This window comes from Trinickia sp., from assembly GCF_051953955.1.
In the GTDB taxonomy this organism is placed as follows: Bacteria; Pseudomonadota; Gammaproteobacteria; order Burkholderiales; family Burkholderiaceae; genus Trinickia.
The window spans coordinates 114,611-155,441 of sequence record NZ_JBQCIF010000030.1 but is presented as its reverse complement, the minus strand read 5'-3'; the positions used below and the strand labels follow the sequence as shown (position 1 = coordinate 155,441).

Below are 40,831 nucleotides of genomic sequence, written 5' to 3'. Positions count from 1 at the left end.
CCAACAGCGGATAGGCAACAGCGGATAGGCAACAGCGGATAGGCAACAGCGGATAGGCAACAGCGGATAGGCAACAGCGGATAGGCAACAGCGGATAGGCAACAGCGGATAGGCAACAGCGGATAGGCAACAGCGGGCGCGCGACGTCTCGCCCAAGGCCATTCACTCTCCCACGAGCGTCCAGCCACGATCCGGTCTCGATGCTGTACACATGACTTGAGCGCTCATGCGACAGGCGCTGCGCCAAGCTCTGGAGAAATACGGGGCGACCGGACTCAGACGTCGTGCCTCCGCTGGCGAAGCGCAGGAGAACGTCCCTCGGGGGGGGCGAGAGCGGAGTTGCGGAACCAGCAATGACCTGAGCCCTCACGATACCGCCCGCCGATCAAGCGCGACTCGAAAGTGCTGTACCAATCGAGGCTGACGGTGCGATCAGACCAGCCGTTTGCGGATGCCTCAGCGCTGCTTCCGGAAGCAGCAAGGCAGTTTATGCGCATAAACCGCTCAGGGCGGCTTGCGCCGTCCGTCCGAGCATAGCGTTCGTCTCATCGGAGCATCACTCGAGCGGATTCAGATCGGATCGTTGGGTGTCGTCAAACAACGACCCGTTTCCTATCCGACGCAAGCCAAACTGCTCAGAGCCGATACCGCGCGCGCGGAGTCAGTAAAATAGCGGCCTCCCCGTAACAGGCGTCGACCATGATCACCATCTATCACAATCCGCGTTGCTCGAAGTCGCGCGGCGCATGCGAACTCGTCAACGAACGTATCACGCGCTCCGGTGAGCCCGTGAAGATCGTCGAATATCTCAAGGACTCGCCGTCCGTGGATGATCTCAAGGCACTCCATAAGATGTTGGGTGGCTCAGTCAGAGATATGATTCGCGACAATGAAGCACCCTATAGCGACTTAGGGCTCGCCGATCCGGCGTTGAGCGACGAGCGGCTTTTCGAAGCGGTCGCCGCGCATCCGGTCTTACTCCAGCGTCCGATCGTAGTTCGCGACGGCCGTGCAGTTATCGGTCGACCGCCGGAGAACGTCGAAGCGCTGTTCGCGTGATCCGCGTGCCTCTCGTCTCGGCCCACAATCCGCTTGTTTCCTGGGCTCTAGCCGCGGCAACGTCCCGCCGCTGGCCCGCATGGCGCCTACGGCGCCGGCGCTCGTCGTGACGGATAGCCGGAACCTGACTCCGGTTTGACACACCGCCCTTCAGGGCGGTGTGCCGGGACCCCGGCCTGAATGCCGGTTGTGGACAGTTGCTCATTGAAGACAAAGAAGCTGGCCGCACGGGATGCCTGGGTGCCTCCGTCAGGCATGGCCTCGCTGGACGCCGGCCACCTTTGTCCGCCGAAGTACTGTTTGCAGCGACCAACGCCCTGTCCCGTGGAAGAACAAAAAAGCGATCAGGGTGGCCCACAGAACGTGGTCTTTGATCATCACGGGTTCCAGGCCCGGATAGGACAAGACGGCAATGAGATTGACGACGAACAATCCCGCCGCGGCGAATCGGCTTTGCCAGCCGAGCAGCAACATGATGGGAAAGATCAATTCGCCGCCGGCACCCATTACCGCTGCCACGGCCGGTGGCAAAACCGGCACATGATATTCGTTGGAAAACAAATAGAGCGTACTGTCCCAACTGCGTAATTTCGTCAGTCCGGAAAGAAAGAAAACGCGGAATAGATAAAGCCTGATCGCGAGCGCGAACAACGGTTGGAGCGCGACGGCAACTTCGTCGAGACGACGCAACAGACTAGAGACGATCTTCATGATGTTCCTCGATGGCGAGAACGAGCCCATGCCCGAATAGTTGTGTAAGCAACGAATTTGCATCGGCTCCCGTTTGTGCAAATACCGCTTGAATGACCGTCCCTGTCATCAGCGCCGCCATGGCGTCGGCTTCTGCCGGGCCGAGCGCTTGCCAGCGCACGGTGAAGCCTTCGCGCCAAATCAGCACCGATTGACCGCCGGCATCTAGCTGGGCCGGGGCGCCGTCGTCGTGCATGCGCAAAATGTCGGCGATTGGCCACGAAGCCGACCGCGCGACCCCGACCGACGGCCCGAACCGAAGTGAAGCCGCGGCAAAGCGCTCAGGGCCAAGCTCGGCAAGCGCCGAGCTACCGACTGCTTTCGCGTCGGGCGCGAAGTACGCCCGATGCAGCAACCAATCCACGCCGGCGACATCGCCCAAATACGGCAAATCGGCTGCCGGGGCGAAGCCGCGAATGAAGTCCGGCAATGCCATGCCGTCTTCATGAAGATTCGCCGACCGCGCCGGTGTGCCATCCACGTAGGCACGAGCCAGCGCGCAAAAGTAATCGGCTCCGACCAGTTGCACGACGTTCGCAAACGCGTCCGTCAACGCCGCAACGCGATTGAGCCGTGCGTTGTTCCGGTAAACGTCGATTCGCTCGCGAGTCTCGGACGTGACACCGCGCGGGGGGAGCGTCTCGTCGACGAGCGCCGCCGCGAAATGGCCGAGCAGCATTTCGTAGGGGGCAGTAGCGCTCAACATGTCGCCGCCTCCGGCTCTGCCGACGTTGCCGTTTGCGCGCGAGCCGCTGCGCCGAGCACGCGTTGTTCGAGTACGGCATACTCCCGCAGCAGCGTATCGAGCGGCGGCAGATTCGTGTCGCGCTCGAGCAGCACCGCCGTAGGCCCGAACCGTTCGATGGCGGCGTCGAGCAGCGTCCAGACGGCTTCGCACACGGCCGCGCCGTGCGTATCGATCGCGACATCGTCCAGCCACTCGTACCCGGCCACGTGCATTTCGCCGACGCAATGGCGAGGCAGCCGCGCGAGTTCGGCGAACGGGTCGAGCCCGAGGTTCAGCGCATTGACATGCAGATTGTTCAAGTCGAGCAGGACGCCACAACCGGTTCGCGCAACGAGCTCGGCCAGCATTTCTGCCTCGGTACAGGTCTCGCCGTCGAAGGCGACGTAGGCTGAGACGTTCTCGATCAAGATAGGCCGTCCGAGCGCGTTCTGAACCGCGTCGATGTGGTGAGCGAGGACCTCGAGCGCGCCTTCGACGCGGGGCACCGGCAACAAGTCGTTGAAGTAGCGCTCGCCTGTGCGATTCCAGCAAAGATGCTCGGAGACGAGCACCGGCTCGATGCGCTCGACGAGCGTTTTCAATTGCCTCATGTGCGTCGCGTTCGGCGCATCGAGGCTTCCGAGCCCTAGGCCCACGCCGTGCAGGCTCACGGGATAGCGATCTCGCACTTGCTCGAGCGCCGCGACCGGCTCGCCGCCGCCGAAATAATTTTCGCTGTGGGCTTCCCACCACCCGACCGCGGGCGTGTTGGCGAGCACCGCCGCGACATGAGGCCCGCGCAGGCCAAGTCCAGCTCCCCTCAATGCCTTGTCGTTCATTCTGTGTATCTCCTCGTGCCGGCCGATCGCGCTCGACTAGCCGCGGAAGGGGATCGAGCGGCCCGTGGGGCCGCCCGGTCAAGGTGCGATGCGCTTACATGCCCGGCTTCAACGAGCCGCCGAGTTGCATGCACGTTCCCTTCGCGACTGCCTTGAACTCGCCCCTGTCCATGTCTTTCGTCGATTGCCCCGCACACGAGTGGTTATTGCCTTTGCAATCGTTCTGACCGGCTTTTGCGATGCCGTAGCACTTGTCCATGTCGGCGGCGAAAACCGGCGTGGCGAGCGTTGCACCCAGTGCGGCGGTGAAGGCGGCGGCAATCCATTGCTTGTTCATTTCGATTCTCCTGAGGCGGATGTGAAAAAGCCCTGTTCTAGGCTTGGAATGCTCGATTCGGCTTCCGCTCGCCGGGGCGGCGCCGCGGCCGACTTCGGTGGCCGCGGTGCCGACCGGTCCCGGGTTGGGGTCGCTCGACTCGTGCTGCCTTCAATACGCGGTGACGGCGCGAACGGATGCGGCGCGATCGAAAAGCCGGCGATTGCCGTCATCGAACGGACACAGATGTGTCGATTCGTAATGGGCGAGGAATATTGACGACTTATCCACAGTTTCTGTGGAAAAGTTTGTGGAAAGGGTGGTGCGAACCCACGGCCCGCCGGGCGTTTAGTGGGATGCCGGAAAAACGAGCCGGCGCGGTCGGGCACCGGCCGCTATTATGGAAGGCCGGGCCGAGGCATGCGCTTCGGCGGTGTGTCGTTCTCACTCTATGGAGCAAGAACCATGACCTACAAGATCGAAGTCGTCGTCGGCAGCCTGCGGCGCGAGTCATTCAACAAGCAGCTCGCGCATGCCTTGACCAAGTTGGCGAGCAGCGAGTTCGAATTCGCCTTTCTCGATATCGGCGCGCTGCCGCTCTACAGCCAAGACTACGACGCGAACTTCCCGGACGTCGCCAAGCAATTGAAGGCGAGGGTGGAGGCCGCGAGCGGTTTGCTGTTCGTCACGCCCGAATACAATCGTTCGATCCCGGGCGTGCTGAAGAACGCGCTGGATTGGGGCTCGCGGCCCTGGGGGACCAACTCCTGGAAGGACAAGCCGGCGGCCGTTTGCGGGATCTCGCTCGGCGCCACGGGCACGGCGCTCTCCCAGCAGCATCTGCGCAATGTCCTTGCCTATCTCGACGTGCCGACGCTCGGTCAGCCCGAGATTTTCCTCAAGCACACCGATTCGTTTTTCGATGCGTCGGGCGGCATCGCCAACGAGGACACGCGCAAATTCCTCTCGACGTTCATGCAGCGCTTCGAGGCGTGGGTGAAACGCCACCCTCCCGCGAAGTAACTGCTCACCGCTGGTTCGCGGGGGGGCGCGGCTCGTCGCCGTGATAGGTCTCTTCGTCCTGCAGATACTCGTCGGGCACGGTGGCCGGGCGTGGGGCCGTACTTTCTGGCACCGTTGGAGGGGCAGCTGGGTCCGCGGCCACCGTGGTTCGGCCCGCCGTGAAAACGGCGCCCATTCCCGGTGCCGACCCCGCGGCAACCGCGGTGGCCGCCGCTTCGCCGGCTACGCGTTCGTCCGCAGCAGCATCGGAGGCGGAGGGAGCCGGCTCGGCGGCACGATCGCGCACGTAGCTGTATACCGAGCTGTGTGGCTTGGTCGTCGCAGGCACGCTCGGTCTAAGGCCGAGCTCTTCCAACGGCGAGTGAGAGCGCGTCGCTTCGTCGATAGGCGGGCTCCACGTCGAGGCCCGCTCTTCGATGTCGAGCGGCGCCATGGCCTCCAGCGTCACGCGTGCGCGCTCGGCAAGCGCTTCGGTCGCGGCATCCACGCAGACCATGACGGCTCCGCGCCGCACGGCCTCCGCATAGTGGACTCTCTCGCGTTCGGGCGGGGCGCTCTCGAATAGCGACTCGAAAAAGCGCTCGATACTGGCGAGCAAGCCTTCATTTGCGGAAGGGGCGGCTTCGTATGTCGACGTCGCATCGCTCGCGTACGTCGGCTCGCATTTGGCCCTCAGCGCCACGTCCTCGCGGACGATGCCGGCAGCGACGAGCGCTTCTCGCGCGGCTTCCGCCTGGGGATAAGTATCGAAAAATGCGATAACGGTGTGTTGCATGGTGACCTCCACGAGGCTTGTCGCGATAGGAGCACGCAAGAATCGCGCCGTCGCGCCGATCGCCTACGTCGCCTTGCCGTGCGCCTGCACGCGCGGTTCCCGCTCGCCGGCAATCGCCTGAAGCATCGTTTCCAGCAAGGCGATGTCGAAAGGTTTGGACAGCACGCGCACGTTGACATTCCGCGCCCGTTCGAGCTCCTGCGCATAGCCCGTGATGAGGATCACGGGAAGCGGTGCATCCAGTGCTTGCGCTGCTTCCGCCAAGTCGATGCCGTTGGCGGTGCCCGGCATGTGGATGTCCGAAATCAGGACGTCGAACGGATCGGTGCGCCGCGCCAGTGTGTCGGCGATGAGATGCAGCGCGGCGTCGGCGTTGAACGCGCACGTGACGTGATGGCCCATCATGTGAAGCAGCGCCTCCGTCCCTGCCGCGACCTCGTCGTTGTCTTCGACGAGCAGCACGTGAAGGCCGCGCGTCGGCACGCAATCGACCGCGTGCTGCGGGTCGGGTGCAAGCGCCGCGCGTGCGCCTTGCGCGCGCGGCAAGTAAAGGCGCACCGCCGTGCCCGCCCCCGAGCTACTGTCGATCGTCGCGAGCCCGCCCGAACGGTCGCAAAATGCGAACACCTGCGGCAGGCCGAGGCCCGTGCCCATCCCTTTGGGCTTCGTCGTGAAAAGCGGCTCGAATGCATGCGCGAGAACGTCGGGCGGCATGCCGGCCCCGGTGTCCTCGAGCGAGATCTGCACGAATTCGCCTGTCAGCGCAAAACCGCCCTCCGGCTCGAGCCGTACGTTCGCCGCGCGCACGGTGAAGCGGCCGCCGTTCGGCATCGCGTCGCGTGCGTTCACCGCCACGTTGATGAGCGCGAGTTCGAGCTCGGCATTGTCGACCTCGATCAGCCATATGTCAGGGGCGATGTCGATGGAGAGCGTCGCTTTCGCGCCGAGCGACGCGCGTAAGAGCTCTTGGCTCGCCGCCAGCCAGCGCGACAGGTCGATCGTTTCACTGCGCAGCGGCTGCTTGCGCGCTACGCCGAGCAATTGGCGCGTGAGCGACTGGCCGTTTTTCAAGGCGCGCTCGATCGCGCCGAGCTCGCGATCGATATTTTCAGCGCCGCGACGACGTGCGATTTGGACGTTCGTCGCGATGATCGTCAGTAGATTATTGAAGTCGTGCGCAACGGTGCCGACGAGATTGCCGAGCGCTTCCATCTTGCGCGATTGCCGATAGGCGGTCTCGATCGAGCGCCGCATCGACGCTTCGGCTTGCCATCGCATCCATGCTTGCTTCTCCGCTGCGAGGCGCTTGAACGAGAACGCGAGCACGAACCACAGCACGATCGACGGCGTGAAGATCGAAGCGGCGGAGACGAGCGCGCGGCGATACCAGGCCGTCCAAATCGCCTGCTCGCTATAGGCGCACGCCACGTACACCGGATAGCTGCCGACTTGACGGTAGGCGAGGATACGCCGATCGAGCCGATCCGCACTGGCGTTCTCGGCAGGAAGCCGCAAGACACCCGCGCGGCTGCCGGCGGCAAGCGCTGCGGCGAAGGAGGGCGCCACCACGGCCGACTCGGGACGCGGCGGATACGATGCGAGCACGGCGCCGTCCGTGCGCGCGAGCGTGATCGTCATCGCGCCGCGCTCGGGGCCCAGCAGATCCCGGTAGAACGACTCGAAATACGAACGCCGCAGCGCGACCGAAACGATCCCTGCGAATCCGCCGTCGGGCCCGCGTCGCGCCATGCCCATGTTGAAGACGGCTTCACCGCTGCCGGCGTGCCAGACCATGACCTTCGACACGTGTTCCAGCATGTGTCCGCCGCGGATGCCGACGAAGTCGTCGCGTGTGGCGATCGACGCGTGCGGGGCGGGATAATATCGGCTGTTCGCGAGCAGCACGCCGTCAGGGCCGAAAATCGACACCGACGCGACTTGCGGGTAGCCGCCCCCGATGCTCTGCAGCTTGTTGTGAATCTCGGCTTCGCGCGCTCGGATCGCATCGTTGCCGAGCCCTCGCACGAGATCGTCGACGCGCGCATCGAGCGTCTCGTTCAGATCGAACACCTTCAGCGCGTGCTCTTCGGCGATGCGCACGGTTCTGACCGCCGCGTCGGTGGCGGACGCCATGCCTGACCGGAAGCTGGAATACGCGACGGCGGCCGCATAGACGGCCGGTAGAATGATCGCGGCGGCAAGCAGCGCGATCAACGTCACGCGCCGGACGGCGAAGTCGGGCTCGGGCATCCCCAGTGCTGCCGAATCGTCCCGCCGATCATCGGGCAGGGCGTTCGTCATGGGGTCATCGAGCCGTCGCTTCATTTTCGTGGTGGGGTCCAATTGGCTTGCGCCTAGGCAATCATCATAAGCGAGTTGGCTCGCACCGGCCTTTTTGTGACCCATTGCGCCGCGCGGGCCGTCTGAACGTTCGGTCTAAAACAGCGACGAAATCGGTAGCGCAAACGTACACAAAAGAAAAATCTGCGCGCTATCCCCCATGTTTGTTGTGTTTCTTTCTTCATATCGATGAAACAATCGGGCTTGTTCGAGTGTTTCGGAAATTGAAGAGTTGATTTTCCGCAGGTTTGCTCCGAGAATTTCGCTTCATTTTTATAAACATGATGCGCTCGCTCGCCGCGGGCGCCGAGTAACGCGCGAATCCCTCGCGCTCGCCACCGCCCGTCGACACGCTCCGCTCTCGTTAAAGAAAACGTTCAGAGCCGCCGTTAACGCGATATAGACCGCTTTCGTTTTTTCGTCACGCTTGCCATGCCCTTGCCGATTGTGATCGCCGATGATTCGCTGCTTGCCCGTAAGGTTCTGACGAAAGCCTTGCCGGACGACTGGGACGTCGACATCGCATATGCATCGAACGGCCGCGAGGCTCTCGCACTTTACCGCGCGGGAAAGGCCTCGGTGATGTTTCTCGACCTCACGATGCCGGACATGAACGGTTATCAGGTGCTCGAGGCGCTTCAGCACGAGGACTTGAATACGTTCGTGATCGTCGTGTCCGCCGACGTGCAGCCGCTGGCTCAAGAGCGCGTGCGCGCACTCGGCGCCGCCGCTTTCGTCGCCAAGCCCGTGACCCCAGAGGCGATAGTGCCCATCCTCAAGGAGTACGGGTTGTATGCGTGAGAACGTGTTCACCGAAGAGCAGCGCGACGCCTTACAGGAAATCGCCAATTTGGCGATGGGGCAGGCGGCGACGCGCTTGGCTCGCCTGCTGGATACCTTCATCGAGCTTTCGGTGCCGCGTGTGCGCGTCGTGAGCGCCCAGGACGCGGCGCAGACGCTGCGCGAGATGACCGGGATCGACGAAAGCGTGACGGCCGTGCGGCAGGGCTTTCGCTCCGACATCAAGGGCGAGGCGCTCGTCATTTGCCGCAGCAGCGGCGTCGGTCATCTGTGCGCGCTCGTGAACGATCCGTACGTTCATTCCTCATACGAAGCCGTGAGCCAGACGGAGCTGATGTTCGACGTCGCAAACGTTCTGACGGGCGCGTGCGTGTCGTGCATTCTCGATCAGCTCGATCGCACGCCGATTTTCTCGCCGCCGGGCATGCTCGGCGAGCAGATCTCGCTGGACGACGTCTTTCAGGCGGATGTCCTCGCCTGGAAAGTCGCTTTGCTGCTCGAGGTCAACTTCGCGCTGGAAGATCAGATGTTTCGTGCGCACCTTGTCATGCTGATGGCCGAAGATTCGATTCGTCGGATGAACGATGCGCTCAACGCGCTATTGTCGAGCCTATGATCGATGCGACGATGGAGCAATCGCTGAGCGACCTCGTGATCGAACGCGTCGGGTTCGGCATCTTCGTGCTCGATCGCGATTTGAAAGTCCTCATGTGGAATCGATTCATGCAGGACAACAGCGGCCAGCCGGCCGAAACGGTCGTCGGCAAATCGATTTTCGACAGCTTTCCCGAACTGCCGCGCGTATGGTTGTCGCGCAAGGTAGAAAGCGTCTTTCAGCTCGGCAGCTTCGCGTTCAGCTCCTGGGAGCAGCGCCCCTATCTGTTCAAGTTCGACCATGACCGGCCGATCACGGGCGGCGTCGACTATATGCAGCAAGACTGCACTTTCATGCCGCTGATGCGCGGGCGCGAAGTCATTGCCGTGTGCGTGACGATCTCCGACGTGACGCACGTGAGCGTCATGCAGCGCGAGCGCGAGGAGGCCGTCGAGAAGCTGCAGGAATACGCCAATCGCGACGGTTTGACCGGCATCGCGAATCGCCGCTTTTTCGAAGACCGCCTGCGCGACGAATTTCTGCGCTGGCAGCGCTACGGCGGCGAAATGTCGGTGCTGCTGTTCGATCTCGATCACTTCAAGGACATCAACGATCGCTTCGGCCATGCGGTCGGCGATACGGTGCTGCGCGTGATGGCGCAGCGCGTGGCCGACGCCGTGCGCGTCCAGGACACGTTCGGGCGGTTCGGCGGCGAGGAGTTTGCGTTGCTGCTGCCGTGCACGACGCTCGCCGACGCAATGATCGTCGCCGAAAAGATCCGGATGACGATCGGCGACACGCCCGTCGAGGCCGAGGGCGTGCGCGTGCCCGTCACGGCCAGCGTGGGCGGTGCGGCGGCGCGCCCCGGGCTGCGCACCTACGAGGCGCTCATCAACGAAGCGGACGCCGCCCTTTATAGCGCCAAACGCCAAGGGCGCAACCGCTCCGTCGCGCTCGCCTGAGCGCGTGTCCGCCTGCTCGTCCGCCTTTATCCGGCGAGGCTGCATCCGCTTCGGCCGGCGTGGCTGTGGCACCGAATGAAACGTTGGTATACTTTTGCCCGTTTCCGGCTCCCTTGCCGGTGCGGCGCGCGGCTTACGGAGCCGATCGCGCTGCGTCAATGCAGTGCCCAATAAAATTGGCACGCCGCAAATAGCATCGATTCTCATTCGCCCTGCGAGGGCGTCATAGCGGAGTTCGCCTTGGCCGTTTCCAATCTCGTCGCGGACGAAGCAGCACCCGACGCCGCAGCCGCGTCGTCGAGCAGCTCGTTCTATCTCGCGATGCGCATCTTGCCCGCTGCGCAGCGTGACGCGATGTTCCAGATCTACGCGTTCTGCCGTGCCGTCGACGACATCGCCGACAGCGATGCGCCGCGCGCCGAGCGCAGTGCCGGACTCGAGCGGTGGCGCGCCGATATCGACGCGTGCTACGACGGCGAGCCGCCCGCCGCGCTCGCGCCGCTCGCGCGCCAGATTCGCGCATTCGGCCTGCGCCGGGAAGATTTCCACGCGATGATCGACGGCATGGCAATGGACGCCGCAGCCGACATCTGCGCCCCCGACGAAGCGACGCTCGACCTCTATTGCGACCGCGTGGCGAGCGCCGCCGGCCGGTTGTCGGTGAGAGTGTTCGGGATGAGTGAGGAGGCGGGGCATAGCCTGTCTCACCATCTCGGCCGCGCGTTGCAACTGACGAACATTTTGCGCGATATCGACGAAGACGCTGCGATCAACCGTTGCTATTTGCCCTACCAGTTGCTGGCGCGCGAAGGCATCGCCGCGACGAATCCGGCCGAGATCGCCGACGATCCCTCTTTGCCGCGCGTGTGCGCGACGCTGGCGCAGCGCGCGCTGGAGCATTTCGCGCAGGCCGATGCGATCATGGATCGCGCGCCGCGCAAAACCGTCCGCGCGCCGCGCATCATGTCGGGCGTCTACCGGTGCTTGCTCGAGCGTACGCTCGATCGCGGCTTCGATCAGCCGCGCACGCCCGTGGCGAAACCGCGTTTGCGGCTACTCGGGATCGTTGCACGCTACGCCTTCTTTTGATCGGCGCGCCACGGCCTCGCCGATCCCCGATAGAACATGAAAAGCTTGCCGACGAAGCCGCGCGCTTCGTCTTTCAACTCCCTTGAGATGCCGATGAACGACATGTCCGCTCCTGCCGCCGTCATGGCGGCCTCGAGCCCCGCCGATGCCGCGCAAACGCGCGTTGCGCTCGACGCCGCAATCGCGCGTGCGACGGATGCCATCCTCGCCGATCAGCGTCCCGATGGCCATTGGGTGTATGAGCTCGAAGCCGACGCGACGATTCCGGCCGAGTACATCCTGCTCGTCCATTACCTCGGCGAGGCGCCCAACGTGACGCTCGAACGGAAGATCGTGCGCTACCTGCGCCGGATTCAACTGGCCGACGGCGGCTGGCCGCTCTTCACCGACGGCGCGATGGATGTCAGCGCGAGCGTGAAGGCGTATTTCGCGCTGAAGATGGCAGGCGAGCCCGAAGACGCCGAGCATATGCAGCGTGCTCGCGCGGCCATTCTCGGCGTGGGCGGCGCCGAGGCCGTCAACGTCTTCACGCGCATCCTGCTCGCCTTGTTCGGCATTGTGCCGTGGCGTGCGGTGCCGATGATGCCGGTCGAGATCACGCTGCTGCCGCAATGGTTTCCGTTCCATCTTTCGAAGGTGTCCTATTGGGCGCGCACGGTCATCGTGCCGCTGCTCGTGCTCAATGCCCGGCGGCCCGTTGCGCGGAATCCGCGCGGCGTGCGCATCGACGAATTGTTTCTCGGTGCGCCGTCGCAAACGGGATTGCTGCCGCGCGCCGGGCATCAGAGCCGCGGCTGGTTCGCGTTCTTCCGCGTCGTCGATACGGTGCTGCGCGGTATCGACGGCTGGTTTCCGAAGAAGACGCGCGAGCGCGCGATCCGCGCCGCGGTGGCGTTCGTCGATGAGCGGTTGAACGGCGAAGATGGCCTAGGGGCGATTTTCCCCGCGATGGCGAACGCCGTGATGATGTACGACGCGCTCGGCCATGGGCCCGACTATCCGAATCGCGCGATCGCCCGCGCTTCGGTGGAAAAGCTGCTTGCCGTGGCAGAGGACGAAGCCTATTGCCAGCCGTGCTTGTCGCCCGTCTGGGATACGTCGCTCGTCGCGCACGCGCTGCTCGAAACGGAACAGCCGAAGGCGCAGGAAGCCGCGCTGCGCGGTTTGCAATGGCTGCGCCCGCTGCAAGTGCTCGACCTGCGCGGCGATTGGATCTCGCGCCGCCCCAACGTGCGCCCCGGCGGCTGGGCATTCCAATACGCGAACCCGCACTATCCCGACGTCGACGATACGGCCGTCGTAGCGATGGCAATGGATCGTGCGGCGGCGCTGACCCGCTCGAACGTGGACCGCGAAGCGATTGCCCGCGCGCGCGAATGGATCGTCGGCATGCAGAGTAGCGACGGCGGATGGGGCGCGTTCGAACCCGAGAATACGCAGTACTACCTGAACAACATTCCGTTCTCGGACCACGGCGCGCTGCTCGATCCGCCGACGGCCGACGTTTCGGGCCGATGCCTGTCGATGCTCGCGCAGCTCGGCGAACTGCCGGGCAACAGCGAGCCCGCGCGTCGCGCCTACGATTACCTGCTCGCGGAGCAGGAAGACGACGGCAGCTGGTACGGCCGTTGGGGCATGAACTACGTCTACGGAACGTGGACGGCTTTGTGCGCGTTGAACGCGGCCGGCATCGCGCATGACGACGCACGGATCAAGCGTGCGGCGCAGTGGTTGATTTCGATTCAGAACGAAGACGGCGGGTGGGGCGAGGACGGCGCGAGCTACAAACTCGACTATCGCGGCTATGAGCCGGCCCCGAGCACGGCGTCGCAAACGGCCTGGGGGGTGCTCGGGCTGATGGCGGCCGGCGTCGTCGATCATCCTGCCGTCGCGCGCGGCGTGGCTTACCTCGTGAACGCGCAGCGCGAGCATGGTTTGTGGGACGAGACGCGGTTCACGGCCACGGGCTTTCCGCGCGTGTTCTACCTGCGCTATCACGGGTATCGCAAGTTCTTTCCGCTTTGGGCGCTCGCGCGCTACCGCAACCTTACGCGCGACAATCGTGTTCGCGTCTCGGTCGGGATGTGATGGCGGCCGGCGCCGGCGCGGCATTGCCGCTCGTCATCGTGACGGGAATGGCGTTCGAGGCTCGCATCGCACGGGCACCCGGCGTCGAGGTCGTCCATGCCGCGCGCGCCGAGCCGCTCGAGCGCATGCTGGAAGAGGTCTTGTCCCGGGGCGCGGCGGGCGTGATGAGCTTCGGCACCGCGGGCGGGCTTTCGCCCGATTTGCGGCCCGGTGCGATCGTCGTTGCGGAGGCGGTCGATGGACCGGCAGGACGCCGATCGACCGACATCGATTGGAGTGCACGCATCGCTTCGGCGCTGCGCGCGTCGCTGCCCGCGGTGCGCATCGAATTCGGTCCGATGGCTGCGGTGACGGCCCCCGTCGTGACGCAAGCGCAAAAGCAAGCGCTGCATCGGACGACGGGTGCGTTGGCCGTCGATATGGAATCGCACGTTGCCGCCGAGCAGGCTCGCCTGCGGGGCTTGCCGTTCGCCGTCTGCCGCGCGATCGTCGATCCCGCGTGGCGCACGTTGCCGCCGGCGGCAACGGCGGGCTTGCGCGAAGACGGCACCACGGCGCTCGGGCCGATCTTGCGCGAGCTTGCGCGCGGCCCGGGGCAACTGCCGGCTATGATTCGCCTGGCGTTCGATGCGCGCGCCGCGCGGTCATCGCTCGTGGCTGCCAAGGCAGCATTGCTCGATGCCGGCGCGTTGCGCGTTGCTCGAGCGACGTTCGACGCGGCTCAATAGCGTAGAGGCGGCTCAGAACGATAGCGCTAGCGATAGCTATCGTTCTCGCGCCCGCGCCCGCGCCTAACGTTACGACGTTCCTAGCGCGTTGTCTCTTGCCGAGCCTGCAAAAGCTGGCGAATCGCATCCACATCGGCGCGCGTGGCGGGCTGATAGACGACCATACTCAGTTCGGGGCGCCCATCGACGGCAAACGACGAATATTCCATCGAGATGAGCCCTACGGTGGGATGCCGCAATTGTTTCGTGCCTTCGCCGTGCGCGCGCACGTCTTGCTCACGCCAAAGGGCCGCGAATTCCGGGCTGCGGGAACGGAGTTCTTCGACGAGCGCTTCCACCGCATGCGATGCACCCGCCCGCGCGGCCTCGAGGCGAAACGTCGCTACGACGAAGCGCGCGACGCTCTCCCAATCGGGCTGCCGCGCTCGCACATTGGGGTCGCAGAAGATGAGGCGCAGGATATTGCGTTGCTGCGTCGCGAGCGCGTCGTAGTTGGTCAATACGGCGGACGCCGCGCGATTCCAGGCGACGATGTCCCAGGTTGCCGTTTTGATGTAGGCGGGACTGAATTCGAGCGCGTCCAGTACACGCTGCAATCGCGGCGTGACGCCCTCGACGGCTTGATAGCGGGCTTTTGGCGGCCGGCCGAGCCCGAGCAAGAACAGGTGCTCCCGCTCGATTTCCGTCAACATCAGTGCGCGCGCAATGCGCTCGAGCACTTCTGCGGACGGCGCGCCACCACGCCCTTGCTCGAGCCAGGTGTACCAAGTCGCGCTGACGTTCGCGCGCTGCGCGACTTCCTCGCGCCGCAAGCCGGGCGTACGGCGGCGCGTAAGCGGAAAGCCGAGCGCCGCCGGATCGAGCCGCGTGCGCCGATCTTTCAGGAAGTTGCCGAGCGGATTGTCGTTCATATCCGGCATGGCCGATTCCGATTGTCGATCCTGTTAGTCCGTTTACCCGTATAACGTCACTACTTCACCGTAATAAGCGGCTCGAACATAGTACCTCCACATTGACTTGTGGAGGATTCACGATGCGCGTTTTTGTGACGGGTGCAAGTGGTTTCGTCGGTTCGGCCGTCGTGGCCGAGTTGATTTCGGCTGGGCACGAGGTGCTCGGTCTCGTGCGTTCGGACGCGGGAGCCGCGAAGGCCGAAGCGGCCGGGGCGAAGGTTTTGCACGGTTCGTTGGAGGACCTCGACGTCCTGCGTCAGGGAGCGGCGAGTGCGGATGGCGTCGTGCACACGGCCTTCAATCACGACTTTTCGAAATTTGCGCAGAATTGCGAGCTCGATCGGCGCGCGATCGAGGCGATCGGCGAGGCGCTCGCGGGTTCCGGCCGGCCGTTGCTGGTGACGTCGGGCATGGCGTTGCTGGCAAAAGGGCGCCCGGCAACCGAAGAGGATTCGGCCGTGCCTCCTTCCGCCTCCTACCCGCGCGCGTCGGAGAAGACGGCCCTCGCATTGAACGAACGCGGGGTGCATGCGTCCATCGTGCGGCTTCCGCCTTCCGTGCATGGCGATGGAGATCATGCTTTCGTGCCGCGGCTCATCGCAATTGCGCGCGAGAAACGCGTATCGGCGTATGTCGGCGACGGCAGCAACCGCTGGGCAGCGGTTCATCGCTTGGATGCGGCCAGACTGTATCGATTGGCGCTCGAGCGTAGCGCGGGAGGCGAGCGCTATCACACCCTGGGGGACGAAGGCGTTCCGTTCAAGGAGATTGCCGACGTGATCGGACGTCGCTTGGAGGTGTCCGTCGAGTCGAGATCGACGGACGAGGCCATCGAACACTTCGGATGGTTGGGGCCGTTCGCGGCGATCGATGTCGCCGCGACGGGCGAGTGGACGCGGAAAGTGCTGGGGTGGCGCCCCGAGCGCGCCGGGCTGATCGAGGACCTCGAGACGGGGACGTATTTCCGGACTTAGTCGTCGGTGTATTCGTCGGCTATTCGGGCGCCCGACGCGCGGCGCCCAGACCCCCAGGGGCGAACGGCTCGATGTCGGTGCGGTGCGCGCTATGCGAGCGCCGTTACGGCGATTTCCACGAGCAGATGCGCCGACGCGAGCTTTGCCTCGACGGTGGCCCGCGTTGGGGCGCATCCTTGCGGCACCCAGGCGTCCCACACTTCGTTCATGCCCGCGAAATCACGCTCGATGTTCGCGAGCCACACTTGTGCGGAAACCAGCCGCGTCTTGTCGATGCCGGCCTTTTCCAAGAAACCGTCGATCTTCTCGAGCACCTTCGCGGTTTGAATTTTCACATCGGGTGCCGGGTCGGCGGAAGTCTGGCCGCCGATGAAGACCAGGCCTGCGGCTTTGACGACGCGGCTCATACGTTGATTCGTGTCGATTCGAACGATGTCGGACATACGGTGCATTCCCTTCGGTGAATGGTAGTGAGCGGAGTAAGAGCGAAAAGGACGAATAAGGGCGAATAACGGCGCGTAGGGGCGCGTAGGGGCGGGCGGCGGTTCGCGGTCAGTGCTGAATGGCAACGCCCGCCGTTGGCCCTTCGGTAGACGCGTTCGACCTCGAAAACCGATCGATGGCGAATGCGCCGAGCGGTAGCGCGGTGATCCCGTCGAGCATCATTTGGGCGACGAGCCAGCCGCAGCCTGGCCCCAACTGAAAGCCGCTGCCGCAATAGCCGAACGAGTAGTAGAGGTTCGAGGCGCTGCGGCTCGGCGAAATGACGGGCAGCGAATCGTCGGTGAATGCTTCGACGCCGGCCCACGCGCGATTGATGCCAAGATGCCGCAAATGCGGGAACAGATCGACGACGGTGCGTGCGCTGCGTGCGAGCCGCATGAAATCGACTTCGCCGTGACGTCCTTGCAGGTCGGCGATCCCGATCAACTTACCGCCGATGACGACCGTACCGTTATCGAACTGCTTGAACGACAGCGGCCGTCCCGTCGCGCCGAGCGTCGCTTTGCAGAACGGTGCAACGCGATGCGTGACCATCAGCATCAAGCCTTCCGGATGGACGGGAACAGGCTCGCCCACCTGACTCGCTAGCTCGCCCGACCATGCGCCCGCCGCGACGAGCAGCTTTTCCGCGGCGAACGACCCGCGAGGCGTATCGACGCACCAACGGGCGCCGCGCTGCTCGATGCGAACGGCCTTCGTGCCTTCGTAAAAGCGCACGCCCTGCCGTTGCGCGGCGAGCCGAAATGCGGTGGTCGTGCGAAACGGCAACGCGTAACCGTCGCGTTCGACCCAAATGCCACCTGTCACATGCTTGGCGAGTGCCGGCTCGAGCGCGAGCACCGTTTCGCGATCGACGACCTTCTCATGCGTGAATCCCTGTGCCTCGAGCAATGCCACGCGCTCGCGGCATTCGTCGAGCTCCGATTCGGTTTCGGCGATCTTCAACTGGCCCGACGGCACGAAGCCGCCATCGTCGCCCACGATGTCCGGCAGCGTGTGCCAGATCTCGCGCGACATCAACGCGAGCGGAATTTCGGGAAGCGGTCTCCCGAGCGTGCGCACACCGCCGGCATTCACGCCCGACGAGTGGCGCGCCACATAATCGGCCTCCAGCACGATGACGCTCACGCCGCGCCGCGCCAGGTTCAAGGCGCTGCTCGTGCCGTGCAGCCCCCCGCCGACGACGAGCACGTCGGCCTTGGCGAGCAAGCCTGCGCTCGAACGCGATCGATCATTCACCGGCGAGTTCTCCGAGCGTGAGCGGCTTGATCGGCGGACGAATGCGGTAGTAACCCACCTCGGCCGGCGGAACCTTGCGCGCATCGGCGATCACTTCGGTAACGGTCAAGCCGCACATGCGTCCTTGACACGGACCCATGCCGCAGCGGCCGAACGATTTCGCCTGATTGGGTCCTACGCACCCGAGTGCAACGAACCCGCGCAGTTCGCCGGCCGTCACTTCTTCGCAGCGGCACACGATCGTTTCGTCGGTAGGGATGCGGTTGGCATCGCGAGGACGGTACAAGCTGTCGAGGAAAGGGCGGATGCGCATCACACGCGCGAGCGCCGCGCGATGCAGTGCCGCTTCTCGATCACGCGTGGCCATATCGATTGCGCCGAGCTGCGATGCGACGGCGAGTGCGGCAAGCGCGCCTTGCTCCGCTGCCGCTTGCGCGCCGCCGATGCCGGCCCCGTCGCCGGCCACGAAGATGCCCGGCACATCGAGTTCGCCCGATGCATCGATCTGCGGCGTGAAGCAAAGCTGCGCGTCGTCCCAGCGATGCGTCGCACGCAGCGCATGCGTGAACTGCGTGTTCGGCACGACGCCCTGATGCAGCAAGATCACGTCGGCTTCGATACGTTGGGGGCCAGCTTGCGTCGCGAAGACGAGGGCCGCGGCACGCTCCGTCCCGCCGGAAGCCGTCGCTGCTTCGACGCGCAGATCGTCCGCGCCTTCGTAGATCGGCACGCCGGCTCGCCGCAACGTCCGGATCAATTGCAGCCCCTTGCTCAGGAACGGCCACGCGCGCAGCGCGGAGAGGAGGTGACGCTTCGCGCGCCAACGGTCCTCATGCCGAGTCGTATCGACGAGCGCGCGAATCGGCACGCCGGCACGGACATACTGCCAGCCGAGCAGATAGAGAAGCGGCCCGCAGCCCGCGAGGATCGGAGCGGAAGACGGCACTTCGCCCGCGCTCTTCAGCAAGATCTGCGCTGCGCCGGCGGTCATCACGCCGGGCAGTGTCCACCCCGGAATCGGAAACGGACGCTCGAGCGCACCGCTCGCGAGGATCACACGCTTGGCTTCGAAGCTGCCGACGCGGCCGTCCTTCAGATAGTGCACCGTGCGCTCACGCGTCACCTGCCATACGGATGCGTTGGCCACATGCCGGGCACCCGAGCGCGTGAAGGCTTCCGCGATGGCGGAACCCGCTGCGTAGTCGGGGCCGAGAATCTCTCGGCGTTGCGCGTCGGCGCGCTCGATGGCGCGATAGATTTGTCCGCCGACGGCATCTTGCTCGTCGAGCAGCACCACCGACAATCCCGCGCGGGCGGCCCGCGTTGCCGCGCTCATGCCGGCGGGGCCGGCGCCCACGACGACGACGTCGATTCGTTCCGACGCGAAATCAGCGGCCATGAACGTTCTCCGGCTCGTTGGCGGCGACCGGCGGCAAATCGCGCGCGCCTTCTTGCGAACGAATGCGCATGCCTGAGCGTACCTGCACCATGCAGCTTTGCCTGCTCGGCACGCCGTCGATCTCGACGAGGCACTCGAAGCAGGCGCCCATCATGCAATAGGGTGCGCGCGGCGAGCCGGACACCGGCGTTGCCCGAAAGCGGGAAACACCGGCGGCCAGCAGTGCGGCGGCGACGGAGCGGCCGCCCGGCACCGACAGCGGCTGATCGTCGAACCAGATATCGACGGGCGCATCGGCGCCGGGCAGCGGTTTGAACAGCGATTGAGCAGAGTGGGAAGTCATGACGGTTTCAATGGGCGGGAATCGGATCGGCGCAGGCGGCGAAGCGGCGTGCGGAGAAAGCCGGCAATTCAGTGGGCATCGGCGCGCCCGCAATCCATGGGGCGAGGCGCTGCGCATGCGCGGCGGCCAGCGTCACGCCGCTGTGGCAGGTCACGACGAAAGCGCCCGGGTGCATTTCGGATTGCTCGTAGATCGGAAAGCCGTCGGGGCTATAGACGCGCAGTGCGGCCCAAGCCCGCACGAGGCGAACGTTGCGCAGTGCCGGAAACGTGCGGACGCCGCGGCGCGCGATCTCGCTCAAGATGGGAGTCGAGGTGAAGTCGTCGAAGCCGGCCTGCTCCATCGAATCGCCGAACTGAACCGTGCCCTCATCGGTTTGACGCACGTTGAGCGTCGGATAGTGGAGGAACGGCGCGACGCGCTCGCTGATCAAAATCATGCCGCGGTTGGGGGCGACGGGGGCATCCAAGCCGACCAGCGGCGCGAGCGCCCGGTTGCCGAGCCCGGCGGCGAGCACCAGGCGCGCGGCGCGGTAAGTGCCGCGATGGCTATGCACGGTGTAGCCGCCTTTATTCGGCTCGATCCGTTCCACGCATTCGCCGGAATGCAGTTGCACGCCGCGCTTTTGCATGCCGGCGTGCAGCGCGCGCAGCAGCTTGAGCGGGTTGACGTGCCCGTCCATCGGCGTATAGCTCGCGCCGACGACCTTCGGGCCCAGCCCCGGCACGCGCTCGCGTGCCTCGCGGTGATCGAGCAATTCGAACGGATAGTCGCCGATCTCTTCCCGCAGTGCCGACAGACGCTTGTGGCGTTCCGCCATCTCGTCATCGGAGAACAAGAACTGGAAGCCGCCGGGCTGACGCAGCGCGACGTCGATGCCGCAGTCCTCACGCAAGTGTTGAGCAAGGCTCGGCCAGCGTGCGGCCGAGTCGCGCGACCAGCCGGCATAGGGTGTGAGACCGTAGCCTTTGCCCTGAATCCAAACGAGGCCAAAATTGCCGCGCGACGCGCGAAAGCCGCCGTCTCCCTCGTCGAGGACGGTGACGCGCGCGCCAATGCGTGCGAGGCCGTAAGCGAGCGCGGAGCCGACGAGGCCACCGCCGATGACAAGCACGTCGGCGCTAGGGGACGTGTTCGAAGTCAATGCGCTTCTCCGATCAAGATGCGATCCAACCCGACCAGGCGGTCGAGCACCACCATCAAAAGGATCGTGCCGACGATCAGCACGGCCGACACCGATGTGACGAGCGGATCGATGGTTTGCTGGATCTCGTTGTACATAGCGACGGGCAAGGTCGTGGTTCCCGGCGTCGCCACGAAAATGGTCATGGTCAACTCGTCGAAGCTCTGAATGAACGACAGCAGCCAGCCGCCGGCCACGCCGGTGCGGATCATCGGCAGCACGACGCGCCGAAATGCGGTGAATCGGCTCGCGCCGCATGAAAGGGCGGCGCGCTCGGCGTCGCGGTCGAGGCCGACGGCCGACGACAGCGCAAGCCGCAGCGCATAGGGCACGACGATCACGACGTGCGTGGCGACGAGCGCCGCGAACGATCCGTTCAAGTTCAGCAGCGAGAGAAAGCGCAGGAACGCGATGCCGAGCACGACGGCCGGGATCATCATCGGCGACAGAAAGAAAGCCATCAACGCGCCGCGGCCGGGGAAGCGATAGCGTGCGATGGCGAGCGCAGCCGGCACGGCCAGCACGACGCCGATCGTGGCTGCCGTGAAGGCGAGCCGCACCGATAGCCAGAACGCCGAGACGATGTCGTCGTTGTCCCAGATCGCACGAAACCAGCGCAACGATGCGCCGCGGAACGGCGTCGAAATGTAGCCTTTGTCGGTGAACGCGACGAGCAGCACGACGACGAGCGGTGCCAGGATGAACGTGAGAAACAGCGCATTGAATGCGAGCGCGAGAAAGCCGTTTTTCTTCATGACGGAGCCTGCTCAGTCGAAGATGTGCTTGAAGCGGCGTTCGGCGAGCCGGCTGCAGCCCATCACGATCGCGACGTTGGCGATGAGCAACAGCACGACGATGCTCGCGCCGAGCGGCCAGTTCAGCGTGCCGAGGAATTCGTCGTAAGCGGCGGTGGCCACGACTTTCAGGCGCCTGCCGCCGATCAGCGCGGGCGTGGCGAATGCCGATGCCGACAGCGCAAAAACGATGATCGAGCCCGACAGCACGCCAGGCAGGATCTGCGGCAGCACCACGCGCCGGAATACGCGCATCGGCGAGCTGCCGAGCGAACGTCCGGCCCATTCCACCTGAGGATCGAGCTTTTGCAGCGTGGCCCAGACCGACATCACCATGAACGGCACGAGGACGTGCGTGAGTGCGACGATCACGCCCGTCATCGTGAACACGAAGCGAATCGGCTCGTCAGTGATATCGAGCGCGCGCAGGACGTCGTTGATCACGCCGTTGTTGCCGAGCAGGATCTCCCAGCCGAGCGTGCGCACGACCACCGAAATCAAGAGCGGCCCAATCACGATCAGCAGGCAGATCGATTGCCACGGCTTGCGCATGCGCGCGAGCACGATGGTTTCCGGCACGCCGAGCACGATGGACAGCACGGTCACGGCAAAGGCGAGCCCCGCCGTGCGCAGAAAGATCGTGCCGTAGTACGGATCGGTGACGACTTCGAAATAATTGTGCAGCGTATAGCCCGGCTGCACGCCGGCCATATCGCGAAAGACGTGGAACGACAGCAGCACCGTCAATACGAGCGGCACGAGCAGCATCGCAATGAAGAGCAGCAGCGCAGGGGCCGAAAGCAGCCACGGTGCGGCGCCTCCGCGTGCGTCGTCAAGGGTGGCCATGGCGACCCTCCTGATTCAGCACGCGCAGATCGTCGTCGGTCCAAGCAAGCCCGACTTCGCAGCCTTCCTCGGGCGGCGGCGCACCGTAGTTCGGCTGCGCGACGTGCATTCTGCCGAGCGCCGTATCGACGACGAGCAGCCATTGATTGCCGACGAACACGCGCGTGGCCACGCGTCCGTGCAAACGCGCGTCGCCGTTCGCCAGACGCACTTTCTCAGGGCGAATGTAGACGTTGACCGCGCCGGCCACGTCGCGCCCTTCGTGCGGCACCTGCAGCATCGTGCCCGCCACGGTGACTTCCGCGCAGCGCGGATTGAGGCGCAGCACTTCGCCTTCGAGCGTGTTGGTTCGGCCAAGGAACGTCGACGTGAACGGCGTGGCGGGACGCTCGTAGGCGTCGAAGGGCGTGCTCAACTGAGCGACTTTGCCGCGATGCATGACGGCGATGCGGTCGCTCATCGTCATGGCCTCGACTTGATCGTGCGTGACGAGAATCGTCGTGATGCCGAGCCGCTTTTGAATGGCGCGCAGCTCGATGTGCATCTCCTCCCGCAGCTTGGCGTCGAGGTTCGACATCGGCTCGTCGAGCAGCAAGAGCTCGGGCTGCATCGCGATCGCGCGAGCGATCGCCACGCGCTGCCGCTGGCCGCCCGAGAGCTCCTTCGGATAGCGTTCGTCGAGGCCGCGCAGATGCACGAGTTCGAGCGCTTCGGCAATGCGGCGCCGACGCTCGTCGCGTTTCATCTTGCGCATCTCGAGGCCGAAGCCGACATTGCCGGCGACCGTCATGTGCGGGAACAGCGCGTAGCTCTGAAACACCACACCGATGCCGCGCTTTTCGGGGCGCTCGTCCGTGATGTCGCGACCGTCGAGCGTGATGCGGCCCGTCGTCGGAGAGATGAAGCCGGCGATCATTTGCAGCGTCGTCGTCTTGCCGCAACCCGACGGACCGAGCAGCGACATGAATTCGCCGCGCTCGACGGACAGATCGATGTGTTCGATCGCCGTGAAATCGCCGTATCGCTTGGAAATGCCTTGCAGGGTGAGGAAACTCATTCTCGCGTCCATCCTTCATCGAGGGCACGTGGCGGGCGCGGCGCACGGCGCGCTTGCCCGCTGATCGAAGCCGAAGCGCCGAAGCGCCGCTCAACGCTCGACGGATCGATTCCAGCGCTCGGTCCATGCGGCGCGGTGCTGATTGATGGTCGTCCAGTCGACCGAGGTGAGCTTCGCGATCTGAGCGGGACCGTAGGGCACGCGCGCGGCGATGTCGGGCGACAGCTTGACGGTCTTGTTGACGGGCCCGAGGCCAATGTCCTGCGCCTGCATGGCCTGCACCTCGGGGCTCAGCAAGTACTGAATGAACTGCTGCGAAAGCTCGGGTTGAGCGTTTTGCGCGACGACGCACGCACCGACCTGCAGCGCCACGCCGCCTTCCTTCGGATAGACGAACTTGAGCGGGAAGCCGGTGTTTTGCAGCGCGACGGCGCGCCCGCTGCCGTAAGGCGCGATGATGACGTCGCCCGATTGCATGAGGCCGTCCATTTCGCCCGGCGTCGGCGCCCACGATAGGACGTTGGGTGCGACGCGCGTTTTGATCGCGGCGAAGCCCGGATCGATGTCTTTCTCGCCGCCACCGTTCATGCGAGCGAACATGACGAGCGTATGCAGACCGTAGGTGTTGGTGATCGGCGGCACGCCGATTTTGCCCTTCAGGCGCGGGTCGGTCAGCGCCTTCCACGAATCGGGGGCCGGTAGGCCGAGCTTCTCGAACGCCTTCTCGTTGTACCCGATACCCGTTGCGACCATGCCGATGCCGACGGCCGTGGGCCCGAGATGCGCGAGCGGATAGAGGTCTTTCATGACGGGTGCTTCGTCGAGCTTTCCGCACAGGCCGAGCTGCATTGCTTGATACATCGGGCCGTCGTCCATCACCGCTACGTTGATTTGCTCGTGGCCCTTCTGTGCTTCGAGCTTCGCGAGCGTATCGCTCGAATTGCCCGCGACGTAGACGATCTTGACGTGATGGGCTTTCTCGAACGGCGGATCGATCTTCTGCCGATACATCTGCTCGTTCGAACCGCCGACGTTCGCCACGTACAGCGTCGTTTCGGCGTGGGCGGGCGCGCTGGCGGCGCAGGCGCCGGCGAGCATCAGGGCCGCAACGAGCGCTGGCGAAAGCATGGAAAGGTCACGGCGAGGCAGCACCTTCTTCATGACGGAGTCTCCTTGATTATGTGTAGCGATGGTTCGACGTTCGCGCCGATGCAGACTAGTTTCGCGCTGGGCGAGCTATATCGTCCAATACGAATAAAATACGGACCTATACACCGGTGATATGACCTAGGGCGGACCCCTAAAGCCGAATCGGGGCCAATTGGAGAGGCGACGAAGATGAATCTGAAGCACGTCGAAGCGTTTCGGGCCGTGATGACGGCCGGCTCGATGACGGCTGCGGCCAAGGAGCTTTTCACGTCCCAGCCGAACGTGAGCCGGCTGATCTCGCAGCTCGAGCGCGAAACGGGTCTCGTGTTGTTTCAGCGCACGGGCGCGCGGCTGATCCCGACGAGCGAGGGGACGGCATTCTTTCGCGAGGTCGAGCGCGCCTATGTCGGCTTGCAAGGGCTGGCGAACGCCGCCGCGCAAATCCGCAATCTCGGCACAGGACGCTTGCGCATTGCGGCGATGCCGTCCGCGGGCCTCACGCTCGTGCCGCGCGCGATCGATCGCTTCCAGCGGCTACACCCCGGCGTGACCGTGACGTTGCACATGAATACGTCCGGCACGATCAATCACTGGACGGCCTCGCAGTTTTGCGACCTTGGGGTGGCCGTGTATGTCAGTGAAGCGTCGAACTGCGACGTCGAATTGCTTTCCCGGGTACCGGCGATGTGCGTACTGCCGGCGGAACATCGGCTTGCGAAGAAGGCGATCGTCAAGCCGTCCGATTTGCAAGGCGAGTCGTTCATTTCGCTGTGTCACGGCGACGGCACGCGAGCGCAGATGGATGAGGTATTTGCACGCGCGGGCGTCGAACGCGTGATGGCGATCGAGGCGCAGTACTCGGCGATCTGCTGTGAAATGGTCCGCCTCGGCATGGGGGTGACGCTTTCGCATCCGATCGTGGCGCGCGACTTTGCCGGGCCCGACGTCGCAATTCGCCGGTTTTCGCCCGACGTCCTATTTCCTATCTATTTGCTCTATCCGCCGCATCGGCCAAGGGAGCGGCTTGCATCGGCATTCGTCGAGGTACTGCGGGAAATGCACGACGAATTCATCGCCGAGATGAAGATCCCGCAGCGGGCGGGTGTGAAACGGCGCGCGGGCTAGACGACCAACGGCTCGCTAATGGCGCCTTGATCGCTACGTAATTCTACGTAGCACCCCTAAGTAGTTATGCGCTTGCGGCCAATATACCGCGCGCAAATACTACGGCCGTCGAGCGCAATTCGATTCGCGGGAGGCCGCCCCATGCTTCCTAAGCAAACACCGCGTTCGGCGCGATTCATCCCACGAAAGTTCAATAAGACAGAGTGCGAGCGGTTGCCCTGCTAGATGCCGGTCGCCTCATCGTCAGCCCTAAGGAGCATCATGGAGACCTCCAATCCGCCACGCCGTTCGTGGCTTCCGCTGATTTTGCTTTTGCCGTATCTAGCCCTGCTATGGCTGCCGTTCTACAGCGGCGGCCACCCATCGCTGCTCGGCTTCCCGTTCTTCTACTGGTACCAGTTTCTCTGGGTGCCGATTACCTCGCTGCTGATGTATGCCGTCTACCGGAGCGCCAAATGACCGAGTCCACTTCGATCAATACGACTGCTCTGGCGATCTTCATCGTCTTCTTTGCACTCATTACGGTGCTGGGTTTCGTTGCGGCACGCTGGAAGCGCGGCGATCTCTCGCAATTGCATGAATGGGGACTCGGCGGACGCCAGTTCGGCACCGTCATCTCGTGGTTCCTCGTGGGCGGCGATTTCTATACGGCTTACACCGTCATTGCAGTGCCGGCTTTGGTTTATTCCGTGGGCGCATACGGCTTTTTCGCCCTGCCATACACGATCATCGTCTATCCGTTCGTCTTCGCCGTGATGCCCAAGCTTTGGCAAGCCTGCCAGCGGCACAATCACATCACGGCGGCGGACTACGTGCAAGGCGTGTTCGGCGGCAAGTGGCTGCCGGCGGCCGTTGCGCTGACGGGCATCGTCGCCACGATGCCTTACATCGCGTTGCAGCTCGTCGGCATGCAGGTGGTGATCAAGAGCCTTGGCGTCACGGGCGAGCTGCCGCTCATCATCGCCTTCGTGATTCTGGCGCTCTACACCTACGCAAGCGGCTTGCGCGCGCCGGCCATGATCGCGTTCGTCAAGGACATCATGATCTACATCGTGGTGATCGTCGCCGTGTGCTGGATTCCCACGAAGCTCGGCGGCTACGGCGCGCTGTTCGATATGGCGGACAAGCACTTCGCGGCGAAGGGCGGTGCCACCGGCATCCTGCTGAAGCCGTCGCAGTTCACGGCCTACGCGACGCTTGCCTTGGGCTCCGCGCTCGCTGCATTCATGTATCCGCATACGATGACGGGCGTGCTCTCGTCGCGTTCGGCCGCGACCGTCCGGAAGAACGCGATCTTCTTGCCGGCTTATACCGTGCTGCTCGGGCTGATCGCACTGCTCGGCTACATGGCGATTGCCGCCGGCGTTCACGTCAAGTCGCCGTCGGATGTCGTGCCGGCGTTGTTTCTGACGCTGTTCCCGTCCTGGTTCGTCGGCTTCGCGGCCGCGGCGATCGCGATCAGCGCATTGGTGCCGGCGGCGATCATGTCGATCGGCGCGGCGAACCTGTTCACGCGCAACCTCTATAAGCCGCTGATCGCGCCGAACGCCACGCCGGAAAAAGAAGCGGCGAATGCCAAGCTCGTGTCGCTGGTCGTGAAGTTCGGTGCGCTGCTGTTCATCATCGCGCTGCCCACGCAGTACGCGATCGATATGCAGTTGCTCGGTGGCGTGTGGATCCTGCAGATCTTCCCGGCAGTGGTGTTCTCGCTGTATACGCGACGCTTGACATCGTCCGGGCTGTTCCTCGGCTGGCTGGCGGGGATCTCCCTGGGCACGCTGCTGGCCGCCGAGCAGGGGCTGAAGCCGGTCTATGCGCTGCATTTCGCGGGAGCGACGTATCCGACGTATATCGGCTTGATCGCACTGGTGCTCAATGTCGTCGTCACGGTGGTCGTCTCGGCCGTGACGGCGAGCAATCGCGTTGAGCGGGCGGACGTGGCCGTTTAGGTAAATCTATCTGGTGCGAAGGCAAAGTAGGACCCGCGGGCCGGTGCTTCGAGAAAGCACGGGCCCGCTTGCTTGTAACGAAATATTTCATCCATAAGGGGCGGCGGGCGGCTTATCGAAACGCGATGAAGCCTTCCTCCGGCTCGGTCGCACGGCCTCTTGAAATTTTGGCTCGCCGCACTATCTTAGGTTTCGCTCAGGCAGTCGCGCGATTCATCCCATCGCGCGCTGCGTGTTTCGATTTGTTTGTCAGTGGGTCATCCACGGACGGACGAACTGGATCGCGTAGCCTGTTCGACGTTCGTGGCGGCCTCGTCAAGGAGCCTGTCATGAGTGATCTCTTTTTCACGACCGATCTGCTCGGCGAATTCGATCGCCTTCAACGGCAGATGGCGAGTCTCTTCACGGATTTTCCGGCCAGCTTGCGCGCGACGCGTACGGGCGCCTTTCCGCCCGTCAACATCGGCAGTACCGACGACAGCGTCGAGATCGTCGCCTTCGTGCCGGGGCTCGACCCCGCGAAGATCGAGATATCGATCGACAAGGGGTTGCTGACGATCAGCGGCGAGCGCAGGCGCACGGAGGCGGAGTTGCCGCCCGATGCACGCGTGTATGCCGAAGAACGTTTCATGGGCACGTTCCGCCGTGTCGTCGAACTGCCGCAGCACGCCGATCCGGATAAAGCAAAGGCGCGTTATGTGGACGGCTGCCTGACGATCAGCGTCGGCCGCTCCGAAGCGTCGAAACCGCGCTCGATTGCGGTGCAGTGAAGGCGGCGCGAGCCTTTACCTCTATTGAAACGACGGGGCGCAATGCCCACCGAATGAATCATGGAGAGAATCATGAGCGACAGTACTGAACTGGCCACTCGGTCCGATGACGCCGGCGCGACCGTGACGAACCAGGACAAGGCGAGGGCCTCGGCCCGGCCGACGCGCATCGTACCGGCTGTCGACGTTTTCGAAGATAGCCACGGCATCACGCTGTATGCGGATTTGCCGGGGGTGCCGCGCGAGAAGCTGGACGTGCGCGTGCACGACAGTAGCTTGAGCATCGAGGCGGAAGCGGTCGTCCCTATGCCCTCGGGCTTGCGGCTTCAGTATGGCGAGATTCGCCATCCGCACTTTGCGCGTGCGTTCACGGTGAGTCCTGATTTCGACGTGTCGCGGATCGATGCGCAACTGCGCGATGGCGTGCTGAAGCTGACGATTCCGCGTCGCGACGAAGCGAAGCCGCGGCGGATCGAGGTCGCGCTCGGCTAGTGGGGGCTAGCATGCTCAGTCCGCACGAATTCGCGACGCTGATGCTGGTCCGGCATGCGCCGGATCAGCTCGACATGAACCGCGCGGAACTCGACGCGCTGCTCGAGCAGCAGCTCGTGATGCTCGAGCAATCTGCCGAGGGGGATCGGCGTGCTCAGCTTACCGATCGGGGGGAGTTGGTTTTGAATGCGCTGGGCGCGGGACGGGTGTCGCGGCAGGTATTCGCTTCTAACTCGTAGGGGCGCTGCCGGGTTGAACGAGGCCGCGTGGGTGGTCTCGTTCATTCATTCACAAGCTGCGGGGGATGGGCGTCGCGATGAGCGTCGTGCGCTCGGTTCACGCTCGGTGTCGCACGAGAAACGAACATGGGCCGCATCGACAACCTTTGGGTATCGAGGCAATTGTTGGCGGCACTCAGGAATGCCTACGCTGATGCGCCAGCATGTACGCTCGCAGCAGTTTGTTGATGCGTGTCTGATAGCCTTGGCCTTGCTCTTTGAACCAGTTCAAGACATCGACATCCAGCCGCATCGTCACCGCTTGCTTCGGTGGAACGTGCAGCTCGGCGCGCGCAAAGAACTCGTCGTCCAGTTCAGGTACGTCGCGTGTGTCGATCTGCTCGTCCTTAAGCTTTTCCAGCCGCTTCCAGTCAGTTTTTGATGCTTTGTTCATATCGTTTAGCCTCATGCTTCGTCGCTTTGCGCGCCGAGATGATACGAATCACCGGCCCGTTGCGCTCCACATACACCACCACCGCCATCATCGCCTTCATCAAGCCGAGGGCTACCCAGCGCTCCTCCCCGTAGTCTTCTCTCTAGAGTCCAGTGCCGTCAGCACCGGATGATTGAACACGTCGATCGCATCGCTGAAGTCGATCCCATGCTTGCGAATATTGATCCGGTTCTTACCTTCATCCCATTCAAACTGCACAACTCGCCCGTCCGTTTAGTGTATTGACGTTTGTACTGACATTATATACCTGACGCCGCGAGATCTAGCCGGCCTAAGCTGCGCGCGGGACGTCGAAAACAACGCGGTCATGCTGCGCCGCCCCCGGCACAAGGCCCGCGAAGGATGGGCGGAAGCGAGCAAGGCGCTTGCGGAGAGCGGCGATGAACTCGTGATGCTTGCGTGACCGCCCCCGGCGGCTAGCGAGTTGTAGATACCAACAAGAGACGAGAAATACGTGAGCTGGCCATCGCGGTGGACTTCCTATTCCGCGGCGTCGATCGGGAGAGGCCCGACGCGGGCATCGGGCTTCAGCCGTGTAACGGTGAACGCCCGTTTCGCCGCGAGGTTCGATGGCACGTGGAAATACGATGGTTCTGTGATAGGCGGTAAAGGCGACCAACTTGACGAAGAACAGGCGATCGTTCATTGTTCGGACAAATTGGCGGACGCGCAATTTCTTTGTAGTTTGGATCGTTGCGATGTCGGCCACTTCATAAAGCGCCATTACGGCGAAAGACTTCGCGCTAAGTCGGCTGCCCGATCATTGGCGCATCACGCGGGGGACGGTTATGCCGGGGTATGTCATTCAGGGGTTTTTTCCTACTGGACAGATGGCGCGTGGAGCCCCTGTGCGCAATGGCACGCTGCAGATGAGGCCGAGCGCCGCGGGGGCGCACGCGGGGAGTCGATCACCGAGCGCGAACGTCGAGATAGACCCGGCACGGCTTGGTTTGGTGCGGGGGGGCGGGAAGAGTCTGCCGCCGACACTGCTCCAAAAGATGGAGGCCGCATTTGTGGCGGACTTCTCCGCGGTGCGCGTCCATATCGGACCGCAAGCCGCTCGCTTAGGTGCCGTAGCATTCACGATGGGCAACGATATCTATTTCGAGCCGGGCCGATATCAACCTGATTCTATGCATGGGCAGGAGTTGATCGGACACGAACTCGCCCATGTTATTCAACAACGGCAGGGCCGCGTTCGCATACCGGCGTCCGGTGTTGCGGTGCTGCAGGATGCTGCGTTGGAGGCCGAGGCTGACCGGCTGGGCATGCAAGCCGCTCGGCATGCACATGCCATTTCGGCGAACGCCGCCCCCGCATCGGCGGGCGGGCCGGACGCAGGGGCAAGAGGCCTGTTCAGTGGCGCTAACGGCGTTCCGTTGAGTCCCGGCGCTTCAGTCCAGCTTCGAGGCGGCAGTGGTGCATTTGTCATCCAGCGTAAAACCGCGATTAGCTTCAATCCCGCGAATGACAAGGCGGGAAGCGTCAAGATCGCGGGCATCGAGCATCAACGAGAGGTCCACAACGACACTCAGCGAACGCTCGCGGCGTATCTGAGCGGTTATCGGCAACCTCCCAGCGGTACTTGCAATCATCATGTCCCCTACAGTCATATTCGAAACGAGATCGAGCGCTTGCTCACCAGCCACACGAATCTCGAGTCTGCCGTTAAATGGATGAACGGGTTGACCCTTGCCCCTGCAAAAACCTACGATTGGAAAGACTGGGATCTTACACAAACGAGTGACCGGTTCTCAGTGGGGGCGATGCCGAAGCCGAATATCCGGCCGACTAGAACGGATGGAATGACGAACACGAAGTACTATGCCGAGGTCGACCTGAACCGCGAGGTGAACGATCTGATATGGAATCTGGCCAATGATCCTCGCAACCTGTTTTACTGGCCAAACTCGACGGGCGATGCCAATGGTACGCAGGTAGACGAGCCGGCAGGCAAGGGGCCGATGAAAATCGAATACATCAAGGCGCGCTTGAATGAGTATGTCACCGGGCTGCGAACGATCGGCCTCGTCATTTAGCAGCCCATTGAAATACTCCCGCAGATGTCATCCGAGCGGGAGGGGTAAGCAAGGCGCATATGAGTAACATCAAAAACACATGCCTTTTCATAGGCGGCTTCCTGCTAGGAATGTTTGCGACGGCATTCGTCAAGTGGCCGCCCAAGGACAGCTCGTCGTGGGCTTCGTGGGTACAAGCAGTCGGAGCGATGATCGCAATCGCGATCGCGATTTATGTGCCTTATCGACAGAGGATGGACGGCGACAAACGTGATCGAAAGAGAGACAACCTGCGCCGACAGGAATCACTTATGACCCTTCGTCCAATTATGGAGCGGGCCCTTAATTTGATTGAAAATATTCCACGCAACGAGGCAGCGGACATCTACGTCGAACATTTCTTCAAGCATATAAGCGATACGGACGCGCTGGCGACAATACACCGGAGCCTCGGTGCCTTCCCTGTTGAAAGGCTCATCGACTATCAGGCGATACAAAGCGTGTTCGAAATGCAAGATGCTCTCAAGATTGCCCATGATACCGTGAGTGATATCAATGCCGAGGGACTTCGGGCTGCCGCCTGGGATATATCACGACGACAGGTTGAAGAGGCTGTGGCGCGGGCTCACGTTGCGAAGTCGCAGTTCAAGGCTGCATTGGACAGCGCTGGTGTCACAAACTACGTCTCTGCATCTGGTACTGCGACGATGGAGCTAAACATTCGTCAAAACGACGTCTGACATCGTGGCATAGAAAAAGGCGTACTGATGAATACTTACGAGGTCGACGTGATCCGGCCGGGGATGGAACGGGAGTACTTCGCGTATCGGAATCACAATCGGCTTGCAGCGAATGGCAATATGGTCGTAGATCCGGCAACGCTGTGGAATACCGAGGCCGTGCAAGCCAGAACAGTGGAAGAAGCTAAGCTTCTGGCGACGCAGAAATTTCCCGGCCGCAAGTTTGAAATTAGACGGGTGCGTTAGGCGGACGGGAGTGCCACGGAAAACGCCATGTCGAAGCGACAGAAAGAAGTTGAGCGGGCAAAAAAGGACGTGCGCGCTGGGACGCGGACGTTCAGCAAGACATAGAGCGCCGATCTCAAACGCATCGCAACTCGTCAGCGAGGGCGACGGCGGTTGCTAACCCAAGCGACGGCAGGTGTACCGGCGATCACTGACTATGGGCAGGCGCGACGCGGGACCGTCTCGCTCGGGCGCAGAATTCCAGGAAGTTTGAATCGAAGAAGTAGCGGTATGGAAACAGGGATTTCATAAACAAGGAAGCTAAATGCCAATACCAGCAAAACCGGTTGCGAGTGGCGCGCCGTCCTTAGCGCCCGCTCAAGGGGATCACGTTTTCGGCGACGCTATTGGAATGGTTAACGGTGCTCTAGGGGAACTGTTCGGCGGGCTCCAAGGCTGGGAAGCCCATATGCAAAACTACAACCCGCTATTGCGGGCGAGCTGGACAACGATGTCAAATATGGATCTCGGGCACATCCTTGGGCCAAATCAGCCGCTAGTTCGAAGAGGGGGGGCCGCCGAGCCTGACGAACATGCGCATATGTTTGGAGGATATGCAGACAGATTCCGTTGGCAGCTTACTCAACTGCCGCACAACGGATTCGTTGGAAAGTACTTCCTGGGCCAATGGGGGAGCTATGCTGCCTGGAGGCGAAAGGTTCTTTCGGCGTTCGACGATGTAATGACACATGCCGTTGACTCGACCGCTCTCAATGCCTACCTGGCTGATCCTCAAGCAACCCGCGCAGCAGCGCCTTTGCTTGTCCGGCACCCTGTTATTTCGATTCTTACCGCACGCACCCAAGCTGCTGGCCACGGCGTGAACCATCTGCGCATTCGGACAATTTGCAATAACTTCATAGCATTCCGATCCCAGCTGGAGGGTTTGCTACTACGATTCGATCATCCAGTCCCGTGACGGATTTGATCCCGGAGAAGCGGTCGAATGGCCGCCTCATAGATCGGTTACTGATGCACGGCACCCCGTAGCTCAATCAAATCCAGCGCAACGCCTCGGCAATGACATGCGTTGCTTCACGGTCTGCGCATTGGCCATGAGCGATCAGAAGCCGCTCGGGCTTCCAATCGAGCACTCTTTGGCGAGCGGCGCGCGCGGCATTACGCGAGAGAAAACTCCATCGCCATTCGCGCGGCGTACTGCCGTGCGGTCCGACGAGGTCGTCAAGCCGCAGAAGAGTGCCTTTCCATCCCGTAGCTAGCTCATCGGGAAAGCGTTGGATCAGGTCACCGAAGATGGCGGTGCGTGAGACGCGATGGAAGAACACCACTTCTTCCATGGCAAACGATCCGCGAAACACGACTTGATCGATGTCGACGATCCATTGTCGGTCCGGCTCGTCGCCAAGTTCGGCATCGAAGCGAAACCCTTTCATTTTTCGAACGAGCCCCGGAGGGGCATGGATGGCCGCTTCAGGCCAGCGCATTTTCCACGCCGAGAGCGCGAGATGGTGCAGTTTATTCGGTGAGACGATATGCGCGACCGGTCCGAGTGCCTCAACGGCAACGGCTAAATCTTCCGTCAGCGCGATTGGCGACCATACCCATGTCTTCCCCGACGAGAGCCGCACGATCGCCATGCGGGTCGGGTATGGAAAGCCATGGAACGATACCGCTGGCCCATCGGCAAAATACAGATCCTGTCCAAAGGTCGTCAGCATTGGTCGAGATGTGTCGCTTTTAGGGCATCGTCCGAAGCCGGAACATCACGGGGCGGCTCCGCAGCGTATCGAGCCGCAGCACTGCGAGCGCATCAAAACCCCAACGCCTTCCGAATCATCTGCAGGGCAGCGCCGAGCACGAACAGCAAAACGATAATACGAAACGCATGCGGCGGCAGCTTATCGCGCAACGGCTTGGCGAGTTGAATACCGGCGATCACGGGAACGCTGGCCGCAGCCGAAATGAGCAAGTCGGTGCCCGACGCATGCGCCCCGCTCTTGAAAGCGAGCAGCAGCGTGACGATCGAGACGACGAGGATGATCGCCATCTGCTTCGTGAACACCTTGCCGCGTGCCCCCGTGGCAATCAGATAGATCGCAAGCAGCGGCCCCGGTATCGACGCAATGCTTTCCATCAAGGCAGCGCCGAACCCCAGCACGAACCCAACGGGCTTGACCCACTTCGGCGCCAGCGTGAACCTCGGCGAGGCAAGCAAAAGCAGCGCGGCAAATACGAGCAATCCACCGGCGGCGACTTGTGCATGGTGCGGTTCGAGCGAAACCAGGATCGACACACCCGCGATGTTGCCGAGCACGGTCCCAATCAACGGTGCCGCAATACGCTTCGCCGTGGCCAATGTTTCGCCGCCTTCCAACGCTTGCGGAATGTTGCCGAGGATCACGGGCATCGACAGCAATAGCACCGCCTGCTTCACTGGCATCATCTGAATCAGGATCGGCATGGCAACGAGCGGCACGCCGATGCTGACGATACCCTTGACGATGCCGCCGATGACGAGCGCCGCGATGATGCCGGCGAGCGCATAAGGGTGAAGCGCATGCAGCGTCGGCGCGAGCATGCCCTGGGATGCAACGTGAAGCATTGAGGTGGTCTACCTTGTTTTATTCGCCGCTGGTGCCTTTGGGAACGGGCGTGGCGGTCGTGGGTGTCGATGCGGCCGCAGGAACGGCCGGCGCGGAAGCCGGTTGCGTCGCAGCGGGCGCCGATGCAGCGGATGCGGCGGATGCAGTAGACGCAGCAGGCGCAGCAGGCGCAGCAGGCGCGGACGCCGCCGATGGCGCAGCCACGGCCGATGCACCCGATGCCGCCGCTGGAACCGCCGCCCCCGCTTCGCTCGCGCCCCCCGGTGCGGCCGGCGCCGCGCTTTCGTCCTCGTCGCCGTAATTGGGCAGCACGGGCGGCTTCGACGTATCGGCGCCGAGCGCCGAGCGCCGCTGCTGCGTATAGGCGTCGCGCACGAACGAATATTTGTCGAGCGCGGCCTGCTCGAGAATGTTCGTCGCACCGAGCATGTCGGAGCGCGCGCTGACGAACTGCAAGCCGTAGAGCGGCTTCTGCGCATCGACAGGCGCATAGATGAGCGGGCTGAAGCGCGTATCGACGGCAAACCCCACGCCGTCGCGGAACGAGCTCGGCCCGAAGATCGGCAGCACGAGGTATGGGCCGGACGGGACGCCCCAGCGTCCCAGCGTGAGGCCGAAGTCTTGATGATGCTTGGGCAATCGCGCCGGGGTGGCGATATCGATGAGCCCGCCGAGGCCGAACGTCGTGTTCATCGCGAAGCGAATCAGGTCTTCGGTGGCATCGGTGATCCTCAACTGCAGCAACTCGTTGGCGATATTGTTCAGGTCGCCCAAGTTCGAGAAGAAATTGCTGATCGCCGTGCGCAGCGGGTGCGGCGTAATCTTCTGGTAAGTTTTCGCGATCGGCACGGCGACGTGCTCGTCGATCGTGTCGTTCACCTTGAAGACGACACGGTTCATCGGCTCGAACGGATCGCCAGGCGTGCGTGTGCTCGGGCTCGCGCAACCTGCCAAAAGCGCCGCCGCTGGAACCAGCGCGGTCAAGATTCGTAGCTTATCCATCGATTCCTTTTATTTCTTTCTTTTGGGCGCGCGCCGCGCGCGGCTTTCCCATCAAGACGGGCTGAAACACGACCGCGCCGACCAATGTGCAAGACAGCGCAAGGGCGAGCAGGCGCCCCATGCTCGCGGTACCCGGATGGTGCGACAGCCAGAGGCTGCCGAATGCGGTGGCCGTCGTCGCCGCACTGAACAATACCGCATGTGTGAGGCTCGATGAGAGCAAGCTCGTCTGGCCCGCCCGCCACGCCATCACGAAATAGACCTTGAACGCCACGCCGACCCCGAGCATCAGCGGCAACGCGATGATATTGGCAAAGTTCAGCGGCATGTCGAAGACGACGCAAAGCTCGAGCGTCACCAGCGCGGAAACGAGCAGCGGGATCATCGTGCGCAGGACGTCGCCGAAGCGCCCCAGCGTGACCCACAGCAGCAGCGTGATCGAGAGCACGGCCCAAGCGGCGGCCTGCAAGAACGCTTCGATGATCGTGTCGGCCGAATGCAGGATCGAAATCGGGCCGCCGATCGCGTTGGGCTCGGCCTGCTTCACCGCATGCGCGAAGCGGCGCAGCATTGCATCGTCGTTCGGATCGACGCCGGGCGGTACGCGCGGCGAAATCTGGACGAGGGCGCGGCCGTCGGGCGCGACCCAGTCGCGCACGAGCTCGGGCGGCAGCGTCGCCTGCGAAAGGGCAAACGGCTGCAGCAGCGTCGACAGTTGATGCAGGGACAGCCGCAGCGGCGTGGCGAAGGCGGTTTCGGCTCGATCGCGCGTTGCGCCATCCGCGGCCGCGAGCTTGGCCAGCGAGGCCGATAGCCGCTGCGCCTCCTTCGCCCCCGCCCCGGGGTAGTCTTGGGCGGCATAAGTGAGCTGGTTCGATGCACGCTTCAACGCGGCCACCCGTTGCGCGTCCGTTGCCGGCGGCGCGGGCGGTTGCGTCAGGGCGGGCAGCAGCGTTTGCGCCGCCGGCGCAATCAGCGCGAGCTTTTCCGGCTGTTCGGGCGGGATGAACGTGGTCAGCGTCGTGACGCGTCCGACTTCGGGCAGCGCGCTCAGGTGGCGCGCCGTCAGATCGGCCGCCGCGAGCGATGGCGCCAGCACGGCGACGTCGTTGACCGAAGCCTCGGGGGAGTTCTTCAGCGACAACAGCGTCGCCATCGATTCGGTCGTCGGGTCCTTCAGATGCAGCGGGTTGAAGTCGAATCGTAGATGCAACAGCAGCGGGGTCGCGCCGAGCACGACGATCAGCGCCCCGATGAGGATGGGCTTGCGGTGGTCCTGCAGAAAATCGTCGATCGGCGCGAGGCGCGCAAAGCCGGGCCGCGACGGCTCGCCCGGCGGCGCCATCAGCTTGAGCAAGGCGGGCAGTAGCGTCATCGTGCTGAAGTACGCGACGATCATGCCGACGCCGGCGATGAGGCCGAGCTCCGAAACGCCGCGATAGGCGGTCGGCAGGAATGAAAAGAAGCTCGTGGCGACGGCTGCCGCGGCGAGCGTGAGCGGCAGGCCCATGGAGTGCGCCGCGCCGACGAGCGCATGATCGAGCCGCTCGTCGCGATGGCGCTCTTCCCGGTATTTCACGCCGTATTGGATCGCGAAATCGGCACCGAGCCCGACGAACAGCACCATGAACGCCACCGAAATCATGTTCAGCGAGCCGACCATCAGCAACCCCAGCGCGGCCGTGATCGGCAAGCCGACGGCCAGCGTGACGAGCACGGCGAGAATCATGCGCTTCGAGCGCAGGGCCAGCCAAAGGATCGCCAGGACCACGAGGAGCGTGCCGATGCCGTTGACGACGGCGCCGTCTTCGACGGAAGCGAACTCTTCGTCGGACAGGGGCTGGGCGCCCGTCAAGCGCACGACGGCGCCATAGCGCTTTTGCAGGTCGAGCTCGCGGGCAACCGCGCGAATCGTGTCCGACGCCTGGGCGCCGGCTTGCAACGCGCCGTAGTTGACCACGGGCGACACCGTGACGAACGCGCGTGCCGGCTGATGCGCCGTGTCCGGATCGACGAGCGCACGCCACGAGAATGCCGCGGGCTTGCCGGCCAACACGGCGTCCACCGTATCGGCCGCGCGCGTGAGCAGGTTCGCCATGGCCGGCAGCTTCACTTGGCCGGACTGTAGCGGGAGGCCGAGCATCGTCGAGAGGGTTGTCGACAGGCCCGTGACGCTCGGGTCGTGCGCGAGCGTGTTGATGAGCGGACGGGCTTGCGCGAGCTGCGCGGTCGTGCCACGGACGTTGTCGACCGACAAGAACAGCATGCCGTCGTGCTCGAACAGCGGCCCGCCGCCGGGCTCCGAGACCGCGCCGATCCGATCGCGATGCGCGGGGCTCGACAAGCCGGCGGCGAGGGCATCGGCCGCCGCATCGGCCATCTCGGGCGCGCCCGCCTCGACGACGGCGAGGATCGTTTGATCGCGCTGCGGGAACGCGCGGTCCATCGCGTCGCTGAGGGCCGACCACTGCGCGTCGGTCTCGATGAGCTTGCTGACGTCGGTATTGATCTTGAAGTGCCGCACCGTATAGACACTGCTCGCCGCGGCGAGCACGAATGCGAGTGCGACGACCAGGATCGGTCGTCGCACGGACCAGTCGACGAGTCGGACGATGAAGGACGTCAGCATGGATGGGGCGGCAGGGCAGCCAAGGCGGCAAAGCGCCTAAGTATACCGGGGGACGGGGCCGCATCGCCGCCCGCGAGCGCAAGCTGTCGCGGAACCGCCCACCCTCGGCCCGCGTCGAAACCAGATTCGGACGGGATGGGTATACTGCCCGCACCGCCTTGCGGCCCATCGCCTGCCCGCGAGTGGCGCTGCCGGCACTCCTTCAATCGAGCTCGATATTCCATGAAACGTCATTTGTTCGCATTTTTTACCGCTGCGTTCGTGAGCGCCGCCGCTGCAGCGCAAACGGCACCCGTCGACGTCGTGAAGCAAGCCGTCACCGGCACCATCGATGCGATGAAGCAAGATCCTGCCGCGCGCAGCGGCGACATGGCGAAGATTGCGCAGGTCGTGCAAACGCACTTTTTGCCGGCCACGAACTTCGAACGGACCGCCCGGATCGCCGTCGGCGACGCGTGGAAGCAAGCCACCCCCGCGCAGCAGCAAGAGCTGACGAAGCAATTTAAAGTCCTGATGACGCGCACCTACGCTGCCTCGCTGGCGCAGCTCGGCACCCAAGATGCGCGTTTCTCGTTCAAGCCCGAGGAAGCGACGGCCAACGACGCGCTCGTCATGTCGACGGTCACCACACCGGGCGACAGCCAGCAAGTAGGCTACCGTCTCGGCAAGACGGGCAATGAATGGAAGATTTACGACATTGATATGTCCGGCGCTTGGCTGATCCAGGTCTATCAGAACCAGTTCAAGGCGCAGTTGAGCCAAGGCGGCATCGACGGGCTCATCAAGTTCCTCACCGCGCACAACGCGCGCGCGGAGTAACGGAAGTCGCTGAAGTCACGGCCGGGAAGCGCGCCGGAATTCGAAATTCGGTGACGTCCGGCGCGGGCGCCGCTCAGCGCCGGCGCCGCTCCACCGCGAACTTGATCAGTTCGGCCTGTCCTTCGATTTCGAGCTTGCGTTTGACGTTGAGCCGGTGCGTTTCCACGGTGCGCACCGAAAGTCCGTAGCGCTCGGCGATCTGTTTGCTCGAGAGGCCTTCGGCCAGCGCGTCGAGGATCTCGCTCTCGCGCGGCGTCAGCCGTTCCACCGGCGTTTGCAGCGCGCTCGCCTGGATCATGCGTGCGGCGATACCGGCACTGAAGAACGTGCGATTCGCGAGCACCGCCGAAATGGCATGGACGATTTCGGTGGCAGGCGAATCCTTCAGCACGTACCCGCTCGCGCCGGCCTGCACGGCCTGTGTGACGTATTCGATGTTGTCGTACATCGATAGCATCAGGACGCGCACGGCCGGGAAGCGTTCATGGAATACGCCGGCCAGCGCGATTCCGTTCATGCCGTTCATCCCGACGTCCATCAAGACGAGGTCGGGGGATAGCCGTTCGGCCAGCGCCAGCGCTTCCTCGGCATTGCCGGCTTCTCCCGCCACCACGAAGCCGGACACGCCTTCGAGGCGCAGGCGCAACCCGTCTCGCACGAGCGGATGATCGTCGACGAGGATGATATGGGCGGAGCGCGGTTCGATTGCGTTCATGCGGGATGATCAGTGTGGGCGGGCTGGGCGGCGCGCGGTGCGAGGCGATGCGGCAAAGGAACCGTGGCCGTCACGACGGTCTGCCCGGGTGTCGATGTGATTGTCAGCATACCGGCGAGCGGATCGAGCCGCTCGCGCATGTTACGCAAACCAATGCCGCGGCGCGAATCGGCTTGCATGCGTTCGACGTCGAAGCCCTGCCCGTCGTCAGTGATCGTAAGCGTCGCCGCTTTGTCGCGCACGGCGAATGCGAGCGTTGCATGTGCGGCCTGCGCGTGGCGCACGATGTTCGTCAGCGCTTCCTGGGCGATCCTGAACAATGCCGTGTTGACCGTCGCCGGCAGTGCGGCGGCGCGCGATTCGCCGTCCGTGTCCACGCGCATCTCGATGCCCGTTTCCTCGCCGAGCTCTCGCGTCAATTGCTCGAGCGCCGCGGCCAAGCCGAGGTCGTCGAGCAT

Annotated in this window: 44 protein-coding genes and 1 pseudogene (1 of these 45 only partly in view); 20 read left to right on the top strand and 25 right to left on the bottom strand. The window is 63.6% G+C overall.

Annotated elements, in window-relative coordinates:
* Positions 1-699 precede the first annotated feature (699 nt).
* Positions 700-1,059: an arsenate reductase (glutaredoxin) gene (gene arsC, locus ACTHNZ_RS06695; RefSeq protein ID WP_440541710.1), complete on the top strand. Its 360-nt coding sequence runs from the start codon at positions 700-702 to the stop codon at positions 1,057-1,059.
* A gap of 249 nt (positions 1,060-1,308) precedes the next feature.
* Here arsC and ACTHNZ_RS06690 read toward each other — a convergent pair whose 3' ends face one another.
* The 4 genes from ACTHNZ_RS06690 to ACTHNZ_RS06675 form a co-directional block, all read right to left on the bottom strand.
* Positions 1,309-1,770, bottom strand: coding sequence for a DoxX family protein (locus ACTHNZ_RS06690; protein WP_440541709.1), 462 nt, complete (start codon positions 1,768-1,770; stop codon positions 1,309-1,311).
* Positions 1,754-2,515 carry an HvfC/BufC family peptide modification chaperone gene (locus ACTHNZ_RS06685; protein ID WP_440541708.1) on the bottom strand — a complete coding sequence of 254 codons (762 nt, stop codon included), beginning with the start codon at positions 2,513-2,515 and terminating at the stop codon, positions 1,754-1,756. The genes ACTHNZ_RS06690 and ACTHNZ_RS06685 overlap by 17 nt, the downstream gene beginning before the upstream one ends.
* Positions 2,509-3,375 carry an MNIO family bufferin maturase gene (gene bufB, locus ACTHNZ_RS06680; protein WP_440541707.1) on the bottom strand — a complete coding sequence of 289 codons (867 nt, stop codon included), beginning with the start codon at positions 3,373-3,375 and terminating at the stop codon, positions 2,509-2,511. The genes ACTHNZ_RS06685 and bufB overlap by 7 nt, the downstream gene beginning before the upstream one ends.
* A gap of 94 nt (positions 3,376-3,469) precedes the next feature.
* The gene (locus ACTHNZ_RS06675) at positions 3,470-3,712 is read right to left on the bottom strand and encodes a BufA1 family periplasmic bufferin-type metallophore (RefSeq protein WP_440541706.1); all 243 of its coding nucleotides are present in this window, start codon (positions 3,710-3,712) and stop codon (positions 3,470-3,472) included.
* Between the two features lie 444 nt (positions 3,713-4,156).
* On the opposite strand from ACTHNZ_RS06675, the gene ACTHNZ_RS06670 reads away from it, so the two are divergent.
* Positions 4,157-4,714, top strand: a complete 558-nt coding sequence (locus ACTHNZ_RS06670) for an NADPH-dependent FMN reductase (RefSeq protein WP_440541705.1) — start codon at positions 4,157-4,159, stop codon at positions 4,712-4,714.
* A gap of 4 nt (positions 4,715-4,718) precedes the next feature.
* On the opposite strand, the gene ACTHNZ_RS06665 is transcribed toward ACTHNZ_RS06670, so the two are convergent.
* Together ACTHNZ_RS06665 and ACTHNZ_RS06660 are read right to left on the bottom strand one after the other, a co-directional pair.
* Complete coding sequence (locus ACTHNZ_RS06665; RefSeq protein ID WP_440541704.1) at positions 4,719-5,489, bottom strand: hypothetical protein; 771 nt, start codon at positions 5,487-5,489, stop codon at positions 4,719-4,721.
* Positions 5,490-5,552: 63 nt separating this feature from the next.
* Positions 5,553-7,790 (bottom strand): ATP-binding protein, encoded by a 2,238-nt coding sequence (locus ACTHNZ_RS06660; RefSeq protein ID WP_440541703.1) that lies wholly within the window; start codon positions 7,788-7,790, stop codon positions 5,553-5,555.
* A gap of 471 nt (positions 7,791-8,261) precedes the next feature.
* Here ACTHNZ_RS06660 and ACTHNZ_RS06655 point away from each other — a divergent pair, with 471 nt between their 5' ends.
* The 6 genes from ACTHNZ_RS06655 to ACTHNZ_RS06630 all read left to right on the top strand — a co-directional run bounded on the left by ACTHNZ_RS06655 (position 8,262) and on the right by ACTHNZ_RS06630 (position 14,092).
* Positions 8,262-8,630 carry a response regulator gene (locus ACTHNZ_RS06655; protein ID WP_440541702.1) on the top strand — a complete coding sequence of 123 codons (369 nt, stop codon included), beginning with the start codon at positions 8,262-8,264 and terminating at the stop codon, positions 8,628-8,630.
* A complete protein-coding gene (locus tag ACTHNZ_RS06650) occupies positions 8,623-9,246 on the top strand; it encodes a chemotaxis protein CheC (RefSeq protein WP_440541701.1) in 624 nt (207 codons plus the stop codon). Before ACTHNZ_RS06655 ends, ACTHNZ_RS06650 begins: the two co-directional genes overlap by 8 nt.
* 11 nt (positions 9,247-9,257) lie before the next feature.
* A complete protein-coding gene (locus ACTHNZ_RS06645; protein ID WP_440541700.1) occupies positions 9,258-10,187 on the top strand; it encodes a sensor domain-containing diguanylate cyclase in 930 nt (309 codons plus the stop codon).
* Between the two features lie 240 nt (positions 10,188-10,427).
* Positions 10,428-11,276: a presqualene diphosphate synthase HpnD gene (hpnD, locus tag ACTHNZ_RS06640; RefSeq protein ID WP_440541699.1), complete on the top strand. Its 849-nt coding sequence runs from the start codon at positions 10,428-10,430 to the stop codon at positions 11,274-11,276.
* Positions 11,277-11,369: 93 nt separating this feature from the next.
* Entirely contained in the window at positions 11,370-13,364 is a 1,995-nt protein-coding gene (gene shc, locus ACTHNZ_RS06635) for a squalene--hopene cyclase (RefSeq protein WP_440541698.1), read from the top strand.
* Positions 13,364-14,092 (top strand): phosphorylase, encoded by a 729-nt coding sequence (locus ACTHNZ_RS06630; RefSeq protein WP_440541697.1) that lies wholly within the window; start codon positions 13,364-13,366, stop codon positions 14,090-14,092. Before shc ends, ACTHNZ_RS06630 begins: the two co-directional genes overlap by 1 nt.
* 80 nt (positions 14,093-14,172) lie before the next feature.
* Here the strand turns inward: ACTHNZ_RS06630 and ACTHNZ_RS06625 are convergent, their stop codons facing one another.
* Positions 14,173-15,012 carry a helix-turn-helix transcriptional regulator gene (locus tag ACTHNZ_RS06625; RefSeq protein ID WP_440541696.1) on the bottom strand — a complete coding sequence of 280 codons (840 nt, stop codon included), beginning with the start codon at positions 15,010-15,012 and terminating at the stop codon, positions 14,173-14,175.
* Between the two features lie 113 nt (positions 15,013-15,125).
* Here ACTHNZ_RS06625 and ACTHNZ_RS06620 point away from each other — a divergent pair, with 113 nt between their 5' ends.
* The gene (locus ACTHNZ_RS06620; RefSeq protein ID WP_440541695.1) at positions 15,126-16,019 is read left to right on the top strand and encodes an SDR family oxidoreductase; all 894 of its coding nucleotides are present in this window, start codon (positions 15,126-15,128) and stop codon (positions 16,017-16,019) included.
* 89 nt (positions 16,020-16,108) lie between these two features.
* Here ACTHNZ_RS06620 and ACTHNZ_RS06615 read toward each other — a convergent pair whose 3' ends face one another.
* The 9 genes from ACTHNZ_RS06615 to ACTHNZ_RS06575 form a co-directional block, all read right to left on the bottom strand.
* Positions 16,109-16,462, bottom strand: a complete 354-nt coding sequence (locus ACTHNZ_RS06615; protein WP_440541694.1) for a RidA family protein — start codon at positions 16,460-16,462, stop codon at positions 16,109-16,111.
* 109 nt (positions 16,463-16,571) lie between these two features.
* Positions 16,572-17,762 carry an NAD(P)/FAD-dependent oxidoreductase gene (locus tag ACTHNZ_RS06610; RefSeq protein WP_440541693.1) on the bottom strand — a complete coding sequence of 397 codons (1,191 nt, stop codon included), beginning with the start codon at positions 17,760-17,762 and terminating at the stop codon, positions 16,572-16,574.
* Positions 17,755-19,161 carry an FAD-dependent oxidoreductase gene (locus ACTHNZ_RS06605; protein ID WP_440541692.1) on the bottom strand — a complete coding sequence of 469 codons (1,407 nt, stop codon included), beginning with the start codon at positions 19,159-19,161 and terminating at the stop codon, positions 17,755-17,757. Before ACTHNZ_RS06605 ends, ACTHNZ_RS06610 begins: the two co-directional genes overlap by 8 nt.
* Entirely contained in the window at positions 19,151-19,504 is a 354-nt protein-coding gene (locus ACTHNZ_RS06600) for a (2Fe-2S)-binding protein (RefSeq protein WP_440541691.1), read from the bottom strand. The genes ACTHNZ_RS06605 and ACTHNZ_RS06600 overlap by 11 nt, the downstream gene beginning before the upstream one ends.
* 7 nt (positions 19,505-19,511) lie before the next feature.
* Positions 19,512-20,648, bottom strand: coding sequence for an NAD(P)/FAD-dependent oxidoreductase (locus tag ACTHNZ_RS06595; protein WP_440541690.1), 1,137 nt, complete (start codon positions 20,646-20,648; stop codon positions 19,512-19,514).
* Positions 20,645-21,442 carry an ABC transporter permease gene (locus ACTHNZ_RS06590; protein ID WP_440541689.1) on the bottom strand — a complete coding sequence of 266 codons (798 nt, stop codon included), beginning with the start codon at positions 21,440-21,442 and terminating at the stop codon, positions 20,645-20,647. Before ACTHNZ_RS06590 ends, ACTHNZ_RS06595 begins: the two co-directional genes overlap by 4 nt.
* A gap of 12 nt (positions 21,443-21,454) precedes the next feature.
* Positions 21,455-22,327: an ABC transporter permease gene (locus ACTHNZ_RS06585; protein ID WP_440541688.1), complete on the bottom strand. Its 873-nt coding sequence runs from the start codon at positions 22,325-22,327 to the stop codon at positions 21,455-21,457.
* A complete protein-coding gene (locus tag ACTHNZ_RS06580; RefSeq protein ID WP_440541687.1) occupies positions 22,314-23,384 on the bottom strand; it encodes an ABC transporter ATP-binding protein in 1,071 nt (356 codons plus the stop codon). Before ACTHNZ_RS06580 ends, ACTHNZ_RS06585 begins: the two co-directional genes overlap by 14 nt.
* A gap of 90 nt (positions 23,385-23,474) precedes the next feature.
* On the bottom strand, positions 23,475-24,545 hold the full coding sequence (locus tag ACTHNZ_RS06575) for an ABC transporter substrate-binding protein (protein WP_440541686.1): 1,071 nt from the start codon (positions 24,543-24,545) through the stop codon (positions 23,475-23,477).
* A gap of 177 nt (positions 24,546-24,722) precedes the next feature.
* Between ACTHNZ_RS06575 and ACTHNZ_RS06570 the strand changes: the two genes are divergently transcribed.
* The 6 genes from ACTHNZ_RS06570 (at position 24,723) to ACTHNZ_RS06545 (ending at position 29,108) form a co-directional block, all read left to right on the top strand.
* The gene (locus ACTHNZ_RS06570) at positions 24,723-25,658 is read left to right on the top strand and encodes a LysR substrate-binding domain-containing protein (RefSeq protein WP_440541685.1); all 936 of its coding nucleotides are present in this window, start codon (positions 24,723-24,725) and stop codon (positions 25,656-25,658) included.
* 261 nt (positions 25,659-25,919) lie between these two features.
* Positions 25,920-26,117, top strand: a complete 198-nt coding sequence (locus ACTHNZ_RS06565; protein ID WP_440541684.1) for a DUF3311 domain-containing protein — start codon at positions 25,920-25,922, stop codon at positions 26,115-26,117.
* Entirely contained in the window at positions 26,114-27,607 is a 1,494-nt protein-coding gene (gene mctP / locus ACTHNZ_RS06560; RefSeq protein WP_440541683.1) for a monocarboxylate uptake permease MctP, read from the top strand. Before ACTHNZ_RS06565 ends, mctP begins: the two co-directional genes overlap by 4 nt.
* Positions 27,608-27,936: 329 nt before the next feature.
* Entirely contained in the window at positions 27,937-28,377 is a 441-nt protein-coding gene (locus tag ACTHNZ_RS06555) for an Hsp20/alpha crystallin family protein (RefSeq protein WP_440541682.1), read from the top strand.
* Between the two features lie 72 nt (positions 28,378-28,449).
* Entirely contained in the window at positions 28,450-28,869 is a 420-nt protein-coding gene (locus ACTHNZ_RS06550; protein ID WP_440541681.1) for an Hsp20/alpha crystallin family protein, read from the top strand.
* Between the two features lie 11 nt (positions 28,870-28,880).
* Positions 28,881-29,108 (top strand): hypothetical protein, encoded by a 228-nt coding sequence (locus tag ACTHNZ_RS06545; protein WP_440541680.1) that lies wholly within the window; start codon positions 28,881-28,883, stop codon positions 29,106-29,108.
* A gap of 175 nt (positions 29,109-29,283) precedes the next feature.
* Here the strand turns inward: ACTHNZ_RS06545 and ACTHNZ_RS06540 are convergent, their stop codons facing one another.
* The 3 genes from ACTHNZ_RS06540 to ACTHNZ_RS06530 are packed head-to-tail and all read right to left on the bottom strand — an operon-like array spanning position 29,284 to position 29,799.
* Positions 29,284-29,541 (bottom strand): BrnA antitoxin family protein, encoded by a 258-nt coding sequence (locus ACTHNZ_RS06540; protein WP_440541679.1) that lies wholly within the window; start codon positions 29,539-29,541, stop codon positions 29,284-29,286.
* Entirely contained in the window at positions 29,519-29,629 is a 111-nt protein-coding gene (locus tag ACTHNZ_RS06535) for a hypothetical protein (RefSeq protein WP_440541717.1), read from the bottom strand. The genes ACTHNZ_RS06540 and ACTHNZ_RS06535 overlap by 23 nt, the downstream gene beginning before the upstream one ends.
* Before the next feature lie 23 nt (positions 29,630-29,652).
* Positions 29,653-29,799: a BrnT family toxin gene (locus tag ACTHNZ_RS06530; protein ID WP_440541678.1), complete on the bottom strand. Its 147-nt coding sequence runs from the start codon at positions 29,797-29,799 to the stop codon at positions 29,653-29,655.
* Between the two features lie 88 nt (positions 29,800-29,887).
* Between ACTHNZ_RS06530 and ACTHNZ_RS06525 the strand changes: the two are divergent.
* From ACTHNZ_RS06525 to ACTHNZ_RS06510, 4 genes and pseudogenes are all read left to right on the top strand, one after another.
* Positions 29,888-30,004: pseudogene (locus ACTHNZ_RS06525) on the top strand (AbrB/MazE/SpoVT family DNA-binding domain-containing protein); the annotation flags it as partial.
* A gap of 385 nt (positions 30,005-30,389) precedes the next feature.
* The gene (locus ACTHNZ_RS06520; RefSeq protein ID WP_440541677.1) at positions 30,390-31,640 is read left to right on the top strand and encodes an eCIS core domain-containing protein; all 1,251 of its coding nucleotides are present in this window, start codon (positions 30,390-30,392) and stop codon (positions 31,638-31,640) included.
* A 59-nt stretch (positions 31,641-31,699) separates the two neighbouring features.
* Positions 31,700-32,359 carry a hypothetical protein gene (locus ACTHNZ_RS06515; protein WP_440541676.1) on the top strand — a complete coding sequence of 220 codons (660 nt, stop codon included), beginning with the start codon at positions 31,700-31,702 and terminating at the stop codon, positions 32,357-32,359.
* A gap of 27 nt (positions 32,360-32,386) precedes the next feature.
* Positions 32,387-32,605 (top strand): hypothetical protein, encoded by a 219-nt coding sequence (locus ACTHNZ_RS06510; RefSeq protein WP_440541675.1) that lies wholly within the window; start codon positions 32,387-32,389, stop codon positions 32,603-32,605.
* A 1,034-nt stretch (positions 32,606-33,639) separates the two neighbouring features.
* Here the strand turns inward: ACTHNZ_RS06510 and ACTHNZ_RS06505 are convergent.
* From ACTHNZ_RS06505 to ACTHNZ_RS06490, 4 genes are all read right to left on the bottom strand, one after another.
* A complete protein-coding gene (locus tag ACTHNZ_RS06505) occupies positions 33,640-34,323 on the bottom strand; it encodes a DUF4336 domain-containing protein (RefSeq protein ID WP_440541674.1) in 684 nt (227 codons plus the stop codon).
* Positions 34,324-34,415: 92 nt separating this feature from the next.
* Positions 34,416-35,207: a TSUP family transporter gene (locus tag ACTHNZ_RS06500; protein ID WP_440541673.1), complete on the bottom strand. Its 792-nt coding sequence runs from the start codon at positions 35,205-35,207 to the stop codon at positions 34,416-34,418.
* 19 nt (positions 35,208-35,226) lie between these two features.
* Complete coding sequence (locus tag ACTHNZ_RS06495) at positions 35,227-36,210, bottom strand: MlaA family lipoprotein (protein ID WP_440541672.1); 984 nt, start codon at positions 36,208-36,210, stop codon at positions 35,227-35,229.
* Entirely contained in the window at positions 36,203-38,839 is a 2,637-nt protein-coding gene (locus ACTHNZ_RS06490) for an MMPL family transporter (protein ID WP_440541671.1), read from the bottom strand. The genes ACTHNZ_RS06495 and ACTHNZ_RS06490 overlap by 8 nt, the downstream gene beginning before the upstream one ends.
* A 222-nt stretch (positions 38,840-39,061) precedes the next feature.
* Between ACTHNZ_RS06490 and ACTHNZ_RS06485 the strand changes: the two genes are divergently transcribed.
* Positions 39,062-39,658 carry an MlaC/ttg2D family ABC transporter substrate-binding protein gene (locus ACTHNZ_RS06485; RefSeq protein WP_440541670.1) on the top strand — a complete coding sequence of 199 codons (597 nt, stop codon included), beginning with the start codon at positions 39,062-39,064 and terminating at the stop codon, positions 39,656-39,658.
* A gap of 73 nt (positions 39,659-39,731) precedes the next feature.
* Here the strand turns inward: ACTHNZ_RS06485 and ACTHNZ_RS06480 are convergent, their stop codons facing one another.
* Positions 39,732-40,373, bottom strand: coding sequence for a response regulator (locus tag ACTHNZ_RS06480; RefSeq protein ID WP_440541669.1), 642 nt, complete (start codon positions 40,371-40,373; stop codon positions 39,732-39,734).
* Positions 40,370-40,831: the end of a cache domain-containing protein gene (locus ACTHNZ_RS06475; RefSeq protein WP_440541668.1), read on the bottom strand. Its footprint extends 969 nt past the window's final position; the window shows 462 of its 1,431 coding nt (coding positions 970-1,431); its start codon lies off the right edge, out of view — the gene reads right to left on this strand; its stop codon occupies positions 40,370-40,372. Before ACTHNZ_RS06475 ends, ACTHNZ_RS06480 begins: the two co-directional genes overlap by 4 nt.

What these genes read in the sequence shown, in the direction of transcription:
- arsC (WP_440541710.1), top strand. Translation starts at nt 700, where the DNA reads ATGATCACCATCTATCACAATCCGCGTTGCTCGAAGTCGCGCGGCGCA.
- ACTHNZ_RS06690 (WP_440541709.1), bottom strand. Translation starts at nt 1,770, where the DNA reads ATGAAGATCGTCTCTAGTCTGTTGCGTCGTCTCGACGAAGTTGCCGTC.
- ACTHNZ_RS06685 (WP_440541708.1), bottom strand. Translation starts at nt 2,515, where the DNA reads ATGTTGAGCGCTACTGCCCCCTACGAAATGCTGCTCGGCCATTTCGCG.
- bufB (WP_440541707.1), bottom strand. Translation starts at nt 3,375, where the DNA reads ATGAACGACAAGGCATTGAGGGGAGCTGGACTTGGCCTGCGCGGGCCT.
- ACTHNZ_RS06675 (WP_440541706.1), bottom strand. Translation starts at nt 3,712, where the DNA reads ATGAACAAGCAATGGATTGCCGCCGCCTTCACCGCCGCACTGGGTGCA.
- ACTHNZ_RS06670 (WP_440541705.1), top strand. Translation starts at nt 4,157, where the DNA reads ATGACCTACAAGATCGAAGTCGTCGTCGGCAGCCTGCGGCGCGAGTCA.
- ACTHNZ_RS06665 (WP_440541704.1), bottom strand. Translation starts at nt 5,489, where the DNA reads ATGCAACACACCGTTATCGCATTTTTCGATACTTATCCCCAGGCGGAA.
- ACTHNZ_RS06660 (WP_440541703.1), bottom strand. Translation starts at nt 7,790, where the DNA reads ATGACGAACGCCCTGCCCGATGATCGGCGGGACGATTCGGCAGCACTG.
- ACTHNZ_RS06655 (WP_440541702.1), top strand. Translation starts at nt 8,262, where the DNA reads ATGCCCTTGCCGATTGTGATCGCCGATGATTCGCTGCTTGCCCGTAAG.
- ACTHNZ_RS06650 (WP_440541701.1), top strand. Translation starts at nt 8,623, where the DNA reads ATGCGTGAGAACGTGTTCACCGAAGAGCAGCGCGACGCCTTACAGGAA.
- ACTHNZ_RS06645 (WP_440541700.1), top strand. Translation starts at nt 9,258, where the DNA reads ATGGAGCAATCGCTGAGCGACCTCGTGATCGAACGCGTCGGGTTCGGC.
- shc (WP_440541698.1), top strand. Translation starts at nt 11,370, where the DNA reads ATGAACGACATGTCCGCTCCTGCCGCCGTCATGGCGGCCTCGAGCCCC.
- ACTHNZ_RS06630 (WP_440541697.1), top strand. Translation starts at nt 13,364, where the DNA reads ATGGCGGCCGGCGCCGGCGCGGCATTGCCGCTCGTCATCGTGACGGGA.
- ACTHNZ_RS06625 (WP_440541696.1), bottom strand. Translation starts at nt 15,012, where the DNA reads ATGCCGGATATGAACGACAATCCGCTCGGCAACTTCCTGAAAGATCGG.
- ACTHNZ_RS06620 (WP_440541695.1), top strand. Translation starts at nt 15,126, where the DNA reads ATGCGCGTTTTTGTGACGGGTGCAAGTGGTTTCGTCGGTTCGGCCGTC.
- ACTHNZ_RS06615 (WP_440541694.1), bottom strand. Translation starts at nt 16,462, where the DNA reads ATGTCCGACATCGTTCGAATCGACACGAATCAACGTATGAGCCGCGTC.
- ACTHNZ_RS06605 (WP_440541692.1), bottom strand. Translation starts at nt 19,161, where the DNA reads ATGGCCGCTGATTTCGCGTCGGAACGAATCGACGTCGTCGTCGTGGGC.
- ACTHNZ_RS06600 (WP_440541691.1), bottom strand. Translation starts at nt 19,504, where the DNA reads ATGACTTCCCACTCTGCTCAATCGCTGTTCAAACCGCTGCCCGGCGCC.
- ACTHNZ_RS06590 (WP_440541689.1), bottom strand. Translation starts at nt 21,442, where the DNA reads ATGAAGAAAAACGGCTTTCTCGCGCTCGCATTCAATGCGCTGTTTCTC.
- ACTHNZ_RS06585 (WP_440541688.1), bottom strand. Translation starts at nt 22,327, where the DNA reads ATGGCCACCCTTGACGACGCACGCGGAGGCGCCGCACCGTGGCTGCTT.
- ACTHNZ_RS06580 (WP_440541687.1), bottom strand. Translation starts at nt 23,384, where the DNA reads ATGAGTTTCCTCACCCTGCAAGGCATTTCCAAGCGATACGGCGATTTC.
- ACTHNZ_RS06575 (WP_440541686.1), bottom strand. Translation starts at nt 24,545, where the DNA reads ATGAAGAAGGTGCTGCCTCGCCGTGACCTTTCCATGCTTTCGCCAGCG.
- ACTHNZ_RS06570 (WP_440541685.1), top strand. Translation starts at nt 24,723, where the DNA reads ATGAATCTGAAGCACGTCGAAGCGTTTCGGGCCGTGATGACGGCCGGC.
- ACTHNZ_RS06565 (WP_440541684.1), top strand. Translation starts at nt 25,920, where the DNA reads ATGGAGACCTCCAATCCGCCACGCCGTTCGTGGCTTCCGCTGATTTTG.
- mctP (WP_440541683.1), top strand. Translation starts at nt 26,114, where the DNA reads ATGACCGAGTCCACTTCGATCAATACGACTGCTCTGGCGATCTTCATC.
- ACTHNZ_RS06555 (WP_440541682.1), top strand. Translation starts at nt 27,937, where the DNA reads ATGAGTGATCTCTTTTTCACGACCGATCTGCTCGGCGAATTCGATCGC.
- ACTHNZ_RS06550 (WP_440541681.1), top strand. Translation starts at nt 28,450, where the DNA reads ATGAGCGACAGTACTGAACTGGCCACTCGGTCCGATGACGCCGGCGCG.
- ACTHNZ_RS06545 (WP_440541680.1), top strand. Translation starts at nt 28,881, where the DNA reads ATGCTCAGTCCGCACGAATTCGCGACGCTGATGCTGGTCCGGCATGCG.
- ACTHNZ_RS06540 (WP_440541679.1), bottom strand. Translation starts at nt 29,541, where the DNA reads ATGAACAAAGCATCAAAAACTGACTGGAAGCGGCTGGAAAAGCTTAAG.
- ACTHNZ_RS06535 (WP_440541717.1), bottom strand. Translation starts at nt 29,629, where the DNA reads ATGGCGGTGGTGGTGTATGTGGAGCGCAACGGGCCGGTGATTCGTATC.
- ACTHNZ_RS06520 (WP_440541677.1), top strand. Translation starts at nt 30,390, where the DNA reads ATGCCGGGGTATGTCATTCAGGGGTTTTTTCCTACTGGACAGATGGCG.
- ACTHNZ_RS06515 (WP_440541676.1), top strand. Translation starts at nt 31,700, where the DNA reads ATGAGTAACATCAAAAACACATGCCTTTTCATAGGCGGCTTCCTGCTA.
- ACTHNZ_RS06510 (WP_440541675.1), top strand. Translation starts at nt 32,387, where the DNA reads ATGAATACTTACGAGGTCGACGTGATCCGGCCGGGGATGGAACGGGAG.
- ACTHNZ_RS06505 (WP_440541674.1), bottom strand. Translation starts at nt 34,323, where the DNA reads ATGCTGACGACCTTTGGACAGGATCTGTATTTTGCCGATGGGCCAGCG.
- ACTHNZ_RS06500 (WP_440541673.1), bottom strand. Translation starts at nt 35,207, where the DNA reads ATGCTTCACGTTGCATCCCAGGGCATGCTCGCGCCGACGCTGCATGCG.
- ACTHNZ_RS06495 (WP_440541672.1), bottom strand. Translation starts at nt 36,210, where the DNA reads ATGGATAAGCTACGAATCTTGACCGCGCTGGTTCCAGCGGCGGCGCTT.
- ACTHNZ_RS06490 (WP_440541671.1), bottom strand. Translation starts at nt 38,839, where the DNA reads ATGCTGACGTCCTTCATCGTCCGACTCGTCGACTGGTCCGTGCGACGA.
- ACTHNZ_RS06485 (WP_440541670.1), top strand. Translation starts at nt 39,062, where the DNA reads ATGAAACGTCATTTGTTCGCATTTTTTACCGCTGCGTTCGTGAGCGCC.
- ACTHNZ_RS06480 (WP_440541669.1), bottom strand. Translation starts at nt 40,373, where the DNA reads ATGAACGCAATCGAACCGCGCTCCGCCCATATCATCCTCGTCGACGAT.